The following is a 57,671-nucleotide window of genomic DNA, read 5'->3' on the forward strand; positions in this document are numbered from 1 at the left end:
GTCGTCCCTTGCCTTCCTGGCCGAGGAAGTTGCCCCAGCCGGAGCTCCAGTCGGTGCCGCTGTTCCAGTGGTCGCCCATGTTGGTGCGTACGGCGATCTTGCCGTCCGTGCTGTGGACGATCAGGTCGGCCTTGCCGTCGCCGTTGACGTCGGCGAAGTAGAGTCGTCCCTTGCCTTCCTGGCCGAGGAAGTTGCCCCAGCCGGAGCTCCAGCGAACGCCTTCATTGAACAGGTACAGCGGCATGCCGGGCCCCGCGACGATCCTGCCGCTCCTGGCGGTGCGCACCGTGATGGTGCCGTCCGCACCCAGGATTACGAGATCGTTCCATCCGTCCCCGTTGACGTCGGCGGAGTAGATGACCTCGCGCAGCCGCTCCCGCGCCTCCTTGGCCCACGCCTGGACCGCGCTGTCGTCGACGCGTACGGAGAGGGCGCCCGTACGGGTCTCGGCAGGGTCCTGTCCGAAACAACCGCCCTGCCAGGAACGGCTGTTGACGCCGACCAGTTCGGCCTTTCCGTTCGTCTCGCGGATCAGGGGACCGCCGGCGTCACCGGCGCAGATGGCGTCGCCGTTCTGCCCAGTGAGGGACACCTGGCCGTCCTCGGCGGTGTCGACGGTGAAGGAGCCGGTGTGCTGCTTGAGGGGCGACCACTCCGCGTTGGTCCGACCGAAACCGACGGCCTTGAGGGTTTCGCCCGCGGCAGGCGGCGTTGCGGCGAAAGCTACCGGAGTGATACCCGTGGCCGGTTGCGCCAGGCGTGCCATCACCAGGTCGCGCCCCTGGAAGGGGACGAGTTCGGTGACATCGGTGACCAGGCCGGCCGTGGTCGTGAGATCGGTGCGACCGACCGTGACCTTGGTGGCCTTGGCGGGCTTCCCGGCCGCGGGGGCGGTACCGGAAGCCGGGTTGTCCACGAAGCAGGAAGCCGCGGTGACGACCCAACGGGGGTCTACCAGGGCGCCGGAGCAGGTACGTTCGCCGTCGCCTATGTCGATGCGCGCGGTGAACGCGTAACTGCCGTCGGCGGCGGTGGGGCCGGTGACGGCGGACGCGGGGACGGTCGTGGCGTACAGCGCGGTCGGCAGAGCGGCGAGCCCGGCGGCGAGTGCGACGAGACGTATATGTCTGATGCGTGGCATGAAGTGATTCCTCGACTTGGGGCCCGCCGTATCGAGAGGCCGGCGAACCACGGGACAGCGGTGGTTACTTGGAGGTTCGAATCTCGACGAGAGTGTGGTCGCGGCCGTCGGGATCGGTGTTCTCGCCTACGGGAGTGATGGCGCCCTTGGGGACGTTGTAGTGCGTCGTCTCGTCGTCAACGGTCATCGTCACGTCGGCGGACTGGTTCGCGGCGCCGGTGATGCCGTAGACGGCCGGGATCTCAAGGCTCAGGTAGCCACTGTTCCCGGTGACTCGGAAGCAGATGTGGTCGCCATTGCGGTACCGCGCCCAGATGTCCATCAGACCGCTCTCGCTGCCGCACTCGGCAAGGACGATGTGGCCGTCGCCCCGCTTGAGTACGATTCCCTTCTCTTGTTGGACTTTGTCGGCGTTGGGATAGTTGAAGTCCTCGACCGTGTAGCCGGGCGCCTCGGCGGCGACGGTGGTGGGTGAGGGCGGACTCGATTCGGCTGGCGTGGAGACGCCGGACCAGGCCGCGACTGCGACTGCGGCCGCGGCTATGCACGCAGCCATCCCTGTTCGAGTGATGAACCTCAACACATTTCCTTACTGCTGAAGAATTACCGAGATGAAATTGGACGTCCAGCGGATGCGAGATCAGGCGTCTCAGCGCGTAAATTCGCGCGTGATTCCCTTTGGGATGCGCCGAAATATGCTCCCATTGATGCCATAAAAGCAGCAGTTCGCTCGCGTGTCTATATGGCGCGATTTTAAGTCTACTATTCAATGAACGGTCGGAAGTAGAGCATGGCTGCGGTGCAACCCGCGAACGAAAGCCCGATCCACCACAAAACGGCGGAGCTGGCCTGTACCTTGATCCAAGGGTTCTGTTCTTGCTCCAAGATATCGGCCGAGACTCTTTTTCTGACCGGTGCCAGAATGATGACGATTGTCAGCAGGACGCAGCTGTACAAGTACAGTGTGAAGGGAACGGAGTACCCTTTCGCTGCCGCGGTGGGCACCAGGAAGACGCAGCCGGCCAGTGGAGCGAAGGACATGCGACGCTTTGCCTTCGGTGTGGGCATGCACCAACGCATCGCTACGAGGTAGACAATGGTCGTGCCAGTGGCGATAAGGGTCCAGTCGCCCGTGGTCGAATGCAGATACATGCGTGCGCGTCCTCCTGGGGCGGAACGAGACTTGATTTTCTTTGAAACGCTGATATTCCGCCCCGGAGGATATCACTCGCTGATTACCACGGTGTCAGGTCGTGCCAGGTGTCGCTGATCGCGCCACCCACGGCTTTCCCGGCGCTGACGACGGCGCCAGTGGCCGGCGACAGGGCTGCTGCACCAAGACGTTGAGCCTGGGCACCCGCTGACATGACACCGCCCTTGAACCCGAGGAAGGCGTCATCGATGGCTCCGACCGTGCCTCCGAACTTGCCCCACGGAAGGCCGGTGGTGAAGACACCGACGGCGACGCCGAACGCCGAGGTGAGGAAATCCTTGGAGCCAAGGCCGTCGGTAAACGCGTAGATGATCGTGCTGGCCACACCTGTGACCAGGGAGATACCTCCGGCGACTCCGTAAATGGCCTCGCCATATGGCGGCGGAACCAAGAGACCGAGAGCGGCGGCGTAGCCTGAGTACGTGGAGACAGTGCCGAGCATGTCGGCAAAGCCGCGCCACTGGTCCTTGTCGGCGCCCAAGAACGTGCTCGGCGTCTTGGTCCCGTCGTTGTCCCCATTGTCAGCTGGGTCGAGGCCGTTCTGCTGGGCCTTCGCTGCCGCCTCCGCAGCCTTCTTGGCCGCTTCGACCTGCTCCTGCCTGCGCTTCGTGGCGACGATCTGCTTCGCCTCGGACGCGGCCGCCGCCGCTTCCGCGGCATCCTTGCCCGCCTGAGCGGACGATGCGGCGGCGGCGTTGGCCGAGGCCTGGGCGTTGTTGGCGGAAACCGTTGCCGCAGCGGCGGCCGCGGTCGCCTGGTTGGCGGAGTAGTTGGCGCGCCTGGCGGCGGCGCGCGCGCTCAGAGCCGCGTTCTTCGCCTTGTCGGCATAGCCCTGAGCCTCCTGCGCGGACTTCTCAGCGGCATCGGCGTTGGCGTTCGCCTGGGTCTTGTACGTGGCGGCCTGCTTGGCGGAGTTGATGGCGGCCGTGGCCCAGTACGACGCATCGTCCGCCGCTTTGCGGGCCTCCGCCGCTACCTTCTGCGCATACGCCGCGTTCGTCGTCGCGTCCTGGGCGAGTTTCGCGGCGTGGCTGAGCAGGGCCTGCATCGCTGCGATATGAGCGGCGGAGTCCGCGTCGAGCTGTAGCATCCGCGGGTACACGGTGGTGACGAAGTTGCGGCGCATCCAGGTCGGCCCCTCAAGCGCCACGGTCGCCGCCATTTTGGTGTACGGACCTGCGGAGCTGATGGTCGAGAAGACCGCCACATTGTCGTCTTCTGCCAGCGCCGGCCCGTACTTCACCGTGAAGAAGTCGTGCACTGCCTTGGCCGAGCCGTCATTGAGAGCGTCTGTCGCCGCCTGCTTGACTGCCTTGCCGGGGTTCTGGCCGAGTATGCGAAAGATCGCCACGGTCTGATCTTCTTTGGCAGCATCGATGGCGCCGGTGGTCAGGAACGAGGCGGGGGCGCTCTCGTCCAAGGACTCCAGCGCCAGCTGGGCCGCACTTGCCACATTGGCCGTGGATACCTGGCTGATGTACAGGACTGTCTCGCGGTCGTCCTGCTTCTGTGCGATGGTCCGGTCGGTGTCGATCCAGTTCAGGACCGACTCCTCACCGGCGGCGAGAGCGAACGCCGCAGCCTCGCGAGTCCAGGTGCCGTGCGACGACAGCAAGCTGAAGCACGCCTTGCGGCCGTGTTCCAGAGCGGTCGGGTGGTCACCGGCCGTGAACGCCTTCTCCGCGGCTACGATCAGGTCCAGTGTGGCCGAGTCCGTGGCCTGCTGCTGAGTCAGCTGGTTGCGGGACTTTTCGAGGTCCTGCTGTTCGAGCACGGCGAGTGCGGCTGCTTCCGCCTTACCCTGTTCGGCGTACTCATCGAGCTTCACGAGTTCGGCGTCGCGTGCCTTCTTTTCCACGTCCTGTGCGTCCAGGACGGCCTTGACCGCGGCGTCGGCCGCCTTTTGGGCGTCGGCGGCCCAAGTGGTGGACTTGTTCGCGAAGTCGACGGCCTTGCCCGCGGCCTTCACGGCTTCATCGGCGGCGGCCGCCGACTTGTCCGCGTGGTCGGCTGCGGCGTTGGCAGCGTCACGGGCGGCCGCCGCAGCGGCCGACGCGGTGTTGGCAAGGGACTGGGCCGCGGCGGCGGCCCGGGTGGCGCGTGCTGCCTGCGCGTCCGCCTCCGCGGCGGCGGCCCGGGCGGCGGCGGCTTCCGACTGGGCCGCGTCGGCCGCGCCGGCGGCAGTGGCCGAAGCGTTGGCAGCGACTGCGGCATCACGTGCGGCAGCTGCGGCCGAATTGCCGGCTGCGATCGACTGGTCGCAGGCGATCTTCGCCTGACCCGCCGCCGCAGCAGCTGTACGTGCCTTGGCGGCGGCGTTGCGGGCCCCGATCGCCGCGTTCTTCGCTGCCGCCGTCTGTGACGCATCGTTGGACGCGGCCATGGCAGCCTGGTACGCCACAGATGCGGCGTGCGCGGCCGTGGCCGCGGCAGAGGTCGCGGCATGGGCGGCCCAGGCGGCCTTGCGGGACGCGGTCTGGGCGGCGTAGGAGGCTGATATGGCGGTAGCTGCGGCATTGGCCGCGCCCTTGGCGGCACTGGCTGCCTTGCGGGCGGCGGCCGCGGTCTTGGCTACATCGTTCTTGGCGGCCTGGGCCTCGGCGGCGGCCTCCTGCGCGGCCTTCTTGGCCTCGGCGGCGGCCTCCTTCGCCTTGTCCGACTCCTCCTTCGCCTTCTCCGTCGCCAACTGAGCTCGCTTGGACTGCCGTACGGTCACCGCGACAAGCTGCTCGATGCTCGCGGCCTCGTCGTCGCGGGCCCGGGCGATGTTCTGCCCGATCTCCAGGAACCAGCGGATGGCATCCGCCCCGCCGTCTGCCAGAGCGCGCTGCGCGTACTTCGCCAGCTCGGGTCCGGCGCCGTTGAGGATCTTGAACACCTCGGAGGTCTCGTCCTCGAAGCGGGCGGTGAATTGAGCGTCGGTGATGAACTTCAACAGCGTGTCGCCCGAGCCGTCCTTCAGGGCGGCATCGGCTGCGGCCTGCACGCTCTTGCCGCCTTGGGCCTTCAGCGCGAAGGTGAGAGCACTCATGTCCTCAAGCTGGGCCGCCTTGTACCCACCGTCGAGGAAGGCTGCGATCTCGGGGTCTCCGGCAGCCAGGACGCGGGAGATCTCGCCCGTCGTGCTCTTCCCGGACAGAGTGAGCGATTTGAACAGAGCGACGCGGTTGTCTTCCGCGATGGCAGCGGGCAGCCCCGTGGCGATGAATTCCTCGACGTCTGCGTCGGTACCGACGAGGGCCACGGCGGCGGCAGCCCGGGTCGCCTTGCCTCCGCATTGCCACGCGGTCACGGCCCTGGCGCGAGGAGTGTCCGGGAGCGAAGGAAGATGGGGAGCATCGCCGAAGTCGGCCGTCGCTGCGAAGACGCGGGCAGTGTTGGCAAGGGGGAGAGCCGCGGCTGCCGTCGTAGCGGCGGCCACCGTCAGAATGCGGCGTCTGCTCCAGTACGTCGTGTTCAAGATGCGAGTCCCGATCGGTCGGTTGCCGCTGGCGGGCGGCCCCGGAAGGGGCCTGGCATACCGTCGGCAGCGGAGATGAATGAAGGAAGGACAGAGTTGCCATGAGTCCGCGATGAGCTGGCGAGGCGGACGATCGGCCGACGGTAAAGGGCACGGGGGTTCTACTCGGTCTCCCGCCGCGTGCTTCTAAGCATGCTGCTCTTGCGCTAGCCGGCGTCGGAGTGCGAGCACAGGTCGCCGGAACTGTTGGCGGTAGCGATGTCCGCCGTACCACCGTTGTCGCCGTGACTTCCCATCAAAGACGGCGTGGCTGGCGTGAGGCGGGGAGGCCTGCATGCTCTGAGGGATTTCTGGCATATCAACCTGACTCACCGGCCTGGGGGTCGATCCACCGCTCGGCGAGATGTCGGCGACGTCGAGGTAACGAGCCGATCGTCGACGAAGTAACTCTCCATGGTCAGCGCCCACAGAACGTTCACCAGTGCTGCGGAGCGATTATGAGAGCCGTGTCCGATGTGAAGGCGAACAACTAAGTCACCTGATATCGACGTCACTTATGGGCCGCCCAAGGACCTTGGTCGAGGTGTCGGCGACCGAAGCGGCGAGTGGTCCCAGTCGTCTTGAGCGGGGTGAGGTACATGGAGGGCTTCTCCTGGGAGACGACGGGGGGCTGCTTGTGGATGGGGCCGACGTCGGCGTTCTCGCCTAAGGGTGTGATGGTGCCCGTTGGGACGTTGTACTAGACGTGGCTGTCGCCCGTCGCCCCACTTGAGCACGATTCCCTCCTGCTGTTGGACTCTGTCGAGGTTGCGATGGTTCAAGCCCTCGATGGGTAGCCGGGTGTGTCGTCCGCGACGGTGGCGGGTGAGGGTGAATTCGGTTAGGCCGGCGTGGAGGTGCCGGACCGACCGCGAGTGCGGCTATGCATTCAACCGTCTCCGTCGGGCGATAGACCTCAATTCCTTTCTCAGTCGATAAAACATCTTTGAAGGGTGCGGATAAGTACTCAATGGCATGCAGATTTGGACGCAGCTCCCTTTGGGGAGGCGCCAAAACTTTTGCCAACTCGCCTTATGTAAGCAGTAGTTCGTTCACATGTCCACCTAGTCAAACCGGGGCGATCTTGGAAATTGGTGGGTGAATCGACTTCTGTTGCAATTGTTTCGAGGTGGTTGTGCGCATCAATGTGGAGGAAATGTAAAGGCCGAAAAACGCCGACGCTCTTCTCGGCCGCCGTCAGGGCCACGTCGAGGAAGGACAGCCTTGGGTGATGACGGTCATGCGGTTGGGGCTGATGCGTGACCTGCGGAAGATCGGTCAGGACTTCGGTCGCGCCATGCCGCGTTCGGCCGGCGCCCTCGCCACAGCCAGGGCTCGGTTGACAGTGTGCTGGGTGAGGGTGGGTTCACCGCCCGGTGGCCGTTTCGGTTTGGTGGTGACCCAGCGACCGGCACCCTGGCAGGCGCGACGGCGAGGATCGGGACGCCCTGACGCTCGCACATCCGGATGATGCGGTGGGTGCGGGCTGCGGTCAGGTCAGGGGCCCGTCCGGCAGAACGACCTTTGACCGAGCTCACGCAGCGTCTTGAGCAGGTCAGAGGCCTGTTCGGTGAGCAGACCGGTCAGGCGGTGAGATGCGCGTGGGCGGTGCCGACGGATGTCCCGACGCCGGATGCGATCCGGGTGAGGGTGTCGTGGCGGGGTAGGCGCACCACGGTACGAGCACCCGCTGGCGCGGCGGGAGTCTGCACCGCCGGTCACCCTCACGGGTGGCGATGAGCATTGTGACCCACCCGACGAGGACATGCGGACGGTCGAGTGCGGCAGACAGAGAACCAACGAGACGACCGTGCCTGTGGGCTGACATTTCACACACCTCTTCCAAAGCCACGGGGGCTTCGTCGCGCCCCTCACCTCAGCTCCACCCGGTGTCACCTGATCAGTGGCCAGGCTGAAAACGATCATGGAACTCTTGAGGTTCGGGCGGGCAGGCACATCTCGAACGGCTCAGCGGATCGGCGCGTCTTCTGGCGGACGCCCGCGGACCGACTGGCGTCACGCCGGCCTGGCGTCTGCTCTTCCATGCGTCCGCGTAGTGGAATGACTGTGCGGTGACCGGCCCACTTCCCATAGATTCGACACTTGGGCACGGATGTGCGGCCGGGGCGACGCGAGGGACAGAGGACAAGGTGGCAGGGGCAAGGCAGGGTGAGGCGGCGGCCGTCAGGCAGCCGGTGGTCGAGGCCCGCAGGATCGTCGTCAAGGTGGGCTCCTCGTCGCTGACCACCGCGGCCGGCGGCCTGGACGCCGACCGCGTGGACGCGCTGGTGGACGTGCTCGCCAAGTGCCGTGCCGGGGGAGCCAAGGAGGTCGTCCTCGTCTCCTCCGGCGCCATCGCCGCCGGACTCGCCCCGCTCGGCCTGCGCCGCCGCCCCAAGGACCTCGCCCGCCAGCAGGCCGCGGCCAGCGTCGGCCAGGGCCTGCTGGTGGCCCGCTACACCGCCTCCTTCGCCCGCTACGGCGTCCGCGTCGGCCAGGTGCTGCTGACCGGCGACGACACCAGCCGCCGCGCCCACCACCGCAACGCCTCGCGCACCCTGGACAAGCTCCTGGCGATGGGCGCCCTGCCGGTCGTCAACGAGAACGACACCGTCGCCACCGACGAGATCCGCTTCGGCGACAACGACCGCCTCGCCGCCCTCGTCGCCCACCTCGTCCACGCCGACCTGCTCGTCCTGCTCTCCGACGTCGACGGCGTCTACGACGGCGACCCCAGCAGGCCCGGCACCTCGCGGATAGCCCAGGTGCGCGGCCCCGCCGATCTGGCCGGCGTCGAGATCGGCAGCGCGGGCAAGGCCGGCGTCGGCACCGGCGGCATGGCCACCAAGGTCGAGGCCGCCCGCATCGCCGCCGCCGCCGGCATCCCGGTGGTGCTCACCAGCGCCGTCCACGCCGCCGACGCGCTGTCCGGCGGCGACACCGGCACCTACTTCCACCCCACCGGCAAGCGCTCCGCCGACCGGCTGCTCTGGCTCCAGCACGCCTCCACCCCGCAGGGCTCGCTCACCCTCGACGACGGGGCGGTCCGCGCCGTCGTCGAGGACCGCAGGTCGCTGCTGCCGGCCGGCATCGCGGCCGTCGAGGGCGAGTTCACCGCGGGCGACCCGGTCGAGCTGCGCGACGGACGGGGGCGCGCGGTCGCCCGCGGCCTCGTCAACTTCGACGCCAAGGAGATCCCCCGGCTGATCGGCCGCTCCACCCGCGAGCTGGCCCGCGAACTCGGACCGGCGTACGAACGCGAGGTCGTACACAGGGACGGTCTGGTGGTCCTGGAGCCGTAATGCCCCGAAACGTCCGGGCGGCCGGGCGAGGAATGCGGGGACGTTCCGTAAAACCGCCCCATGAAGCCGTGCGGGCTGCTGCACTTTGTCCGAGGGACACATTCCGCACGGGCACTGGGTGAAGGAGGCCGTCGTGAGACGAGTACGCCCTGGGGCGGCGTCCCGCGGTGGTGCCGGCGGGTCCCCCTCGCGTACGACCGGCGGGGAGCGCGCCCTGACCAGCGTGGCGGCCGGCGACCGCTACGACAAGGAGCACGACGCCGGGGACCCGCGCGACCAGGAGCGCGCCGGGGAGGCCGGACGGGAGGCGTGCGCGCCGGGCGGGACGACGCACGCGCCGGGCGCGGCGTCCGACGGACGCGCCCAGCCGGCCGAGCTGCCCCGGCTGTGGCACATCACCCTGCGGGTCTCCGGCGCCCGCACCCCGGTCCAAGAGGTCCGGCGCGGTCTGGAGCAGCTCGCCCACGACCACCCCTTCCTGCTGACCAGCCGCTACGCCGGCGACCACGCCGAGGTCCGCTACTGGGAGGAGGCCCGCGACCTGCACGACGCCGCCGCCGTCGCGCTGCGCCTGTGGGGCGAGCACCGGCGCACCGCCCAGCTGCCGCCCTGGGAGATCGTCGGCCTGGAGGTCGTCGACCGCGACACCTACCACCAGCGCCTCGCCGAGGGCTACGGTCCGCCCCCGGCCACCCCGGTCGGCGTCCACCCCTTCTGACCCGCTCCGGACCGCTTCCACCCCGTTCGGCCCGGCTCGGGGTGTCTCGGGACGTCTCGCGGTGTCTCGGGGTGTGGAACGCCCGGTGGAGGGCCGGGCGCGGCGAACTACCCTTCCCCCATGACCACGCTCTCGCCGTACGACTCGATGTCCCCGGTCGCCCAGGCCGCCTACCGGGCCAAGGCCGCCGCCGCCGACCTCGCGCCGCTGCCGCGCGCCGAGAAGGACGACGCGCTCCTCGCGGTCGCGGACGCCCTGGAAGTCCGTACCGGCGAGATCGTCGAGGCCAACGCCGAGGACGTCGCCAAGGCGCGCGCGGCCGGCACCGGCGAGGCCATCGTGGACCGGCTCACGCTCACCCCGGAGCGGGTGCGGACGATCGCCGCCGACGTGCGCGACGTGGTGGCGCTGCCCGACCCGGTCGGCGAGGTGGTCCGCGGCTCCACCCTGCCCAACGGGCTCGACCTGCGCCAGGTCCGCGTCCCGCTCGGCGTGGTCGGCATCATCTACGAGGCCCGGCCCAACGTCACCGTCGACGCCGCCGCCCTGTGCCTGAAGTCCGGCAACGCGGTGCTGCTGCGCGGCTCCGCCTCCGCCTACGCGTCCAACACCGCCCTGGTCCGGGTGATCCGCGACGCGGTCGGCGGCGCCGGACTGCCCGCCGACGCCGTCCAGCTGGTGCCCGGCGAGAGCCGGGAGAGCGTGCGCGAGCTGATGCGCGCCCGCGGCCTGGTCGACGTGCTGATCCCGCGCGGCGGCGCCTCGCTGATCCGCACGGTCGTCAACGAGTCCACCGTCCCGGTCATCGAGACCGGCACCGGCAACTGCCACGTCTACGTCGACGCCCAGGCCGACCTGGACATGGCCGTCGACATCCTGGTCAACTCCAAGGCCCAGCGCCCCAGCGTCTGCAACGCCGCCGAGACCCTCCTCGTCCACCAGGACGTCGCCGCCGAGTTCCTGCCGCGCGCCCTGGACGCGCTCGCCGACGCCGGGGTCACCGTGCACGCCGACGAGCGGGTCATGGCCCACGCCAAGGACTCCCGCGCCACCGTCGTCGAGGCCACCCCGGAGGACTGGGACACCGAGTACCTGTCGTACGACATCGCCGCCGCCGTCGTCGACTCGCTGGACCGGGCCGTCGCGCACATCCGGCTGTGGTCCTCCGGCCACACTGAGGCGATCGTCACCACCTCGCAGCAGGCCGCCCGCCGGTTCACCCAGCTGGTCGACTCCACCACGGTCGCCGTGAACGCCTCCACCCGCTTCACCGACGGCGGCCAGTTCGGCTTCGGCGCGGAGATCGGCATCTCCACGCAGAAGCTGCACGCCCGCGGCCCGATGGGCCTGCCCGAGCTGACCAGCACGAAGTACATCCTCACCGGCGACGGGCACATCCGGCGCTGACCGCCCGGGGCCGGCCGGGTCCCCGGACGGCCCCGCCGGCGAGGGCGTGGAAGCACGTCTCAGCAGGCGGATGAATGTCCCGGCCGTCTGCCCAAACCGACCCCCCAGGTCTACTCTGGGTCTGTGCCGGAGGACGTGGGGGGCACGCCGTTCCCTGACGGCTGGGAGCCCGACGACGACCACGACCGCGGGGTGTCGGACGAAGAGTTCGCCTCCGTGGTCTTCGACGAGGCCTTCGTCCGGGCGGCCGTGATCCACGAGCCGACCGCGGTGGAACGCCTCCTGGCCGCCGCGCAGGCCAGGGCCGAGGCCTCCGAGGCCGAGGCCCGCCGGGCCCACGCGCGGGGCGAGCGCTACGACGACGGCTACGGCCGCGGCGGCTACGGCCCCGAACCCGACTTCGACGACCTGGACGACCCCGACGTCCCGGGCGGCGGCCCCTACGGCGGCCCCGGGACCTTCGGCAAACAGGTCCGCTGGCACCGTCCCGTCGCCTGGGTGCTCGCCCTGGTGATGGGCGTCGGCATGGTCGCGCTGGCCTTCGCCGCGGTCTACCGGGGCGGCTCCTCCGGCGACCGGGACCAGATGCCGCCGCCCGCCTCCACCGGCCTGGAGCAGGGCAGCGCCGCCGCCCCCTCGGCCTCCGCCGGACACTCCCGGCCGCCGGTCCCCGCGGCGCCCCCCACCCGCTGACGGCCGGGCCGCGAGCCCTGGCGTCACTCGGGGTGCGCGCCGGAGCGTTCACTTGGGTGAGGGCATGTCAGAAGTTGGCGTGCGCCGGGGCGTTTACCCGCGCTCCGCGGGACCCACCCTTGAAAGTATGGGAGGGCGTGGAGAGCCGCCCGATGGGACCCCCGAGGGCGCCCCCTCTGGCGCGGAGGACGAGTACCGGTCCGTCGTCTTCGACGAGTCCTTCGTCCGCGCTGCCCGCCTCCAGGAGTACTCCGCCCAGGAGCGGATGACCGACCACACGCCCGCCGTACGCCGCCGCCCGAGCCCGCACACCGGTCTGTCCCGGCAGGCGCTGGCCCTCCTGCTGCTGATCGCCCTCGCCTTCGCCACCGCGATCTTCATGGGCGTCCGCACCCCCTACCGCAGCCCGCTGACCGAGCGGCCGGCCGAAGCGCTGCGCACCACCGTCGTCCCGCTCGCCCCACGGGGCGAGGTGCCCGGCGCCGCCGACCCCGGGGAGCTGTACGCGCACAGCCAGGCCGCCGGCTTCGAGGCCGGCGCCGAGGGCATCCCGTGGCCCGCCCACCGCGCCACCGCCCACTTCTCCGACAGTCAGGTCGTCGCCGCGCTGACCTACGCGCGGGACTACATCGTCGCCTCCTCCCTCGACCCGGCGGTGCTCACCGGCGGGGCCGTCGACGCCGTACGGTCGCTGCTCGACCCGGGCCAGCTCGACCAGTTCGACCAGAGCATCGAGCACCCGGCCGCCGACGGCCGGCACGCGCCCACCGGATGGCTCGTCCGCTTCGACCCGGCCCGCGTCCGGCTCGCCGACCCCCGGATCCGGATGCGGGGCAGCCTCCAGACGGCGGAGACCGACGCCGACACCCTGGAGGTCACCGCGGACCCCACGGCCGTCTACGCGCTCAGGCCGGCCGTCGCCGCCGCCGGAGCGCGGGCCTCGCTGTTCACCGTGCGGCGCGAGCTGCGGTTCCGCTTCGACCGGGAGGACCTGCGGCTGCACCAGGTCCAGCTGGTCGCCAGCACCGTCCAGGCCGGACCGCTGTCCTGCTCCGAGGACAGCACGGCGCGCTTCGGCCCGCTGCTGGCCGGGCAGCACGCGAAGGCGGGCGGCCCGGCCGGCACGGACCCGTACGCCCCCGACGGCGCCCCGGCCCTGTGCGGCACCCTCGCCCCGTCCGCCCAGCCGAGATTGTGACACCGCCCGCACGCCGGGCCGGAAGTCGGCTCCGGGCGGCGTGGCGGAGCCGCGTGCGCCGGGCCGCGGGCCGGTCGGCCGGTGGCGGGGTCAGTTCCGGCGGTCGCCGGACGAGGGACCGTCCGTCGGCGGCTCGTCCCGCGGCCCAGCCTCGGAGCCGCCCCCGAAGCCGCCCTTGCCACCGTCCTTGGCGTCGTCCTTGGCGTCGTCCTGGGCCCTGTCCTTCGGCGGATTCCCCGTGAAGCCCTCGAACCCGCGCCGGACCCGGCCGCCCAGGTCGCCCGCCCCGCCCGCGAGATCGCTGACCAGCTTCATCAGCGGGTCCTTGGAACTCTTGACGTGGTTGGCGTAGTGCGTAGCCGACTCGCGGAAGGAGTCGCCGACCGAGGTGTCCTGGTCCTCGGTGCGGCGCGGATAGTGGCCGTCCAGGATCCGCTGGTAGTCGCGCGACTCCGACCACTTCCTCAGCTCGGCCGCCCGCACGGTGGCGAAGGGATGGCTGCGGGGCAGCACGTTGAGGATCTTCAGCACCGAGTCGCGCAGATCGCCCGACGCCTCGTACTCCTCGGCCTGGCGCAGGAACGCGTCCACGTTCATCTCGTGCAGGTGGTTGCCGCCCGCTATCTTCATCAGGCCGCGCATGGAGGCCCGCGGGTCCTGCCCGACCAGCAGCCCGGCCCGGTCGGCCGACAGCTCCGACTTGCGGAACCACTCCCGCAGCGCCGTCACGATCGCCGTGATCGCCAGACTGCCCAGCGGGATCCAGGCCACCCGGACGGCCAGGCTGGTCAGGAACAGCAGGATCGTGCGGTACACCGCGTGCCCGGACAGGGCGTGGCCCACCTCGTGGCCGATGACCGCCCGCATCTCCTCCTCGTCGAGCAGCTCCACCAGACCGGTGGTCACGACGATGACCGGCTCGTCCAGCCCGACGCACATGGCGTTCGGCTGCGGGTCCTGGTTGACGTACATCGGCGGGACCTTCTCCAGGTCCAGGATGTAACAGGCGTCCAGCAGCATGTCGTTGAGGTGCGCGAACTGCTGGTCCGAGACGCGTACCGAGTCCGACAGGAACAGCAGCCTCAGGCTGCGCTCCGGCAGTAGCCCGCTGAGCGCCTTGAACACCGTGTCGAAGCCGCTCAGCTTGCGCAGCGCGACCAGGGCCGACCGGTCGGCCGGGTGCTCGTAGGCGCGCGAGGAGATCCCCGGGAAGCGGCTGCGCCGTCGGCTCGGCACCCGCTCCTGCCCCGTGTGCCCGCCCTGCTCGCGACCGTCGTCGGACATGTCATCCCCCCTGTGCGTCGGAAACGTCTGTATGTGCGCGCATGCGCGTGTATGTACGGCTATATGGCCGGTGTAAGGCGAGTGCGGCCGTTTGCCGCCCATGTCGCCGATGCACCCCCCGGGGCAGGAGCCAGCCTAGGCGGAGATACCGTGGACGGGCAGTCAGCGAAGGAGTCCGTCATGGAGCACCATCCCGCAGTCGTCCGGCTCGCCGAGGCCGCGAACACCACGGCCCAGCACCAGGGATCGGGGGACCTCCTTCGGATCGTCCTGATCGTGATGGTCCTGGGCTGCGTGCTGACCGGCTGGTTCCTGCTGCGCGGCTACAAGCGCAACGACGACTGAGCCGTCCGGAAGGTTCCCCTCCGCCGACGGCCGCCGCTCCCGGCGCGTTCCCGGCCGCCCGCGGGCCGCGGCCCGGCGGGGCGCGGCCCGCGACGGCGGAGTCGGCGTGAGCGGTGCGCGGGCGGACGCTTACGATGGGCGGACATCTTTATCCCGCCCACACCTGGATAGGTCTGCCGAGATGAGCCTTCACCGCGCCGCCGCCCCGCTGGTCAACCTCGCCGAGGGCGGCAACCACGAGAGCCTCAACCCCGCGGTGACCGGCGGAGCCGCGTTCATCATCCTGCTGCTCCTGCTGTGGATCACCACCCGCTTCAACCGCGACCGCTGAGCACCGCCGAGGCCCCGGCCGGCCCCGGGGAGCCGCCCGCGGTGATCTCCCGGACGGGGCCTGCGGGCCGGGCCGGTAGGGTCTGCACGCATGGGAGAGCAGGACATGCCTACCGGTCCGGCGCGTGACACGGTCGAACACCTCGCACCGGGGCCCGGCGGCGGCCCCGCGACGCCGGGCAAGCGCCGCCTGGGCGTCATGGGCGGAACGTTTGACCCGATCCACCACGGCCACCTCGTGGCGGCCAGCGAGGTCGCCGCGCAGTTCGACCTGGACGAGGTGGTCTTCGTGCCCACCGGCCAGCCCTGGCAGAAGAGCCACCGCCAGGTGTCCCTGGCCGAGGACCGCTATCTGATGACGGTCATCGCGACCGCCGAGAACCCGCAGTTCTCCGTCAGCCGCATCGACATCGACCGCGGCGGCCCCACCTACACCGTGGACACCCTGCGCGATCTGCGCGCCCTCAACCCGGACACGGATCTGTTCTTCATCACCGGCGCCGACGCGCTCGGCCAGATCCTCACCTGGCGCGACTCCAAGGAACTCTTCTCCCTCGCGCACTTCATCGGCGTCACCCGGCCCGGCCACCACCTCAGCGACCCGGGCCTGCCCGAGGGCGGCGTCTCGCTCGTCGAGGTCCCGGCCCTCGCCATCTCCTCCACGGACTGCCGTGCGAGAGTCGCCAAGGGCGACCCCATCTGGTACATGGTGCCGGACGGAGTCGTGCGCTACATCGCCAAGCGTCAGCTGTACCGCGGCGAGTGAGCCGAGAGGGGCACCGGTGAACGACCGATACGACGCTGGGTACGGGGGCGAGGAGTACGAACTCGTCGGCTACGACGAGTACGGCCGCCCGGTCTACCGACCGCTCCCCGCGCAGCAGACCCCCGAGCAGACGTACGACGCGTACGGCCGGCAGGGCTACGGACAGCAGGACCACGCGCAGCAGCACCAGACGCAGCAGGGCCACGTACAGCAGAACTACGGCTACGACCCGTACGCGGCGGGCGGGCAGCAGCAGCCCGCGCCGTCCGGCTACGGCGGCTACGACACCGGCCGGCAGGCGCCCGCCCCCGCCTACGACCCCTACGGCACCCACGCCCACACCGCCCAGGGCGCGCCCACCGGCTACGACCCCTACGGGAACGCCGCCCCCGCCGCCCCGTACGACCCCTACGGCCAGACCGCCGTCGGCGGACAGCAGCAGCGCGCCCCCGGGCAGAGCGCGCACATCCCGCAGCAGACCGGCCCGGCGGAGCACACCGGCCCCGCCCAGGGCCACGAGCCGCCCGGCCGGCCGGGAGCGACGGCCGCCGGGACCGACCGGCCCGGAACGGACTGGCCCGGGACGGACTGGCCCGGGTCCGGCCGGCCCGAGGACGACCACCCGGGGGACGACCGCGCCGCGGACGACCCGGAGGGCACCGGCTCCGGTGAACCCGACTACCGCACCGAGCAGTTCGCCTTCGTCGAGGAGCCGACCGACGACTCCGAGGACGTCATCGACTGGCTCAAGTTCACCGAGAACCGCACCGAGCGCCGCGAGGAGGCCCGCCGCCGCGCCCGCAGCCGCGTCATCGCCCTGGCCGTCGTGCTGGCCCTGGTCGCGGCCGGCGGCGTCGGCTACCTCTGGTACGCCGGGAAGCTGCCCGGACTGTCCTCCGGCGGCTCGAAGAACGGCGCCGCCACCGCCACGGGCGCCCAGAAGCGCGACGTGATCGTCGTCCACCTGCACGACACCGCCAAGGGCGGCACCTCCACGGCGCTGCTCGTCGACAACACCACCACCAAGCAGGGCACCACCGTCCTGCTGCCCAACTCCCTCGCCCTGACCGGCGACGACGGCACCACCACGACCCTCGCCAAGTCCGTCCAGGACGACGGCTCCTCCGGGACCCGCGACCAGCTCGGCGCCGTCCTCGGCACCGACATCGAGGGCACCTGGCGCCTGGACACCCCCTACCTCCAGAACCTCGTCGACCTGGTCGGCGGCATCGACGTCGACACCGACACCGACGTACCCGACCCGGACGCGAAGAAGGCCAAGTCCGGTGCCGCGCCCCTGGTCCACCGCGGCCGGAGCCAGACCCTGAGCGGCAAGACGGCCGTCGCCTACGCCACCTACCGCGCCTCGGGCGAGGCCCAGAACGCCCAGCTCCAGCGGTTCGGCCAGGTGATGCAGGGCACGCTGCGCAAGCTGTCCTCCGACTCACAGGCCGCCACCGTCACCGTGCAGACGCTGGCGCAGATCCTCGACCCCTCGCTCACCGACAAGGACCTCGGCGCCTTCCTCGCCAACCTCGCCGAACTCGCCAAGGGCGGCGACTACAAGTCGGCGCTGCTGCCGGTCCAGTCCGACGGCACGCTGAGCGCGCAGACCAGCGACAGCGTCGTCAAGGAGATCCTGGGCGGCACCGCGAAGAGCCCCGACCAGGGATCGGCCGTGCGCGTCTCGGTCCGCAACGCCTCCGGAACCAAGGACGACACCGAGAAGGCCCGCGTGGTCCTGCTCAACGGCGGCTTCACCTTCCTGGAGGGCGGCACCGCCGCCGTCCGGTCCGCCTCCCAGGTCGTCTACGCCGACGACAAGGACAAGCAGAACGCCACCGAGGTCGCCAAGACCCTCGGCCTGCCCGCCGGCTCCGTGACGAAGGGCACGGTCACCGCCAACGCCGACGTCTCGGTCGTCCTCGGCCAGGACTACAAGCCCGCCTCCGGGCAGTGATCGCCTTATCGCGTGGGGCGCCGTCGGCGGTCGTGAGACCCTTGAGGACAACTGACCGCCGACGGAAAGCCATGCAGTGACCGCGACCGACCGCTCCATCGAGCTCATCCACACCGCCGCCCAGGCGGCCGCCGACAAGCTCGCGCACGACATCATCGCCTACGACGTCAGTGACGTCCTGTCGATCACGGACGCCTTCCTTCTCGCGTCCGCCCCCAACGACCGCCAGGTCAAGGCCATCGTCGACGAGATCGAGGAGCGGCTGCAGAAGGAGCTCGGCGCCAAGCCGGTGCGCCGCGAGGGCGACCGCGAGGCCCGCTGGGTCCTGCTCGACTACGTCGACATCGTCGTCCACGTCCAGCACAGCGAGGAGCGCGTCTTCTACGCCCTGGAACGGCTGTGGAAGGACTGCCCCGAGCTCGACCTGCCCGCCGACGCCCGGGCCACCCGCGGCAAGGCCGAGGAGCACGCCAAGCTTCAGGCCGCCGAGGAGTCGGCCGAGCAGGACGGTGGGTGGCGGTGACCGCCGCCGGTGAGGGCGCCGGCCGCACACCGGGCCGGGGCCGCCGCGTCATCCTGTGGCGGCACGGCCAGACCTCCTGGAACGTGGAGCGCCGCTTCCAGGGCTCCACGGACGTGGAGCTGACCGAGACCGGTGTCGGGCAGGCCCGCCGGGCCGCCCGGCTGCTGGCCTCCCTGGGACCCGACGCGATCGTCTCCTCGGACCTGCGGCGCGCTGCCCGCACGGCCGCCGAGCTGGCCGCCCTCACCGGCCTGGAGGTCACCCACGACGAGGGTCTGCGCGAGACCTACGCGGGTGTCTGGCAGGGCCTGACGCACGAGGAGATCATCGCCCGGCACGGCGAGGAGTACGCCGCGTGGAAGCGCGGTGAGCCGGTGCGCCGCGGCGGCGGCGAGCTGGAGACCGAGGTCGCCGACCGCGCCGCCCCGGTCGTGCTGCGGCACGTCGAGAAGCTGCCCGAGGACGGCACCCTCGTGGTGGTCAGCCACGGCGGCACCATCCGCACCACCATCGGCCGCCTCCTCGGCCTGGAGGCGCACCACTGGGAGAGCCTGGGCGGCCTCTCCAACTGCTGCTGGTCCGTCCTCGGCGAGGGCGCTCGCGGCTGGCGGCTGCTGGAGCACAACGCGGGCACCCTGCCGGAGCCCGTCCTCGGCGACGACACCTGAGCCGCCCCGGCGCCCCGCGGGACCCGATTTCGCTTTCCGGCAGGTCGCAGGCTAAAGTTCTTCTTGTTCGCCCCGCCGAGCGGGACAGAACGCCAAGCGGCTCAGCTGCTTGGAGCGAGGGGCTATAGCTCAGTTGGTAGAGCGCCTGCATGGCATGCAGGAGGTCAGGAGTTCAATTCTCCTTAGCTCCACAGATCGACACTCTGTTGAGTTGTCAAAGATCAGTGGTCGAGCATCGACCGGTGATCAAGGATCGGTGAGGAGAATCCCGTCCCCCCAGGGGGCGGGATTCTCGCCGTTCCAGCCCCGGGCGAACGCGTCGGCCGCCTCCTGTGTCGGAGGCCACAGCCGCTCCCTCCGGTCCCTCAGCAGCGCGATCTTCGCGCGCGTCTCCTCGTCGTCCGGGGTGTAGGTGACGATGCGGCACTCCGGCAGCCCGTCGATCGACAGGGAGACGGCGGTCATCCGCAGCTCGCCCACCGACTCCTGCCGGAACGCCTTCACCCGCGGTCCCGGCGGTATCACCTCGCCGCTCGCCCACAGTCGCGCGAAGCAGTCGCTGGCGGCCGACAGGGCGCGGACGAAGTTCTCCCAGGACGGCTCGCCCACATGCCGGCCGTAGTTGGACCGCAGCGTCGCTACCATCACCGGCAGCTCCCGCTCCCGGTACACCAGCGGACAGGTCTCCGCCGGCCCGGTGAACAGCGACCAGAGCACGTTCGGGACGCCCGTCCCGCGCATGGCGGGCAGCGCGTACATGTCCCGGTAGGCCGCGTTGGTGGCCAGGACGTCGTAGCGGGAGTTGTAGACCGCCGCCGGATGGGGGTCGAGGGCGTCCAGCACGAGCTGCACCTCCGGTCCCACCCGCTGCACCGGCGGCTCGGGCCCCGGGTCGAAGGGCACCGCCGCCAGCCGGTACAGATGCTCCCGCTCCGGCGGGTCCAGCCGCAGCGTGCGCGCCACCGCGTCCAGCACCTGCGCGGAGGCGTTGATCGGCCGGCCCTGTTCCAGCCAGGTGTACCAGGTGACGCCCACTCCGGAGAGCTGGGCGACCTCCTCGCGGCGCAGCCCCGGAGTGCGCCGGCGAAATCCCGGCGGCATCCCCACGTCGGCCGGCGTCACCCGCGCCCGTCTGCTGCGCAGAAAGGTCGCCAGCTCGGGCCTGCGCCGTTGCGCCGCCCGCGTCCGCGCCTCTCGCGTGCGCGCCTCCCGTGTCACGTCCCCCGTCGGCATCGTGTCACCCCACATCCCCGTCGCATACGGTCACCCCCGTCGTCCCCGTCGTCCCCGTCGTTCTCGTCGTTCCTGTGCGTTGATCTCCCCGTTCTCATCCTCGGGCCCCCGTCCGTTCCTTGCCAGGTGCTGTCGGTACCAGCATCGCCGGGCACTCGGCACCCGTACCGGGGCACGGCGAGGCTCGACGGCATGACGACCACACCTCGGACGGGTCCGGAACCCTCGGTGCGTCCGGAATCACGCGCTGTCACCACTCAATCACCCACCACTGCCAACGGGTCCCGGCCGTTGCTCGCCACCGTGCTCGCCGCCCAGTTCATGGCGCTCCTCGACGTGTTCATCGTCAACGTCGCCGCCCCGACCATCGGCGCCGACCTGCACGCCTCGGGCGCCGACCTGCAACTCGTGATCGCCGGATACGCCATCACCTACTCGGTCCTGCTGATCACGGGGGCCCGGCTCGGCGGCCGGTTCGGGCCCGGCCGGGTCCACCTCGCCGGACTGGCCCTGTTCACCGCCGCCTCCCTCGCCTGCGGGCTGGCGCCGGGCATCACCGAGCTGATCGTCTTCCGGCTGGTGCAGGGCGCCGGCGCGGCGCTGATGATCCCGCAGGTGCTCAGCCTGATCCAGCGCGCCTTCACCGGCGAGGCCCGGGTGCGGGCGCTCGGCGCGTACTCGGCGGTCCTCGCCGTCGGCGCGGCGGCCGGGCAGATCGTGGGCGGAGCGCTGGTCGCGGCGGACCTGTTCGGCACCGGCTGGCGGCCGGTGTTCCTGGTCAACGTGCCGGTGGGCGCCGTACTCCTGGCCGTGGGCCGGCGGGTCCTGCCGCGCGAGGGCGCGGCGGAGCCCGCGGGGGCGCGCGCCCCCGGAGTGGGCGCCGCCGGAGCGGGCGCCCCCGGAGTGGGCGCCGCCGGGGCGAACGTCCGGCCGCGCGGCCTGGATCTGCCCGGCATGGCGCTGCTCGGCGCAGCCGTCTCGCTGCTGACGGTGCCGCTGGTGCTCGGACAGGAACAGGACTGGCCGCTGTGGTCCTGGCTGTCGCTGGCCGCCTCGGTGGTGCTGTCCGGCGTCTTCGGCGGGTACGAGGCGCGCCTCGCCCGGCGCGGCGGCGCGCCGCTCATCACCCCGCGGGTGCTGCGCCATCCCGGCATGGGCCGGGCCGTCTTCCAGATCCTGGCCGTGATGGCCGTCAACGGAGGTTTCCTGTTCGCGCTCACCCTGCACGTGCAGGGCGGCCTCGGTTACGGCGCGCTCCGGGCGGGCCTCACGTTCGTGCCGACCGCGGTCGCCTTCGGCCTGGTCGGGCTGACCTGGCGCAGGTGGCCGGCCTGGTGCCTGCGGTGGCTGAGCCCGGCCGGGTTCGTTCTGGCCGCGCTGTCGGTGACCGGTGTCGCCCTGGCGTTCCGGGGCGGCGGCAGCGGCGGAGCGCTCCTCTACGCGGCGTTCGCCGGTGTGGGCGCGGGGCTCGCGCTCGGCTTCAGTCCGACGCTCACCGGCGCGCTGGCCGCCGTACGGCCCGAGGACGCGGCGGACGCCAGCGGACTGCTCGCCACCGTCGCGCAGCTCGGTCAGCTCATCGGAGTGGCGGCGTTCGGCACACTGTTCCTGAGCCGGCTTGAGTCATTGGGGGACCCGGGGGCGTATACCTCTGCGCGAGCGCTCTCGGCGTGCGTGTTCGCGCTGGCCGGGACGGCCGTGGCGGGCGCCGTGGCCGGACTGGTACCAAGGCGTCGCTGACCGTATCGGCCCGGCCGTGGCAGAATCAAACGGCCGGAAGGGGGCGCGGCCCGACGGGAGGGAGTACCGATGCCTGCGAGCATCCTCGAGGAGGTCGGTCACCTCCTCGACGCGGTGTCGACCCAGAACACGTCCACCCGCCTCCTGTGCCCCTCCTGCGGCTCCCTGCACGTGGCCCAAGTCCTCGGCGACAACGGCGGGATCTCGTACGTGTGTACGGCCTGCGGCCACAGCTGGAGCTGAGCGATGGGTGCACACAGGCGGAAGTGCGACTGGTGCGGCAGCGGTACGCCGATCGTCCGCGACATGGAGCCGGTCAATCCCGACTACCAGTACTGGTGCGAGGAGTGCGCGCGGGCGCTGATCATAAAAGGCGACCCGATCGAGACGTACCGCGAGCTGGAGGGCGAGCCGATCTACGGCCGGCTCCTGGAGGAGCACTGCACCCTCAAGCGCTTCTACTCGTTCGTCACGGCGTGACACGTGCCGTCGGCCGGGGCCCCGCGTGGGACCCGGCCGAAGTCGTGGAGGGCGGTCATGAGGGGCGCACCGGAAACCGATTTGGTGAAGCACCCCCTCGACCGTGTAATGTTGGCATCGCCGCCGGGGAAACCGGGCGGAGCGGGACAAGGGGCTATAGCTCAGTTGGTAGAGCGCCTGCATGGCATGCAGGAGGTCAGGAGTTCAATTCTCCTTAGCTCCACAGTAGTCGAGGGCGGATCATCCGATCGGATGATCCGCCCTCGATGTTTTCCGTTCGTCCAACACTCCTTGTTCGTCCAACACGCCTTGCCCGCTGCGCACTTCGCGCGCCGCGCGGCCAAACGGCGGGCCGGCCCCGGAGGGTGACCCGCCGTGGCGGACGTCAGCGGCCCAGCGCCCGGCGGCCCCGCCCCTGGGAGAGGACCGGCAGATTGCGGGCCGGCGCCTGCGCGCGCGTGTCCTCCTCCAGGCGCAGCGCCAGCGCGGGGCAGCGGCGCACGGCGCGCAGCGCCTTGGCCTCCGCGTACCGGGGCACCTGCGCTTGGGCGACGGTCGGGAAGCCGTCGGCGCCCAGTTCGAAGACCTCCGGGAGGATGTCCGCGCACAGGCCGTGGCCGCGGCACAGCGTCCAGTCGACGTGGATCTTCTGCCGGCTCGGGCCGGTCTCCTCGGCCGCGCCGCCGCCGGGGATGCCCGTCGGCGCCCTGCCCCCCTCGAAGAGCGGCAGCACGCCCTCCACGGGGCGTCCGCAGCCGTTGCCGAGGACATGGGCGGCCAGGTCGTCGGTGAACGCCTTGACGGTGGACTCCAGGAACATCGCCGAACCGTCCGGGTGCGAGCACGCGCCGCGCCGCTTCACGTTCCGGGCGACCTGCTTGAGCGCCTCCAGAGCGGCCGGACCGCCGCCGTTCAGGATGTCCTCCAGGCCGCGCGCGGCGGCCGGCAGACCGAGGTAGCAGGGACCGCACTGGCCCGCGCTCTCCTCCGCCAGCCACTTGGCGACCTGGAGCGACTCACCCAGCGGACAGGTGTTCTGGCCGATCGGCAGGATGGCCCCGGCGCCGAGCGAACCGCCCACCGCATCCAGCGAGTTGCGCGAGACGATCGCCTCGTCGACGGTCGCCGCGTCGATCCACCTGCCGTGGTAGCCGCCGGTCAGCACACCCTGCGGCACCGGCGGCGCGCCGGCCAGTTGCAGGACGTAGCGCAGCGGCACGCCGGTGGGGACCTCGATCACCATGGGGCGGGCGACGGCGCCGGAGACGGTCAGCAGCACGGTGCCCGGCTCGTCGTACAGGCCGGTGTTGCCGTAGCGCTCGGGGCCGATGCGGGCGGCGATCGCCAACTGCGCGAACGTCTCGGCGTTGGACAGCAGGGTGGGCGCGCCGCCCACGCCGGTCTGCGAGGCGCTGACCTTGCGGCCCGGCGGGATCGCCGGACCGCCGTCGATGGAGCGGATCAGCGAGGCGGCGGCGCCGGTGACCATGCGCACCGGGTTGCGCTGCACCCGCGCGCGCAGTGCCGATCGGCGGCCGTTGCCGAGGCCGCGCTCGGCGAGGGCCGCCTCCATGGAGCGCTGGGTGGACTCCCGGGTGACCCCCACCACGAGCGTGCGGGCGCCCAGGGCCTCGGCGCACAGCAGCGCGCCGTCCAGGATGAGGTGCGGGGCACGGTTGATGAGCACCGTGTCCTTGCGGCAGGCCGGTTCGTCCTCGCTGCCGTTGACGACGACGACCGGCCGTACGCCGCGCTTGATCGCCGACTCGGCGACCGAGCGCAGCTTCTTGTGGAAGGGGAAGCCCGCGCCGCCGCGGCCCCTGAGATTGATGGCCTCGGCGAGCTGCGCGAGCTGCTCGCCGCCCAGCGGTTCGAGCGGCCCGTGCACCTTGAGGTGCATGGGCAGATCGAGTCGTTCGACAAGGTCGAAGCCCGACGTGAGCTGAGGGAGTCCGACGACGCGGACCTCCGGGACGTCGGGCAGGGCCTCGTTCACCTGTGGCCTCCGGAAGGCGTGTTCCAAGGTTCGCCCGGACCCGGCGCGTCGAAGGGGGCGCCGGGGGGTGTTTCAGTGGCGGGACCGCTCGTGTACATGTCTGGGGAGTTGTACGCGCCGTGGAGCGGGTTCGTCTCACCGGTGTCGTACACATCACGTCCGCCGTAGGCGTGCGCGCCCGGATTGTCGTGGGCGGGGAGGGTGTATCCGGTGTCGGTCAGGGGGTCGTAGGCCGACGGGGGCGCCTCGCCGACGGGCGGCGGCGAGGGCACGGGCCAGCCGCCCGGCACGCCGCCGGGGGCCTCCACGCGCGGCATCGCCTCCGTGGCGCGCAGGTCGTACGCCATGTCCTGGTACATGGCCCGGTCCGCCTGCGGGGCCGACACGGCCCGGTAGGCGGCCGCGAAGCCGGCGGCGGACTCCGGCGCGGAGGGGAGGTCGTACGGCGACGCGGCGGGCGGGACCCGGGGCAGGGGGCCGGCGCCTGCCCCGGCGCGCGCGGGCCGGTCGGCCGCCGCGCCCTCGTAGCCCGGCAGCGCGGACCGGTCCGCCCTGGCCCGGCTCGCGTCCAGGTCGCTCAGCTCGGGGCGGTCGCCGCCGCCCAGCAGGTTCATCAGGCGGTCGGCGATCCGGCGCTTGACCGGGCGCGGCGCCGCGCGCAGCGCGAGCGCGCCCATGACGCCGAGCAGGGACAGGCTGTACAGGATGACGAAGACCGGCTTGGCCTGGCGGCCCGCGTACAGGCCGTGGACCAGTGCGGCGCACCAGGCCGGATAGGCCAGCATGTGCATGGCCCGCCAGCGCGCGGCGACCGGGGCGGGGGTGGCGAAGTTGCCGCGCAGGGCGCCGGTGATGCCCACGAAGACCATCAGCAGTCCGGCCAGGGAGCCGAGCCCGATCAGGCCGGCGCTTCCGGTGACGCCGAGCGAGAAGGGGACGACCGCGGCGATCACCTGGGTGTGGTCCAGGGCGATCTTGGTGGTGATGTGCAGCAGCAGGAAGGCGATCGAGGCGACCGCGGTGGTGCGGTGCACGGCCTGGCCCACGATCCGCTGACGGGTGTTGAGGAAGATGCGGTCCTGGGCGACCAGGCCCCAGATCACCGAGCAGCTGAGGGAGACGAGGGAGAGGACGCCCGCGCCGAAGTTCAGGAACTCGCGGAACTGGCTGCCGCCGGCCAGGACGACCACGGGTATCAGGAGCAGGACGACGGCGGACGCCGCTCCGTAGGCCGAGCGGCCCGGTTTGGGGAGCGAGCTGTGACGGCGACGAGGGTTCATGGGGGCGACTCCGAGCGGTTCGGGTGAGCGGTCCCGAGGGGACGAACTCTAAGCGGCTCCAAACCGGTCGGTACGCGGTTTGAGTTATTGCCTTGTTATCTACGTGGCGGAGGGGCTTTCCGTTGTCCTTATGGGGATCGTCACGCCCGGTGAGCATTTCGCTCCGGACAGCTTTTCCCCGCCTCCACAAGCGGATCGCCGCATTCCTGAAGGGGGACGGCCGCCTTCCTGGAGGGGCTCGCCGCCGTCCCGGTGGTCCGGCGCGGCCCGGCGCGAACTCCGTCGCGGCCCGCTCGACGCCTGCGGTACCCTGACGCCATGCGTGCCGTACGCCTTCTGCTTAGCGGGCCGCGCTGATCAGTCCCGACCGCCGACGATGCGGGTGGTCGGAATCGGCGCGGCGTCCCCTCCTGTGCGAGGGGATTTTTCGTTTCCGAAAGTCGCAGCCGTCGGCAGAGTCGATCTGATGGAGCTTTGAGGATCATGAGCGAGACGAACCCCGCCGCCCCCGCCGCCACGTCGGCGGAGGCGGCGCCGCACCGCTACACGGCCGCGATGGCGGCCGAGATCGAGGCACGCTGGCAGGACTTCTGGGACGCCGACGGGACGTACGCGGCGCCGAACCCCAAGGGCGACCTGGCCGGCGACCCCGCGCTGGTGGCCCGGCCCAAGAAGTTCATCATGGACATGTTCCCGTACCCCTCCGGTGCGGGCCTGCACGTCGGCCACCCCCTGGGCTACATCGCCACCGATGTATACGCCAGGTTCCAGCGGATGACCGGCCACAACGTCCTGCACACCCTGGGCTTCGACGCCTTCGGCCTGCCCGCCGAGCAGTACGCCGTGCAGACCGGCACGCACCCGCGCGTGTCCACCGAGGCCAACATGGAGAACATGAAGGCCCAGCTGCGCCGGCTGGGCCTGGGCCACGACAAGCGCCGGTCGTTCGCCACGATCGACCCGGAGTACTACAAGTGGACCCAGTGGATCTTCCTGCAGATCTTCAACTCCTGGTACGACGAGCAGGCCGGCACGGCCCGCCCGATCGCCGAACTGGTCGCGCGGTTCGAGTCCGGTGAGCGCCCCGTGCCCGGGCACACGCGGGCGTGGAGCGAGCTGACCGCCGCCGAGCGCGCCGACGTCCTGGGCGAGTTCCGCCTGGCCTATGCCTCCGACGCGCCCGTCAACTGGTGTCCCGGCCTGGGCACCGTGCTGGCCAACGAGGAGGTCACCGCCGACGGCCGCTCCGAGCGCGGCAACTTCCCCGTCTTCAAGGCCAAGCTGCGCCAGTGGAACATGCGCATCACCGCCTACGCGGACCGGCTGCTGGACGACCTGGAGGAGCTGGACTGGCCCGAGGCCATCAAGCTGCAGCAGCGCAACTGGATCGGCCGCTCCGAGGGCGCCCGCGTCGACTTCCCGATCGACGGCGAGCGCATCACCGTCTTCACCACCCGCCCGGACACCCTGTTCGGCGCCACCTACATGGTGCTGGCGCCCGAGCACCCGCTGGTCGAGAAGTTCACCCCCGCGGCCTGGCCCGAAGGCACCCACGAGGTGTGGACCGGCGGCCACGCGAGCCCCGCCGAGGCCGTCGCCGCCTACCGCGCGCGGGCCGCCGCCAAGTCCGACGTCGAACGCCAGGCCGAGGCCAAGGACAAGACCGGCGTCTTCATCGGCGCCTACGCCACCAACCCGGTCAACGGCGAGCGGGTCCCGGTCTTCATCGCCGACTACGTGCTGATGGGCTACGGCACCGGCGCGATCATGGCCGTCCCCGCGGGCGACCAGCGCGACTTCGAGTTCGCGCGTGCCTTCGAGCTGCCGGTCCACTGCGTGGTCGAGCCCACCGACGGCCGCGGCACCGACACCTCCTCCTGGGAGGACGCCTTCGGGTCGTACGACGCGAAGCTCATCAACTCCGCCAACGACGAGATCTCCCTGGACGGCCTGGGCGTCGCCGAGGCCAAGGCGCGGATCACCGAGTGGCTGGAGCGTTCCGGGGTCGGCGAGGGCACCGTCAACTTCCGCCTGCGCGACTGGCTGTTCAGCCGCCAGCGCTACTGGGGCGAGCCCTTCCCGATCGTCTACGACGAGGACGGCATCGCCCACCCGCTGCCCGAGTCGATGCTGCCCCTGGAGCTGCCGGAGGTCGAGGACTACTCGCCGCGCACCTTCGACCCGGACGACGCCGACACCCAGCCCGAGACCCCGCTGTCGCGCAACGAGGACTGGGTCAACGTCACCCTGGACCTGGGCGACGGGCCGAAGAAGTACCGCCGCGAGACCAACACCATGCCCAACTGGGCCGGCTCCTGCTGGTACGAGCTGCGCTACCTGGACCCGCACAACGACCGGAAGCTGGTCGACCCGGAGATCGAGCAGTACTGGATGGGCCCGCGCGAGGGCCAGCCGCACGGCGGCGTCGACCTGTACGTCGGCGGCGCCGAGCACGCCGTGCTGCACCTGCTGTACGCGCGCTTCTGGTCCAAGGTCCTGTACGACCTGGGACACGTCTCCTCCGCCGAGCCGTTCCACAAGCTGTTCAACCAGGGCATGATCCAGGCCTACGTCTACCGCGACAGCCGCGGCATCGCGGTGCCGGCCGCCGAGGTGGAGGAGCGCGACGGCGCGTACTACCACCAGGGCGAGAAGGTCTCCCGGCTGCTGGGCAAGATGGGCAAGTCCCTGAAGAACGCCGTCACGCCGGACGAGATCTGCGTCGAGTACGGCGCCGACACGCTGCGCCTGTACGAGATGGCGATGGGCCCGCTGGACGTGTCCCGGCCGTGGGACACGCGCGCGGTGGTGGGCCAGTTCCGGCTGTTGCAGCGGCTGTGGCGCAACGTCGTCGACGAGACCGGCGGCGAGGTCACCGTCACCGACGCCGAGCCCGGCGAGGAGACGCTGCGCGCCCTGCACAAGGCGATCGACGGCGTCCGCCAGGACCTGGAGGGCCTGCGCTTCAACACGGCCATCGCCAAGGTCACCGAGCTGAACAACCACCTGACCAAGGCGGGCGGTCCGCTGCCCCGGTCGGTCGCCGAGCCGCTGGTCCTGATGGTCGCCCCGCTGGCCCCGCACGTCGCCGAGGAGCTGTGGCGCCGCCTGGGCCACACCGGCTCGGTGGTGCACGAGGACTTCCCGGTCGCCGACCCGGCCTACGTCGTGGACGAGACGGTGACCTGCGTCGTCCAGATCAAGGGCAAGGTCAAGGCGCGCCTGGAGGTGCCGCCGTCGATCTCCGAGGAGGACCTGGAGAAGACGGCGCTGTCCGACGAGAAGGTCGTCGCGGCGCTGGAGGGAGCGGGCATCCGCAAGGTGATCGTGCGGGCGCCGAAGCTGGTGAACATCGTTCCGGCGTGAACGGCGTGGCGCGCGGGATGTGGCGCGCGGTGCGCTGCGATGTGCGGCGCGCGGTGCGCGGTGCGCATGCGGTGATCCGCGCGGTGTGATGATCGGGGCGTGAGCGTCTCCGGGTAGTCCCCTACGGGCAGGTTCGGGGTTTTTCGGAACCCAGGGCCTGCCCGCTGCGTTTACCGTTGAGGAGCGGCGCGGCCCGTGCCGCCGAGTCCGAGGAGGAGCGCCGTGGAAGCAGTCGTCGCAGTCTTCGCCCTGCTCTTCCTGCTCTGCGTGGTGCTCGGCGCCTACGCCACGGTCAGAGCGGTCGGCGCGGCCAAGCGCGGCGTGGACCGCACGATCAGCCAGGCCCGCCGCACGGTCGAGGACCACACCCTGCGGGCCAGGTCCCTGGCGCAGCCGGGACCGGCGGGCGAGCTGGCCGAACTGCGGCTCACCCTGCGCACCTCGATGCGCGCCACCCAGGACGCGCTGTACGCCGGCGCGGCCGAGGACGAGTCGCTCAAGGAGTCCCTCGCCCTGTTCGAGCGCCTGAGCGTGCACGGCCGCGAACTGGACGGCGAGCTCAAGCGCCTGGAGTCCGAGCCGGACCGCGCGACCCTCGCCGCCCGGCTCCCGAACCTGCGCGCCCGCACCCGCCGCATCACACGGTCCGCCGACTCCCTGCGCTGGGCGGCCCGCGACCGCGCCCACCGCTTCGCCGACGACGACCTGGACACGCTGAGCGCCCAGATCGACATGGAGGCCGGCGCCCTGCGCCACTGGACGCGGGCGGAGACGCCGGCCGAACCACCGCGGGGAGCGGAGCCGCCGGCCGCCGCCGGGGACGGGCGCGCGGACGGGCGCGCCGACTCCGCCGACGCCCGCCCGGACGCCGCGCGCGAGCCCGGCCGCCCCGCCATCACCCCGCCGTCCCGCCGCCCGGTCTACTCCTGGAACAAGAAGCCCCGCCCCGAGAGCACCACCTGATCCGGCCCACGGAACACCCGGTCAGAGGGGCTGGGATGCCGTCCGGGCGCTACGCCAGGTAACCTCCAGCTCATGTCCCGCCATGTCGCGATCGTCACCGATTCAACGGCCTACCTGCCGCCGCGGACGATGGAGCGCCACGGCATCACCGCGGTTCCGCTGACCGTGGTCCTCGGCGACCGGGCGCTCGAAGAGGGCACCGAGATCTCCACCCGCTCGCTCGCCCAGGCACTCCAGAAGCGACGGTCCGTCACCACTTCCCGCCCCAGCCCCGAACTCTTTACCGAGACCTACCGCGAGGTAGCGGAGTCCGGCGCGAGCGGCATCGTCTCCCTGCACCTGTCCGCGGAACTGTCCGGCACCTACGACGCCGCCGTGCTCGCGGCCCGTGAAGCCCCGGTGCCGGTACGGGTGGTGGACACCGGGATGGTCGCGATGGCGCTCGGCTTCAGCGCCCTGGCCGCCGCCGAGGCCGCCGAGGGCGGCGGCACGATGGACGAGGCGGTCACCGCGGCGGAGAAGCGTGCCGGAAGCACCTCCGCGCACTTCTACGTCGACACGCTCGACTATCTGCGCCGCGGCGGCCGCATCGGCGCCGCGCAGGCGCTGCTCGGCTCCGCTCTCGCCGTGAAGCCGCTGCTCCAGTTGCAGGGCGGCCGCATCGAGCTGCTGGAGAAGGTGCGGACGGCGTCCAGGGCGATCGCCCGGCTGGAGGAGATCGCCGCCGAGCGCGCGACGGGCTGCGGCATCGACATCGCCGTCCACCATCTCGCCGCCCCGGAACGGGCGGAGGCACTCGCCGACCGGCTCCGTGCCCGGGTGACCGGCCTGGCGGAGCTGCACGTGAGCGAAGTCGGAGCGGTGATCGGGGCGCACACCGGCCCGGGGCTGCTGGGGGTCGTGGTCTCGCCCCGGTGACGGGGCGGCTGGGGTGAGGCTGTGCTGACGGCCGTGGTGCTGGGTTGCGGTGCTGGGGCTGCGGTGACTCGTGTGGGTGACGGAGTTATCCACAACCGGGCGGTCGTCCACGGATTTCGACCAAGATCATCGCGGATGTGCCGAGCTGTCCCATGCTCGGCCCATGGCACTTCGATCACGCTCACGCACAGCGACCGCGACGAGTGGGCCGGGGCGACTTCCCGGCTCGGACGGCCGCGCCCGCCACCGCCGGCCGCCCGGCGCGGACGGGGGCGGCCGTGCGGCCGAAGGCGGCCGTGCGGCCGGGGGCGGATTCGGCCGCGGGGCCGGACGCCGGGACTCCGGGGGCCGACAGGCGTCGGCCGATGAGGTGCGCCGACGCGCGCACGTGCTGTTCACGGAACCCCCGGCCCAGGCAGGGCCGTCGCACACCGACCGTCCACCGGCCCGAGCCGACGCGACGACACACAGAGCCGCCTCGGCCACCGCTCCCGTCGCCCCGGCCACCGCGCCCGCGGCGGGCAACCCGTTCACCCGGGCCGACGGGTACGGGTACAGGAGTGAGGGCGCCGTGGCGGAGGCGGCACCGCCGAGTCCAACGGCGACGGCGGTGATGCCACCGGGGCCGACGGCGACGGCGGTGGCGGCGTGGGGACCGACGGCGACGGCGACGACGAGGCCGGGTCCGACGGCACGGGCGGTGCCGGCCTGGCGGGAGCGGGCCGGAGCGGCGCTGCGGGATCGCGTGCCCCTGTGGCTTCAGACCCGCTGCGGGCTGGAGCGCAGGAACGTGATCGCGCTCACGGTGGTGCTCGCCGTCGCGGCCGCCGTCGCCCTCCAGCACTTCTGGACGGGCCGCACCGAGACGGTACGGGCCCCCGAGGCCGTCCGCGCCGCCGCTCCTTACCCGGGAAGGGAGTCGGACAAGGACACCGGGCCGGGCTCCGCGCGGCCGTCCTCCGGCGCCAACGTCACGGTCTCGTCCGCCTCGTCCGGTCCGGAGGTCGTCGTGGACGTCAGCGGCAAGGTCCGGCATCCGGGCATCCACCGCCTCCCGGCGGGCTCCCGGGTCGTCGACGCGCTACGGGCGGCGGGCGGTGCCCGGCCCGGCACCGACCTCGACGCGCTCAACCGGGCCAGGTTCCTGGTGGACGGCGAACAACTGGTGGTGGGCGGACCCGCCCCGGCGGGGGGCCCGGCCGCGCCGGGAGCGGCCGCCGCGGGCACGTCCGGCTCGGGACAGGCGGCCGGTCCGACGGCTCCGGTCTCCCTCGGCACCGCCACCGTCGAGCAGTTGGAGACCCTGCCGGGTGTCGGCCCTGTACTGGCCCAGCACATCGTCGACTACCGCACCCAGCACGGCGGCTTCCGCTCGGTGGACCAACTGCGCGAGGTCAACGGCATCGGCGACCGCCGCTTCGCCGACCTCCGCCCCCTGGTCAGGCCATGAACCGCCGCCCCGCGCCCACCACGGAACCCTCTGCGACCACCACGGAGGCCCCCGCACCCACCCCGGAAACCCCCGCTCCCGCCCCCACCTCAGCGCCCCGCACCCGCGCAGAGGTGCACGCCGCCTCCGGGAACCGGCTCGGAGCGGCCCACCCCCGGCAGGAGGGACCGGCCGACTTACGACTCCTCCCCCCGGCGCTCGCCGCGTGGGCGACGGCGGCCTTGGCGCTGGACGCCCCGGCGGGATGGGTGACGGGCTTCGCGGCCGTGTGCCTGACCTCCGCCGTCGCACTCCTGCTCGCAGGCCGAAGGCACCGTGGCCCCGGCCTCCGCCCGCACGGCTCCGGCCTCCGCCCGCGCGGCCCCGGCTTCCGCCCGCACGCCTGGGCGCGTACGACCGTCGCCGCCGTGCTGCTCGGCGCGTCGGCGGCCGCCGCCTCGGCGGGGCTGCACGGAGCGGACGTACGGCGCGGTCCGGTGCCGGCCCTGGCACGGCAGTCCGCCACGGTGACCGCGGAGGTGGAGCTGACCTCCGACCCCCGGCTCACCCGGCCCCGGGTCAGCGGCGACCACATGGCGCCGGTCTCGGTGCTGATCGAGGCGGAGGTACGGCGCGTCGAAGGGCCCGGCACGACGGGCGCCGCGGTGACCCGCACACCGGTACTGATCCTCGTCGACACCCGAGGGCACACAGGCGGGAGAGACGCCGAGCGACGCTCGCCCTGGCTGGCGCTGCTGCCGTCCACCAGGCTGAGGGTGACGGCCCGGTCGCAGCCCCCGCTGACGGGCGGTGACCAGGTCGCGGCGGTCCTGCGGGTCCGGGACCGGGCGGCTCCCGAGGTGATCGGGGCGCCGTCCGCCACGCAGCGGCTGGCCGGACGGCTGAGAGCCGGACTGCGCACGGCGACCGACGGACTCCCGGCGGACGCGCGGGCGCTGCTGCCGGGGCTGGTGGTGGGAGACACCTCGCGGATCACCCCGGAGCTGGACGCCGCCTTCAAGGAGACGGACCTCGCCCACACCCTGGCCGTCTCCGGGAGCAACCTCACGATCCTGCTGGCCCTGCTCCTCGGCCCGCCCGGCCGCGCCCAGCACGTCGAGCGCCGCGGCCTGGCGCCGAGACTCGGCCTGCCGCTGCGGACCACCGCGCTGGTGGGCGGCGGGCTCACGCTGGGGTTCGTCGTGGTGTGCCGGCCCGACCCGAGCGTGCTGCGGGCCGCGGCGTGCGGAGCCGTGGCGCTGCTGGCGCTCGCGACCGGCCGCCGCAGATCGCTGCTCCCGGCCCTGGCGACGGCGGTCCTGCTGCTGGTGCTCTACGACCCGTGGCTGGCCCGCGGGTACGGCTTCCTGCTGTCGGTGCTGGCGACCGGCGCGCTGCTCACCCTGGCACCCCGCTGGAGTACGGCGCTGCGCCGGCGCCGGGTGCCCGCGCGCCTGGCCGAGGCACTGGCCGCGGCGGCCGCGGCGCAGGCGGTGTGCGCGCCGGTCGTCGCCGTGCTGTCGGCCCGGGTGAGCCTGGTCGCGGTGCCGTGCAACCTGCTGGCGGAGATCGCGGTCGCCCCCGCCACGGTGCTGGGCTTCGCGGCCCTGGCGGCGGCGCCGTTCGCGATGCCGGTGGCCGAGGCGCTGGCCTGGTGCGCCGGCTGGCCCGCCGGGTGGCTGGCGCGGGTGGCCCGGACCGGGGCGGCGCTGCCCGGCGGGGGAGTGGACTGGCCGGGCAGCTGGACCGGCGCGCTGCTGCTGGCCCTGCTCACGGCGGCGGTCGTCCTCCTGGGCGGACGGCTGGTGAGACACCGCTGGCTGTGCGGTGTGTGCGCGGCGCTGCTCCTGCTGGCGGTGGTGCGGCCGCCGCCGTTGACCCGGGTGGTGACGGGCTGGCCGCCGCCGGGCTGGCGGTTCGCGATGTGCGACGTGGGGCAGGGTGACGCGACGGTGCTCGCGGCGGGGCCGGGCGCCGGGGTGGTGGTGGACGCGGGCCCCGACCCGAAGCCGGTGGACCGCTGCCTGCGCACCCTCGGCATCACCAGGATCCCGCTCCTCGTCCTGACCCACTTCCACGCGGACCACGTGGCCGGCCTGCCCGGTGTGCTGCGGGGACGCCAGGTGGGCGCGATCGAGACGACGGGCTACGAAGAACCGGCGGAGCAGGCGGAGTTCGTCCGCCGGGAGGCTGCCGGGCGGGGCATCCCGCTCGTCGGAGCCGTCGCCGGCGAAGAACGCCGCACCGGCGACCTGTCCTGGCGGGTGCTCTGGCCGCCACCCCTCGCGTCCCTGTCGCCGGACGGTCCGAACGACGCCAGCGTCACCCTGCTGGTGCGGTCCGGCGGCCTGCGCCTGCTGCTCCTGGGCGACCTGGAACCCCCGTCCCAGCAGGCCCTGCTGCACTCGCCGGCGGCCGCGGGCCTGATACACGTGGACGTCCTCAAGGTCGCCCACCACGGTTCGGCCTACCAGGACCCCGACTTGCTGCGCCTGGCGGCCCCGCGCCTCGCCCTCATCTCCTGCGGCACCGACAACCCCTACGGCCACCCCGCTCCCCGCACGGTCGCCGCCCTGCGCGCCCAAGGCGCGGCGGTCCTGCGCACGGACCACGACGGGCCGATCGCGGTGACGGAGGAGGGGAGGGAGCTGCGGGCGGTGGCGGTCAACGGTTAGGGGCGGTGGCCGTTGATGGCTGGGCTCGGCAGGGGCGGGTACGTAGGGTCTCCGCATGACGGAGACGAACGAAACGGCTGTTCAGGCCGCTGTGGACGCGGAGTTGCGGCTTCTCGACGGTGCGGTGCGGGCTTCGCGGGAACAGGTGCTGGAACTGCTGGACCCCGAGTTCACCGAGATCGGGGCTTCCGGGCGGTGGTGGGACCGGGACTCCATCCTTGAGGTGACGTCGAGTGGATCGGTGAGCGAGGAGTCCCCGGTCGTCGTCAGTGAGATGTCCGGCGTCGTCCTCGCCCCGGGCCTCGTCCACCTGACGTACTTCTCCGACCACGACGGACGGCTGGCCCGGCGCAGCTCCCTGTGGCGGCTGAGCGGGACCGGCTGGCGGCTGTACTTCCACCAGGGGACCCTGGTTCCCTGAGGCCGCGGCCCGGCCGCGGGGCGCCGAGTCTCCCGCGTCTCCCGCGCGTTCGCCGGCGCGCGAGACTTGGCGCATGGATGCCGTCGAGACCGACGCCTACCTTCGCCGTATCGGGGCCGGGCGCCCCGCCTCGCCCACCGGTGCCGCGCTGCGCGAGCTGCATGTGCGGCACCTGCGGACCGTGCCCTTCGAGAACCTGTCGATCCACCTCGGAGAGGAGATCGTGCTGGCGGAGAAGCGGCTGCTGGACAAGGTGGTGGGCGCGCGGCGGGGCGGGTTCTGCTACGAACTCAACGGCGCGTTCGGCGCGTTGCTCACCGCGCTGGGGTTCGGGGTGACCGTGCTCGCGGCGCGGGTGCACGGGGAGGAGGCGGGGCGGCTCGGGATCCCGTACGACCACATGGCGCTGCGGGTGCGGACGGCGGACGGCGGCGACTGGCTGGCCGACGTGGGGTTCGGGGCGCACAGCCACTTCCCGCTGGCGTTCGCGGAGCGGGCGGAACAGGGCGATCCGGGCGGGACGTTCACCCTCGTCGAAGTGGCGGGGGAGGGATGTGCGGGGGACGGCTGCGGCGTCGATCTCGACGTCCTGCGGGACGGCGCCGCCCGCTACCGGCTGGAGACGCGGCCCCGGGTCCTCGCGGACTTCACGGCCGGGGCCTGGTGGCACCGCACGTCGCCCGACTCGCACTTCACGCGGTCCCTGGTGTGCTCCCGGCTCACCGGGGACGGCGGGCGGATCACGCTCAGCGGGCGCACCCTGACCACGACCGGGGCCGACGGGGCGCGTGACGTGCGGGAGGCCGCCTCGGACGACGAGGTGCTCTCGCTCTACCGGGAGCGGTTCGGCATCCGGCTCGACGCCGTGCCGACGGTGCGCGTTCCGGGCGTCAGCGGGTGAATCGGGCCACACCCGCCCAGTCGCACCAGTCGGGTGCGGTCCCAGCACATCAGCTGGTTTCCTGCGATGTACCCCCGTGTTGCCTCGAAAGTGTCATCGATGATCGAATGCGTCATTGACAACAGTTGTTCTCACATGGTGCAGAAGGTGTCGTAGATGATCGGCCGCTTGCTGGGAAGCCGCGCGAAGCGTGGGCAACGGACGAGTCCCCTGGCGGCGGTGCCCACCCCACCGAGCGCGGGGGTGCTGAGCTGCCGGGTGCTCGATCCGGTCGGCCAGCCCGTGCCGCAGGCGGAGTTCACGGTCACCGACGCCGCCGGGCGCAAGGTGGTCGGCGGCTGGACGGACCCCTACGGGTCCTTCGTCACGACCGTGCCCGAGGGGGAGTACCGGCTCGCGGTGGCCGCCGAGGCGTACGCGCCCCTGCGGGTCGCCGCCTCGGTCGCGGCGGATTCGCTCACCTCGCTGGGCGACGTGTCGTTGCAGGCCGCCCAGCCGCCGCACCTGCCCGCGCCCGGTGACTGGGAGATCGACCCGACGCACTCCTCGATCGGCTTCAGCGCCCGGCACATCGGCCTGGCCCGGATCCACGGCCGGTTCAACTCCTTCGCCGGGGCGGTGCGGATCGCCCCGGACATGGAGCAGTCGGCGATGCACGTGGTGATCGACGCGGCCTCCATCGACACCAACGTCCGGATGCGCGACGACCACCTGCGCTCGCCCGACTTCCTGGACGTGTCCCGTTTCCCGACCCTGGAGTTCTACAGCGACCGGTTCGCGCACCGCGGCGGCAACCGGTGGGCCGTCACCGGGGCGCTGTCGCTGCACGGCGTGACCCGTACGGTCACCCTGGACGCGGAGTACCTGGGTCTGGGCAACGGCATGGAGGGCGAGGCACGGGCGGCCTGCCGGGCCACCGCCGAACTGCACCGCGACGACTACACCGTGAGCTGGCAGTCGATGCTGGCGCGCGGGATCGCGGCGGTCGGCCCCACCATCGAGGTCGAACTCGACGTCCAGGTCGTGCCCAAGGGCTGAGCCCGCCCGTCCGCCCCTGAGACCTCAGAGGTACGGCCGCCCATGCCCGGTGCCGGACAATGGCTCGCGTGAGTGATGTGAGACATGTGCTGGTGCTGCCCGACCGCGACGCGGCGGAAGAGGTGGCCGAGGCGCTGGGGGAGCGGTTCGGGATCGACGAGGAGCCCCGGCTCGTACGGGACGCGCTGGCCGGGGAGGACGACGCCGAGGACGCCCAGTGGCTCGTCGTCCTGCACGACGACGCGCAACGGCTCGACCCCGGCGAGCTGGACGAGTTCGCGTCCCGGTGGGACGGCTGGCGGGAGGAGCCGTGACCCGCGCGGCCCGGACCTCCACCGCGGGCTGCGCGGCCTCGGCCTCCACCTCGGGCGGTGCGGCCCCGGCCTCCACCGTGAGCGGCGCGGCCTCGGCCTCTGTGGCGGGCGGCGTTGTCAGTGGCCCGTGGGATGCTTGACGCGATGGCCAGGAAGACTGCGAACGACGACTCTCTCGCCCCGGTGACGCTTGCCGTGGGCCAGGAGGACCTGCTGCTCGACCGTGCCGTGCAGGAGGTGGTGGCCGCCGCCCGTGCCGCCGACGCCGACACGGACGTACGCGACCTCACCCCGGACCAGTTGCAGCCCGGCACCCTCGCCGAGCTGACCAGCCCGTCGCTCTTCGCCGAGCGCAAGGTCGTCGTCGTGCGCAACGCGCAGGACCTGTCGTCCGACACGGTCAAGGACGTGAAGGCGTATCTCGGCTCGCCCGCCGAGGAGATCACCCTCGTGCTGCTGCACGCGGGCGGCGCCAAGGGCAAGGGGCTGCTGGACGCGGCACGCAAGGCGGGGGCGCGGGAGGTGGCCTGCCCGAAGATGACGAAGCCGGCCGACCGGCTCGCCTTCGTCCGCGCCGAGTTCCGCGCTCTGGGGCGTTCGGCGACGCCCGAGGCCTGCCAGGCGCTGGTCGACGCGATCGGCAGCGATCTGCGCGAGCTGGCGTCGGCGGTGTCGCAGCTGGTCGCCGACGTGGAGGGCACGATCGACGAGGCCGTCGTCGGGCGCTACTACACCGGCCGTGCGGAGGCCTCCAGCTTCACCGTCGCCGACCGGGCCGTGGAGGGACGGGCGGCGGAGGCCCTGGAGGCGCTGCGCTGGTCGCTCGCCACGGGGGTCGCGCCGGTGCTGATCACCAGCGCGCTGGCGCAGGGCGTCCGGGCGATCGGGAAGCTGTCCTCCGCGCGCGGCGGCCGGCCCGCCGATCTCGCCCGTGAGCTGGGCATGCCGCCGTGGAAGATCGACCGGGTACGACAGCAGATGCGCGGCTGGACCCCGGACGGGGTCGCCGTGGCGCTGCGCGCGGTGGCCGAGGCGGACGCGGGCGTGAAGGGCGGCGGCGACGACCCGGAGTACGCCTTGGAGAAAGCGGTGGTGACCATCGCCCGCGCGGCGCGGTCGCGCGGGCGGGGCTAGGGTTTCTCGTTTGGATCAGCGGGTGGACCAGAGGACGATGCCTGCGACGTGGAGTCCGGCCAAGCAGAGGGTGGCGGTCCTTTCGTAGCGGGTGCGATGCCGCGCCACAGGAACCTGGCGCCGCCGGTGCGCACTTCACTGTGCCGTGACCGCTCAGCTGTCTGGGCCTGATACCGCGCGGTCTGCCTGCGGCGATTCCGCCGTTCTCCCCCGCATCAGGACGGCCAGGGTACTGCGCGCTTCACACCGCAGTGTGCGCCGCCGGGCGAAGGTCGCAGTCAGAGCAAGGATCGAGACCGTGCTCCCGTAGAACACGGCAGCAATCGCGGAGAGGAGCCCGATCGCCATCGGGCACGCACCTTTCTTCCCCCGTCCGGCCCGCCCGGCTCACAGCCCGGGGCGGGCGTCGATGCGCTTCCGTTCCACCATACGTGCGCCGTCAACTCCCCCTGCGTTCCATCGGCCCTATGGGGCCCGTCGGGCGATTCCGCGTCGTCCGCCGTGCATACGCCGAAGGCCCCGGCGGTTCCCCTGGGGAAGGGGGACCGCCGGGGCCTTCGGTTCACGCTCGTGGACCCGTGCCCGCGTGGCGAACGCAGGCCGCGCACAGGTCCGGGTGCCGGTCGGGGGCGGATGAGAGAGGGCCCGCCCGGGTCCGTCCGGCGTCAAGTCGGGAAACTCAGCCCTTGAGGGACGCGACCTTGGAAGCAAGCGCCGACTTCTTGTTGGCGGCCTGGTTCTTGTGGATGACGCCCTTCGAGACGGCCTTGTCGAGCTGACGCGCGGCGGCGCGCTGGTACTCGGTGGCCTTCTCGGCGTCACCCGCGGCAGCGGCCTCGCGGGCCTTGCGGATCGCGGTCTTCAGGGAGGACTTGACGGCCTTGTTGCGCAGCCGGGCCTTCTCGTTGGTCTTGATCCGCTTGATCTGGGACTTGATGTTCGCCACGAATGAGCCTTTACAGGTTCTGGCACGGGGCCGTGCAGGTCCCGTAGCCGGTGATTTCTTGAGGTGTGCCTCGTGCGGAGAGGGCATGAGACACAGCGGCCCACACTACCAGCGGCCCGTTCCCCGCCCAAAACCGCCTGCGGTTCACCGGCCCGCACCACCCGATCCGCGCTCCCCGCCGGACATGGGACCATGGAGACTACGTATAGATCCGACCCGAGACCGCAGACGGACAAGCACACGTGTGCGGACGCCTCAAGAATCAGGACCCTGCGTGCCCGCGACCCCTAGCCATGTGCCCGAGCCGAGCCGTACCGACCCGGCGCTGATCCGCAACTTCTGCATCATCGCGCACATCGACCACGGCAAGTCCACGCTCGCCGACCGGATGCTCCAGCTGACCGGGGTGGTCGAGCAGCGGCAGATGCGCGCTCAGTACCTCGACCGCATGGACATCGAGCGCGAGCGCGGCATCACGATCAAGTCCCAGGCGGTGCGACTGCCGTGGGCTCCCACCCACGACCCCGGCAACACGCACATCCTCAACATGATCGACACGCCGGGGCACGTCGACTTCACCTACGAGGTCTCCCGGTCGCTCGCCGCCTGCGAGGGCACCATCCTCCTGGTGGACGCGGCCCAGGGCATCGAGGCGCAGACCCTCGCCAACCTCTACCTGGCGATGGAGAACGACCTCACGATCATCCCGGTCCTGAACAAGATCGACCTGCCGGCCGCCCAGCCGGAGAAGTTCGCCGACGAGCTGGCCAACCTGATCGGCTGCGACCCCTCCGAGGTGCTGAAGGTCTCCGCCAAGACCGGCCTCGGTGTCGAGGCGCTGCTCGACCGCGCGGTGGAGAAGATCCCCGCCCCGGTCGGCGTCGCGGACGCCCCCGCCCGCGCGATGATCTTCGACTCGGTCTACGACTCCTACCGGGGCGTCGTGACGTACGTCCGGGTCATCGACGGCAAGCTCAACAAGCGTGAGCGGATCCGGATGATGTCCACCGGCGCCACCCACGAACTGCTGGAGATCGGCACCAACTCGCCCGAGATGCTGCCGGCCGACGGCCTCGGCGTCGGCGAGGTGGGCTACCTGATCACCGGTGTGAAGGACGTGCGCCAGTCCAAGGTCGGTGACACCGTCACCAGCCAGGTCAAGGGCGCCACCGAGGCGCTCGGCGGCTACAAGGACCCCAAGCCCATGGTGTTCTCGGGCCTGTACCCGCTGGACGGGTCCGACTACCCGGAGCTGCGCGAGGCGCTGGACAAGCTCCAGCTCAACGACGCCGCGCTCGTCTACGAGCCGGAGACCTCCGCCGCCCTCGGCTTCGGCTTCCGCGTCGGCTTCCTCGGCCTGCTGCACCTGGACGTGATCCGCGAGCGCCTGGAGCGCGAGTTCGGCCTCGACCTGATCGCCACCGCGCCCAACGTGGTCTACCGCGTGATCATGGAGGACGGCGCCGAGATCACGGTCACCAACCCGAGCGAGTTCCCCGAGGGCAAGATCGCGGAGGTGTACGAGCCGGTCGTGCGCGCCACGATCCTCGCGCCCACCGAGTTCATCGGCGCGATCATGGAGCTGTGCCAGACCCGGCGCGGCGCGCTGCTCGGCATGGACTACCTCTCCGAGGACCGGGTCGAGATCCGCTACACCCTCCCCCTCGCGGAGATCGTCTTCGACTTCTTCGACCAGCTGAAGTCCAAGACCCGCGGCTACGCCTCCCTGGACTACGAGCCCACCGGCGAGCAGTCCAGCTCCCTGGTCAAGGTCGACATCCTGCTGCACGGCGACAAGGTGGACGCCTTCTCGGCGATCACCCACAAGGACCAGGCGTACGCGTACGGCGTGCGGCTCGTCGCCAAGCTGAGGGAGCTGATCCCGCGGCAGAACTTCGAGGTGCCCGTCCAGGCGGCCATCGGTTCGCGCGTGATCGCCCGCGAGACCATCCGCGCCATCCGCAAGGACGTCCTCGCCAAGTGCTACGGCGGCGACATCTCCCGCAAGCGCAAGCTGCTGGAGAAGCAGAAGGAGGGCAAGAAGCGCATGAAGATGGTGGGTTCGGTGGAAGTTCCGCAGGAAGCCTTCATCGCGGTGCTCTCCAGCGACGACAGCTCGGGACCGGGCAAGAGCAAGAAGTGACCGTCCGCCGGGCGCCGGCGGCACGGCAAAGCGGGTGAAAAGGGGGCCTGTCGCACGGGAGTGCGGCGGGCCCCCGCGCGTGTGCGGAGCGGCGCTTCGTGGGAAATGACAGGCCACAGCCCCTTACGCGGTGGCCGGTCGCGCTTTAACCTGATGCCTGCTCGCTAGTTACTCGCGAGTTAAACAGTGGCCCGGACACCAGCCCGGACCAGCACCCCGAACGACCCCGAACGACCCCGAACGACGCTGAACCCTCGAACGAGCCGAACCCCCCCGCACCACCCCGAGAGCCAACCCAGCCGTACTTGAGCCAGCCGCTAGCGAGCCGCGATGCCGCGGGCCCGGAGGATGTCGTGAGCGACGCACAGACCCCTATCGAGAATCGTCCGCCGTCGGTGGCGGCCCTCTTCCTGGAGCGCGTGGCGGCCACACCGGACGCCGAGGCCTACCGCTACCCGGTGCCGACGCCCGGCGAGGGCCCGGACGACTGGAAGTCGCTCAGCTGGGCCGAGTCCGCCGAGCGCGTCCACGCGATCGCCGCCGGACTGATCGAACTGGGCGTGCGGCCCGAGGAGCGGGTCGCGCTCGCCGCCTCCACACGGGTGGAGTGGCTGCTCGCCGACCTCGGCATCATGTGCGCGGGCGCCGCCACCACCACGATCTACCCGCAGACCAACGCCGACGAGTCCGCCTTCATCCTCTCCGACTCCGAGAGCAAGGTGCTCATCGCGGAGAACGCCGCCCAGCTGGCCAAGGCCGTCGAGAAGCGCGCCGAACTGCCCGACCTGCACCACGTCGTCGTCATCGACGCGGCCGGCGTGGAGAGCGGCGACTGGGTGCTCACCCTCGCCGAGCTGGAGCAGCGCGGCGCCGCCCACCTGGAGAAGCACCCCGAGCTGATCAAGGAGCGGGTCGGCGCGATCACCAAGGACCAGCTCGCCACCCTCATCTACACCTCCGGCACCACCGGCCGCCCCAAGGGCGTGCGCCTCCCGCACGACAACTGGTCGTACATGGCCAAGGCGATCGCCTCCACCGGCTTGCTCGGTCCCGACGACGTGCAGTACCTCTGGCTGCCGCTCGCCCACGTGTTCGGCAAGGTCCTCACCTCCGGCCAGATCGAGCTGGGCCACGTCACCGCCGTCGACGGCCGTGTCGACAAGATCATCGAGAATCTGCCGGTCGTCCAGCCCACCTACATGGCGGCCGTGCCGCGCATCTTCGAGAAGGTCTACAACGGCGTCGCCGCCAAGGCCCGGGCCGGCGGCAACGCGAAGTACAAGATCTTCCAGTGGGCCGCCGAGGTCGCCCGTGAGTACGCCAAGGTCACCCAGGACAACTTTCAGCGCACCGGCGTCCACTCCGCGCCCTTCGGCCTGGCCGCCAAGCACAAGGTCGCCGACACCCTCGTCTACTCCAAGATCCGCGAGGCGTTCGGCGGCCGGCTGCGCGCCTGCATCTCCGGCAGTGCCGCCCTCGCCCCCGAGATCGGCTACTTCTTCGCCGGCGCCGGCATCCACATCCTGGAGGGCTACGGCCTCACCGAGTCCTCCGCGGCCTCCTTCGTCAACCCCGGCGAGGCGTACCGCACCGGCACCGTCGGCAAGCCGCTGCCCGGCACCGAGGTCCGGATCGCCGACGACGGCGAGATCCTGCTGCGCGGCCCCGGCATCATGGAGGGCTACCACCGGCTGCCCGAGAAGACCGACGAGGTGCTGGAGTCCGACGGCTGGTTCCACACCGGCGACATCGGCGAGCTGTCCCCGGACGGCTACCTGCGCATCACCGACCGCAAGAAGGACCTCATCAAGACCTCCGGCGGCAAGTACATCGCGCCCGCCGAGGTCGAGGGCCAGTTCAAGGCGGTGTGCCCGTACGTCTCCAACATCCTCGTGCACGGCGCCGACCGGAACTTCTGCACCGCCCTCATCGCCCTGGACGAGCTCGCGATCGAGGAGTGGGCCAAGGAGAACGGCCTGGAGGGCAAGCCGTACGCCGAGATCGTGGCCGCGCCGCAGACCGTCGAGATGGTCGAGGGCTACGTCAAGCAGCTCAACGAGGGCTTGCAGCGCTGGCAGACGATCAAGAAGTTCCGGCTGCTGCCGCGGGACCTCGACGTGGAGCACGGGGAGATCACGCCGAGCCTGAAGCTGAAGCGGCCCGTGGTGGAGCGGGAGTACAAGCATCTGATCGAGGAGATGTACGCGGGGGCGCGGGAGGCGTAGCGCTCCGCTGGGGCGCGGGGGAACTCGGGTCCGCTTCGGTTCGGCGGGCCGGTTCTCGGCCGCGGGTCGTCGGTTCTCGGCCGCGGGTCGTCGGTGGCCGGGCGCGCGGTTCCCCGCGCCCCCGAGGGAGGCTCCGCGCCGGAGGAGGGACGTGCCCGTTCCGGACGCGTACCGGTCCTGTCCGTCTCTGGGTGGTTGTTAGCACAGTTCTCATGAAAAACGGGTCACTTCGGTGACTCCATGCTTATGGGTGCAGTCGGTCTGTCACCCTGTCCGCATCGACCGAACCGAATCGACCCCGATTCGGGCGAACGCTCGGGAGCTGCGGATGGGAGTCATTCCGACGCAACGGGAGACCGTTCCGCGCCCCTCCGGCGTTCCCGCGCCCCAGCGCGCGGGGGCGCACACCGAGGCGCGCACGACGCTGCCCGGCGGCCCCCACGCACCGGGCTCCGCCCGCACGCTGGCGCGCGCGACGCTCGCCGAATGGCGCGGCCGCGGTCTGGCCGTTCCCGACCGGCTCGCCGACGACGTCATGGTCGTCGTCAGTGAACTGGTCACCAACGCGGTCGTGCACGCGGGCACCGACGTGGAGATGGTCTGCCGGCTGGAGCCGGAGACCGGCGCGTGCGTCGTGGAGGTCTCCGACCAGCACCCCTCGCGCGCCCCGCGCGACCACCGCGCCCCCACGCCGTACGAGCCGCCCGAGTACGGGCGCGGGCTGCGGCTGGTCGCCGCCCTCGCCGAGGCGTGGGGCATCACCTACCGGCCCGGCGTCAAGACGGTGTGGGCCCGGCTGCCCGCCGAGGACGACGCCGCCGGCGAGGGGGAGGGCGCCTACGACGCCGAGTACGGACTCGGCGTCGCCGAGTTCCTCGCCCCCGACCCGCAGCGCGCCGAACGCGACCGCGAGTGGCTGGGCCGCGGCGCCCTGACCTTCCTCGCCGAAGCCTCCGACCTGCTCGCCGGGCAGCTCGACGAGGACCTGGTCGCCGCCCTCACCGGCCAGCTGATCGTGCCCCGGCTCGCCGACTGGTGCGCGGTGTGGCTGGAGGACGAGTCCACCGCGCGCGGCGGCTGGGCGGACGCCGCCGGGGCCGCCGGGCCGCGCCTGGCCCGCGTCTGGCACACCAGCGAGAACCGCGTCGACGAGCTGCGCCAGGCCCTGGAGAAGGACCCGCCGCACCCCGTGGACGGGCTGCGCTCCGGCCCCGCCGCCTACTCCTGGCCCGGGCACGCGCTGGGCCCGCGCGCCGCGGACGGCTCAGCGCTGGCGTACCGCCTGATCGCCGGCGGCCGCCCGCTCGGCACGCTGGTCATCGGCCGGGCGGGACCGGTCGGCTTCCCTGACGAGATCACCGGTCTGGTCGAGGACCTCAGCCGGCGGGTGGCGCTCGGCATCGGCGCGGCCCGGCAGTACGCCCGGCAGGCCACCATCAGCGCCGTCCTCCAGCGCGGACTGCTGCCCGGCGCGGTCGCCGAGATCCCCGGCGTGCGCAGCGCCCTCGTCTACGAACCGTGCGACCAGGGCGGCCCCAGCGGTGACTTCTACGACCTCTTCCCGGCCGGCGACGGCCGCTGGTGCTTCGCGGTGGGCGACGTGCAGGGCAAGGGGCCCGAGGCCGCGGTGGTGATCGGGCTCGCCCGGCCCTGGCTGCGGCTGCTGGCCCGCGAGGGGTACGGCGTCGCCGACGTGCTGGACCGCCTCAACCAGCTCCTGCTGGACGACGCCACCGAGGCCGCCGACGCCGCCGCGCGCGTCCTGGCCGCCGCCGGCGGGCGGGGCCCCGCGCCCGGCGACGGGCCGCAGACCCGCTTCCTGTCCCTGCTCTACGGCGAGCTGGCCCCCTTCGAGGGAGGGGTGCGGTGCACGCTCGCCTGCGCCGGGCACCCGCTGCCGCTGGTCCTCGACCGGGCGGGCGGGGTGCGCGCCGTCGCCCGCCCGCAGACGCTGCTCGGCGTCATCGAGGACGAGACGTACACCTGCGACACCTTCGAGCTGGGGTCCGGCGACACGCTGCTGTGCGTCACCGACGGGATCACCGAGCGGCGCTCGGGCAGCCGCCAGTTCGACGACGCCGACGGGCTCGCCACGGTCCTCGCCGGCTGCGCCGGCCTCGACGCGGAACTGATCGCCGAACGCATCCAGCGACTCGTGCACGACTTCGGCGAGCGGCCCCCGCAGGACGACCTGGCCCTGCTGGTCCTCCAGGCCGAATGACGCCCCTGGCGCCGGCCGGCCGGGTGCCGTGCGCGGTGCTGGACAATGGAGGACATGCCTTCCGCTCTTCCCGACGGCGAGCCCGTCCCCGCCGACGGCGCGCTGCCCGCGTCCGCGCTGGCCGGGGCGGCCGACCGGCCCCTCGGGTTCTACCTGCACGTCCCCTACTGCGCCACCCGCTGCGGCTACTGCGACTTCAACACCTACACCGCCACCGAGCTGCGCGGCACCGGCGGCGTCCTCGCCTCCCGCGACAACTACGCCGACACCCTCGCCGACGAGGTCCGCCTCGCTCGCAAGGTCCTCGGCGACGACCCGCGCGAGGTCCGCACCGTCTTCGTCGGCGGCGGCACGCCCACCCTGCTCGCCGCCTCGGACCTGGTGCGGATGCTGCACGCGATCCGCGAGGAGTTCGGGCTCGCGAAGGACGCGGAGGTCACCACCGAGGCCAACCCGGAGACCGTCGACCCCGCGTACCTCGCCGAGCTGCGGGAGGGCGGCTTCAACCGGATCTCCTTCGGCATGCAGAGCGCCCGGCCGCACGTGCTGAAGATCCTCGACCGCACGCACACCCCCGGGCGGCCCGAGGCGTGTGTCGCCGAGGCCCGCGCGGCCGGCTTCGCGCACGTCAACCTCGACCTGATCTACGGCACCCCCGGCGAGTCCGACGACGACTGGCGGGCCTCGCTGGACGCGGCGCTCGGCGCCGGGCCCGACCACGTGTCGGCGTACGCGCTGATCGTGGAGGAGGGCACACAGCTGGCCCGCCGGATCCGGCGCGGGGAGGTGCCCATGACCGACGACGACGTGCACGCCGACCGGTACCTGATCACCGAGGAGGTGCTGTCGGGGGCCGGGTTCGAGTGGTACGAGGTGTCCAACTGGGCCACCTCCGAGGCGGGCCGGTGCCTGCACAACGAGCTGTACTGGCGCGGGGCCGACTGGTGGGGGGCCGGACCGGGGGCGCACTCGCACGTCGGCGGGGTGCGGTGGTGGAACGTGAAGCACCCCGGCGCGTACGCCGCCGCGCTGGCCGAGGGGCGTACGCCGGGGGCGGGGCGGGAGGTGCTCTCCGCGGAGGATCAGCGGGTGGAGCGGATCCTGCTGGAGCTGCGGCTGCGGGAGGGGGTGCCGCTGTCGCTGCTGCGGGAGCGGGGGCTCGCCGCCGCGCGGCGGGCGCTGGCCGGGGGGCTGCTCCAGGAGGAGCCGTACGGGGCCGGGCGGGCCGTGCTGACGCTGCGCGGGCGGCTGCTGGCGGACGCGGTGGTACGGGACCTGGTGGACTGAGGCGCCCGGCGTTCGGGGCACCGCCGGGTGGATGTCGCTCGCCCCGCTCGGGAGGGCGCCGCCCGCGCCCACCCGTGCCGCCCCGGGCGGCACGCATGCCCGCAGGACAGCCGGGTGGCCGGCGGGTCAGGCGGGTGCGGTGACAAAATCGATCAGCTGCTCGACCTTGCCCAGCAGTTCCGGCTCCAGATCCTTGTACGAGCGCACCTTGGACAGGATGTGCTGCCAGGCCGCGCCCGTGTTCGGCGGCCAGCCCAGGGACCGGCAGACGCCCGTCTTCCAGTCCTGCCCCCGCGGCACCCGCGGCCACGCCGCGATCCCCACCGACGACGGCTTCACGGCCTCCCAGACGTCGATGTACGGGTGGCCGACGACGAGGGCGTGTGCGCTGGTCACCGCCTCGGCGATCCGCGACTCCTTGGAGCCGGGCACCAAGTGGTCCACCAGGACCCCCAGCCGCGCGTCCGGCCCCGGCGCGAACTCCTCGACGATCGCGGGCAGGTCGTCCACGCCCTCCAGGTACTCCACGACCACGCCCTCGATGCGCAGGTCGTCGCCCCAGACCTTCTCCACCAGCTCGGCGTCGTGCCGGCCCTCCACGTAGATCCGCCCGGCGCGGGCCACCCGAGCGCGGGCGCCGGGCACGGCGACCGAACCGGACGCCGTACGGGTGGGCCGTACCGGGCCCGAGGACGGCTTGACCAGCGTCACCGTGCGGCCCTCCAGCAGGAAGCCGCCGGGCTGGAGCGGGAAGACGCGGTGCTTGCCGAAGCGGTCCTCCAGGGTCACCGTGCCCGCCTCGCAGCCGATCACCGCCCCGCAGAAACCGGTGCCCGGCTCCTCCACGACCAGCCCCGGCTCGGCCGCGATCTCGGGCACGCCCTTCGGCTTCTTCCAGGGGGGAGTCAGGTCGGCGGAGTACTGGCGCATTCGAGTGACGATAGGAGAAGTCGGCGGCCGATCAGGGCGACACGCCGAAGCGCCGGGCGAGGGCGTCCCGCTGGGCCCGGACGAAGGCCGCGTCCACCACCGCGCCGTGCCCGGGGACGTACCGGGCGTCCGGGCCGCCCAGCTCCAGCAGCCGGTCCAGCGCGGCCGGCCACCGGGACGGCACCGCGTCGGGGCCGGCCGAGGGCTCGCCGGACTCCTCGACCAGGTCGCCGCAGAACACCACCGGCCGCTCGCCCGGCACCACGACGGCGAGGTCGTGGGCGGTGTGACCGGGGCCGGCGTTCACGAGCAGCGCCTCCCGGCCGTCGCCCAGCGGCACGGCGAGCACGTCGTCGACCTCGCGGCCGGGCCGTACCAGCGCCGCGGCCGCCGCGTCGGCCGCCCGCGGGTCCAGGCCGTGGCGCACCGCGTCCGCGCGCAGCTCCGCGCGCTCGCGCTCGTCGTCGTGGACGGCGTGGGCGCCCCCGGCGGCGAACACCTCGGCGTCCGGGAACGCCGCGGCGCCCAGGACGTGGTCGAAGTGCGGGTGCGTCAGCGCGAGAAGTGTCACATCGAAGCCCGCGAGGCGGGCCGCGTCGGCGCGTAGCGCGGCCCCCTCGGCGAGGCTGGAGCCGGCGTCCACCAGCAGCGCGGAACCCGCCCCCGCCACCAGCCCGACCGTGCAGTCCCAGCCCGGCAGCCGGATCCGGCCGATCCCGTCGGCCAGCCGTTCCCAGCCGAGCTCTTCCCAAGTCACCGTCATGCCCCGACGCTAGCGTTCCCGGGACCGGCCTTGCCCTCGGTCCACCCGACGGCCGTACACTGGGCCGGGGAGAACTGGCACTCGTATGCGCCGAGTGCCAAAGGGGAGCCGAGGGACGACTCTGGAGGTGTGCGCGATGCTCAGCGAGCGAAGGCTTCAAGTGCTGCGTGCCATCGTCCAGGACTACGTCGGCACCGAGGAGCCGGTGGGCTCCAAGGCGCTCACCGAGCGGCACAGCCTCGGCGTCTCGCCGGCCACCGTGCGCAACGACATGGCGGCCCTGGAGGACGAGGGCTACATCGCCCAGCCGCACACCAGTGCCGGCCGCATCCCCACCGACAAGGGGTACCGCCTCTTCGTCGACAAGCTGGCCGGGGTCAAGCCGATGACCGCGCCCGAGCGGCGCGCCATCCAGAACTTCCTGGACGGCGCCGTCGACCTCGACGACGTCGTGGCCCGCACGGTGCGGCTGCTCGCGCAGCTCACCCGGCAGGTCGCGGTGGTGCAGTACCCCTCGCTGACGCGTTCGACGGTGCGGCACGTGGAGCTGCTGGCGCTCGCCCCCGCGCGGGTGATGCTGGTGCTGATCACGGACACCGGGCGGGTCGAGCAGCGGATGATCGACTGCCCGGCCCCGTTCGGGGAGACGTCGCTCGCCGACCTGCGGGCGCGGCTCAACAGCCGGGTCGCCGGACGCCGCTTCGCGGACGTGCCGCAGCTGGTGGAGGACCTGGCCGACGGCTTCGACCTGGAGGACCGCGGCACGGTCTGCACGGTGCTGTCCACGCTCCTCGAAACCCTCGTCGAGGAGAACGAGGAGCGGCTGATGATCGGCGGCACCGCCAACCTCACCCGCTTCGGACACGACTTCCCGCTCACCATCCGCCCCGTTCTGGAGGCGCTGGAGGAGCAGGTGGTCATGCTGAAGCTGCTCGGTGAGACGCAGGATCCGGGCATGACCGTGCGCATCGGTCACGAGAACGCCCACGAAGGACTCAACTCCACGTCCATCGTGTCGGTGGGCTACGGTTCGGGCGGCGAGGCAGTGGCCAAGCTCGGCGTGGTCGGACCGACCCGCATGGACTACCCGGGAACGATGGGAGCGGTACGCGCAGTGGCACGGTACGTCGGACAGATCCTGGCGGAGTCGTAAGTGGCCACGGACTACTACGCCGTTCTCGGCGTGCGCCGCGACGCGTCGCAGGATGAGATCAAGAAGGCGTTCCGCCGGCTCGCGCGCGAGCTGCACCCGGACGTCAACCCCGATCCGAAGACCCAGGAGCGGTTCAAGGAGATCAACGCCGCTTACGAGGTGCTGTCGGACCCGCAGAAGAAGCAGGTCTACGACCTCGGCGGCGACCCGCTCTCGCAGGCCGGCGGCGGCGCGGGCGGCTTCGGCGCCGGCGCGTTCGGCAACTTCTCCGACATCATGGACGCGTTCTTCGGCACGGCGTCGCAGCGCGGGCCGCGCTCGCGCACCCGCCGGGGCCAGGACGCCATGATCCGGCTGGAGATCGAGCTGGACGAGGCGGCCTTCGGCACCACGAAGGACATCCAGGTCGACACGGCCGTCGTCTGCAACACCTGCAACGGCGAGGGCGCGGCTCCGGGCACCACCGCCCAGACCTGCGACATGTGCCGCGGCCGCGGTGAGGTCTCGCAGGTCACCCGGTCCTTCCTGGGCCAGGTCATGACCTCCCGGCCCTGCCCGCAGTGCCAGGGCTTCGGCACGGTCGTGCCGACCCCGTGCCCGGAGTGCGCCGGCGACGGCCGCATCCGCGCCCGCCGCAGCCTGACGGTGAAGATCCCGGCCGGTGTGGACAACGGCACGCGGATCCAGCTCGCGGGCGAGGGCGAGGTCGGCCCCGGCGGCGGCCCGGCCGGCGACCTGTACGTCGAGATCCACGAGCTGCCGCACCCGACCTTCCAGCGGCGCGGCGACGACCTGCACTGCACGGTCACCCTCCCGATGACCGCGGCGGCGCTCGGCACCAAGGTGCCACTGGAGACGCTGGACGGCATGGAGGAGGTCGACATCCGGCCGGGCACCCAGTCCGGACAGTCGATCCCGCTGCACGGGCGCGGCGTCACGCACCTACGCGGCGGCGGCCGCGGCGACCTCATCGTGCACGTCGAGGTGCAGACCCCGAGCAAGCTCGACCCCGAGCAGGAGCGGCTGCTGCGCGAACTGGCCCAGCTGCGCGGCGAGGAACGGCCCCAGGGGCAGTTCCAGCCCGGACAGCAGGGGCTGTTCTCACGGTTGAAGGACGCGTTCAACGGTCGCTGAGGGACGGCCTTCGAGGCCGTCGGGGCGAAGGTCTCGCCCGGATTCGGAGACGTGCGCAGGACGTGACACCATGCGGTCATGTCCTCCGCATTGTCCGCGCTGACCGATCTCTTCCCTCAGCCGATCGTGCAGGCCCCGATGGCGGGCGGCCCTTCCGGCCCCCGGCTGGCCGCGGCGGTGTCCGAGGCCGGCGGGCTGGGCTTCCTGGCCGCCGGGTACAAGACCGCGGACGGCATGTACCAGGAGATCAAGCAGGTGCGCGGGCTGACCGGCCGCCCCTTCGGCGTGAACGTGTTCCTGCCCCAGCCGGAACACGCGGAGTCCGGCGCGGTCGACCTGTACGCCCAGCAGCTGGCCGGCGAGGCCGCCTGGTACCGCACCGAGCTGGGCGAACCGGACCACGGCCGCGACGACGGCTACGAGATCAAGGTCGCCGCGCTGGTGGACGACCCGGTCCCGGTGGTCTCCTTCCACTTCGGCGTCCCCGCCCGCGAGGTGGTCGACGCCCTGCACCGCGTCGGCACCTTCGCCCTGGTCACCGCGACCACCGTCGAGGAGGCGCTGGCGGTGGAGCGGGCGGGCGCGGACGCGGTGATCGCGCAGGGCGTGGAGGCCGGCGGCCACCAGGGCACCCACCGCGACCTGCCGGAGAACGACGGCGCCGGCATCGGCGTGCTCACCCTGGTCGCCCTGATCCGCGAGGCGGTGGACCTCCCGGTCGTCGCCGCCGGCGGCATCATGCGCGGCGGCCAGATCGCCGCCGTCCTCGCCGCCGGGGCGAGCGCCGCCCAGCTGGGCACCGCGTTCCTCGCCACCCCCGAGTCCGGCGCGCACGCCCTGCACAAGGCGGCGCTGACCGACCCGCTCCACCCGCACACCGAGCTGACCCGCGCCTTCTCCGGCCGCCCGGCCCGCGGCCTGGTCAACCGCTTCCTGCGCGAACACGGCCCCTACGCGCCCGCCGCCTACCCGGAGGTGCACCACCTCACCGCCCCGCTGCGCAAGGCCGCGGCCGAGGCGGGCGACCCGCAGGGCATGGCGCTGTGGGCCGGACAGGGCCACCGGATGGCCCGCGACCTGCCCGCCGGGCGACTGGTGGAGGTGCTCGCGGAGGAACTCGAAGCGGCGACGGCGGCCCTGCCGGGGCGCCGGACGGGAGGTGCGCGATGACGGCGCCGGTGTTCGTGATCGACTCGGTCGAGGGCGCCGACTTCAGCGGCGGGGAGTACGTCCTGGACGGCCCCGAGGGACGGCACGCCGTCTCCGTGAAGCGGCTGCGGCCCGGCGAGGACGTGATCCTCACCGACGGGCGCGGGCGCTGGCTGGAAGGCGTCGTCAAGGCCGCCGAGGGCAAGGACCGCCTGGTCGTCATGGACCTGGATTCCGTCCGCGAGGAGGAGCCCGAGCAGCCCCGCATCACCGTGGTGCAGGCCCTGCCCAAGGGCGACCGGGGCGAACTCGCCGTGGAGACCATGACCGAGGTCGGCGTCGACGCGATCGTGCCCTGGCAGGCCGCCCGCTGCATCACCCAGTGGAAGGGCGACCGGGGGCTCAAGGCGCTCGGCAAGTGGCGGGCCACCGCGCGCGAGGCCGGCAAGCAGTCCCGCCGGGTCCGCTTCCCGGAGATCGCGGAGACCGCGAGCACCAAGCAGGTCGCCGCGCTGCTGGCCAAGGCCGACTTCGCCGCCGTGCTGCACTCGGACTTCGAGTACGGCAGCGAACCCCTGGCCACCGTCGAACTGCCCGCCGAGGGCGAGATCGTGCTCGTGGTCGGCCCCGAAGGAGGCGTCGCCTCCGACGAGTTGGCGCAGTTCCGGGAGGCGGGGGCGCGGGCGTGCCTGCTCGGGCGTAGTGTGCTGCGCACCTCGACCGCGGGGACGGCCGCCGTCGCGCTGCTGCTGGGGCGCACCGGCCGCTGGTCCTGACCGAAGGCTCCAGGGGGATGCCGTGGAACTCGCCCAAGTCCGACTGCTCGTCACCGACTTCGCCGCCTGCTACCGCTTCTACACCGAAGTCCTCGGCCTGAAGCCGCAGTCGGGCGCACAGCGGGGACCGTACGAGAAGTTCAGTCCGGCCGCCGGTTCCGCGGGCATCGCCCTCCAGGACCGGGCGATGATGGCCGAAGTCCTCGGCGAACTGGGCGAGTCGGTCGCCGGACACCGCTCGCTGGTGGTGCTGCGCGTGGACGACCTGGACGCGTGCTGCGCGCGGGTCGCCGCCCGCGGCGCGACCCTGCTGCACGGCCCGGCGCCCATGACGGACCGGATGCGCGTCGCGCACCTGAAGGATCCCGAGGGCAATGTGGTGGAACTCCAGGAGTGGCTGCTCCTGCGCACCTGACGGCGGCCGAGTCCGCGCCCGGCCCCGCGGCAGGGCGCCCCCGACCGGCGCTCGGCGCACAGTGATCAAGGGCGCGAGCAGGGACGTACGGTGCGGGGGCGGCGGCGGAGATGCGCCGCGGCCCCCTGTTCGTGGCCGCCGACGCTGCGTAGGGTGATCAGGTGACTCAGTCCGCATCGTCTGCCTATCTCCGGTTTCCGCATCCGCACGGCGAGTTGGTCGCCTTCACCGCCGAGGACGACGTGTGGCTCGCCCCGTTGGACGGCGGCCGAGCCTGGCGGGTGAGCGCCGACAGCGTGCCGGTGAACCACCCCCGCGTCTCGCCCGACGGCGCCACCGTCGCCTGGACCTCCACCCGGGACGGCGCGCCCGAGGTGCACATCGCCCCCATCGACGGCGGGCCCGCCCGACGCCTGACGCACTGGGGGAGCTGGCGCACCCAGGTGCGCGGCTGGACCGCCGGGGGCGAAGTGCTCGCGATCAGCACCCAGGGCCAGGCCAGCCTGCGCCGCAGCTGGGCCCGGGCCGTCCCGCTGGACGGCGGACCGGCCGCCACCCTGCCGTACGGTCCGGTCGGCGACGTCGCCCAGGGTCCGCACACCGTGCTGCTGTCGGCCTCGATGAGCCGCGAGGCGGCCTGGTGGAAGCGGTACCGGGGCGGCACCGCGGGCAAGCTGTGGATCGACCGCGACGGCGACGGCGAGTTCGTCCGGCTGCACGAGGAGCTGGACGGCAACGTCGAGTACCCGCTGTGGGTGGGCGACCGGATCGCCTTCCTCTCCGACCACGAGGGCACCGGCGCCCTGTACTCCTCCCTCGCCGACGGCTCCGACCTGCGCCGGCACACCCCGCTGGGCGGCTTCTACGCCCGCCACGCCGCCACCGACGGCGCGCGCGTCGTCTACGCCTGTGCGGGCGAACTGTGGCTGCTGGACGACCTCGACGGCGCCGAACCGCGCCGCCTGGACATCCGCCTGGGCGGGCCGCGCGTGGACCTCCAGCCGTATCCGGTCAACGCGGGCCGCTGGTTCGGCTCCGCCGCCCCCGACCACACCGCGCGCGGCAGTGCGGTCGCCGTGCGCGGCGCCGTCCACTGGGTCACCCACCGCGCCGGCCCCGCCCGCGCCCTGGCCGCCGAGCCGGGCGTGCGGACCCGGCTGCCGCGCACCTTCCGGGCCGACGGCGAGGAATGGGTGGTGTGGGTGACCGACGCCGAGGGCGAGGACGCCCTGGAGTTCTCGCCCGCCACCGGCCTCGCCCCCGGCGCCACCCCGCGCCGGCTCGCCGCCGGACAGCTCGGCCGGGTGCTGGCACTGGCCATGGCGCCCGACGGCAGCCGCGCCGCCGTCGCCTCCCACGACGGCCGGCTGCTGCTGGTCGAACGCGAGAGCGGCGAGGTCCGCGAGGTGGACCGCAGCGACAACGGCGACGTCTCCGGCCTCGTCTTCTCGCCCGACTCCGGCTGGCTCGCCTGGTCCCACCCCGGGCCGCGCCCGCTCAGCCAGCTCCGGCTGGCCAACACCACCGACCTGTCGGTCACCGAGGCGACCCCGCTGCGCTTCCAGGACTACGCCCCCGCCTTCACCCTCGACGGCAAGCACCTGGCCTTCCTCTCCCACCGCTCCTTCGATCCCGTCTACGACGAACACGTCTTCGACCTGGCCTTCGTGGAGAGCTCCCGTCCGTACCTGATCACGCTCGCCGCGACCACGCCGTCGCCGTTCGGGCCGCAGCGGCACGGCCGGGCCTTCGAGGTGTCCGACAAGGAGGAGACCCCGGACAGCGAGGGCGCCCCGGCGACCCGCATCGACCTCGACGGCCTCGCCGACCGCATCGTGCCCTTCCCGGTCGAGGCGGCCCGCTACTCCAACCTGCGCGCCGCCCGCGACGGCGTGCTGTGGCTGCGCCACCCGGTGACCGGCGTGCTCGGCGCCGCCCGCGCCACCCCCGACGACCCGGACCCGAAGACCGAACTGGAGCGCTACGACCTCGCCCAGCAGCGCCTGGAGCACCTCGCCGCCGACGCCGACCACTTCGAGGTCAGCGGCGACGGCAAGCGGGTCCTGCTGTGGACCGACCACAAGCTGAAGGTGGTGCCCAGCGACCGGCGCGCCTCGAACGACGAGGACAGCGACTCGAACATCACCGTCGACCTCGGCCGGGTCCGGCAGACGGTCGACCCGGCCGCCGAGTGGCGGCAGATGTACGAGGAGACCGGCCGCATCATGCGGGACCAGTTCTGGCGGCCCGACATGGGCGGCCTGGACTGGGACGGCGTCCTCGACCGCTACCGGCCGGTCCTGGACCGCCTGGCCACCCACGACGACCTGGTCGACCTGCTGTGGGAGGTGCACGGCGAGCTGGGCACCTCGCACGCCTACGTCACCCCGTACGGCGCTTTCGGCCACGGCGCCCGGCAGGGCCTGCTCGGCGCGGACCTCTCGCGGCACGAGGACGGCGGCTGGCGCGTCGACCGGATCCTGCCCTCGGAGACCTCCGACCCGAACGCGCGCAGCCCGCTGGCCGCGCCCGGTGTCGCGGTGCGCGCCGGGGACGCGATCCTCGCGGTCGGCGGCCGGCCCGTCGACCCGGTCGCCGGTCCGGCGCCGCTGCTGGTCGGCACGGCCGGCAAGCCCGTCGAGCTGACGATCTCGCCGGCCGGCGGGGGAGAGGTCCGGCACGCGGTGGTGGTGCCGCTGGCCGACGAGGAGCCGCTGCGCTACCACGCCTGGGTCGCCGACCGCCGCGCCCACGTCCACGAGAGGTCCGGCGGCCGGCTCGGCTATCTGCACGTGCCGGACATGCAGGCGCCCGGCTGGGCGCAGATCCACCGCGACCTGCGGGTGGAGGTGGCCCGGGAGGGCCTGGTCGTGGACGTGCGGGAGAACCGCGGCGGCCACACCTCCCAGCTGGTGGTGGAGAAGCTGGCCCGGCGGATCGTCGGCTGGGACCTGCCGCGCGGCATGCGCCCGGACAGCTACCCGCAGGACGCGCCCCGGGGTCCGGTGGTCGCGGTCGCCAACGAGTTCTCCGGCTCCGACGGCGACATCGTCAACGCGGCGATCAAGGCGCTGGGCATCGGACCGGTCGTCGGCACCCGCACCTGGGGCGGCGTCATCGGCATCGACAGCCGCTACCGCCTGGTCGACGGCACCCTGATCACCCAGCCGAAGTACGCGTTCTGGCTGGAGGGCCTGGGCTGGGACGTGGAGAACCACGGCGTGGACCCGGACGTGGAGGTCCTCCAGCGTCCCCAGGACCACGCGGCGGGCCGCGACCCGCAACTGGACGAGGCGATCCGGCTCGCGCTGGAGGCCCTGGAGACGACCCCGGCGAAGACTCCGCCGGAGCTGCCCCCGCCGCGCTCGTGACCGCGGGTCCGGACGACGACAGCGGGCCCGGGCGACGACAACGGGCCCGGGCGAAGCGGCGGGTCCGGACGACACGGACGACCGGTGACCCGGCGTCGGTACGATGCCCGTACTGGATCAACTCCCAAGGAGGCCACGTGGCAGGGGAACCGCAAGAGGACTGCCTGTTCTGCAAGATCGTCGCCGGTCAGATCCCCGCGACGGTCGTCCGGGAGACGGAGAC

The 57,671-nt window shown here is 72.4% G+C and carries 46 protein-coding genes, 2 tRNA genes and 1 pseudogene (1 of these 49 running past the window's edge); 37 read left to right on the top strand and 12 right to left on the bottom strand.

The window, feature by feature from the left end:
- From ABEB07_RS26855 to ABEB07_RS26875, 5 genes and pseudogenes are all read right to left on the bottom strand, one after another.
- A partial coding sequence (locus tag ABEB07_RS26855; RefSeq protein WP_345670665.1) for a trypsin-like serine protease occupies window positions 1–1,141 on the bottom strand: 1,141 nt, incomplete at its 3' end.
- 64 nt (window positions 1,142–1,205) lie between these two features.
- A complete protein-coding gene (locus ABEB07_RS26860; protein WP_345670666.1) occupies window positions 1,206–1,697 on the bottom strand; it encodes a hypothetical protein in 492 nt (163 codons plus the stop codon).
- Between the two features lie 206 nt (window positions 1,698–1,903).
- Window positions 1,904–2,293 (bottom strand): hypothetical protein, encoded by a 390-nt coding sequence (locus ABEB07_RS26865; RefSeq protein WP_345670668.1) that lies wholly within the window; start codon window positions 2,291–2,293, stop codon window positions 1,904–1,906.
- An 83-nt stretch (window positions 2,294–2,376) separates the two neighbouring features.
- Window positions 2,377–5,814: an ALF repeat-containing protein gene (locus ABEB07_RS26870; RefSeq protein WP_345670669.1), complete on the bottom strand. Its 3,438-nt coding sequence runs from the start codon at window positions 5,812–5,814 to the stop codon at window positions 2,377–2,379.
- A gap of 1,320 nt (window positions 5,815–7,134) precedes the next feature.
- Window positions 7,135–7,681, bottom strand: a pseudogene (locus ABEB07_RS26875) (IS5/IS1182 family transposase); the annotation flags it as partial.
- A gap of 367 nt (window positions 7,682–8,048) precedes the next feature.
- Between ABEB07_RS26875 and proB the strand changes: the two are divergent.
- From proB to ABEB07_RS26900, 5 genes are all read left to right on the top strand, one after another.
- Window positions 8,049–9,155 (top strand): glutamate 5-kinase, encoded by a 1,107-nt coding sequence (gene proB / locus ABEB07_RS26880; protein ID WP_176151948.1) that lies wholly within the window; start codon window positions 8,049–8,051, stop codon window positions 9,153–9,155.
- Window positions 9,156–9,288: 133 nt separating this feature from the next.
- On the top strand, window positions 9,289–9,873 hold the full coding sequence (locus ABEB07_RS26885; protein ID WP_345670670.1) for a hypothetical protein: 585 nt from the start codon (window positions 9,289–9,291) through the stop codon (window positions 9,871–9,873).
- A gap of 120 nt (window positions 9,874–9,993) precedes the next feature.
- The gene (locus tag ABEB07_RS26890) at window positions 9,994–11,280 is read left to right on the top strand and encodes a glutamate-5-semialdehyde dehydrogenase (RefSeq protein WP_345670671.1); all 1,287 of its coding nucleotides are present in this window, start codon (window positions 9,994–9,996) and stop codon (window positions 11,278–11,280) included.
- Between the two features lie 123 nt (window positions 11,281–11,403).
- Window positions 11,404–11,973: an SCO2584 family spore wall biosynthesis protein gene (locus ABEB07_RS26895; RefSeq protein WP_345670673.1), complete on the top strand. Its 570-nt coding sequence runs from the start codon at window positions 11,404–11,406 to the stop codon at window positions 11,971–11,973.
- Window positions 11,974–12,100: 127 nt separating this feature from the next.
- Window positions 12,101–13,171: an SCO2583 family membrane protein gene (locus ABEB07_RS26900; RefSeq protein WP_345670675.1), complete on the top strand. Its 1,071-nt coding sequence runs from the start codon at window positions 12,101–12,103 to the stop codon at window positions 13,169–13,171.
- Between the two features lie 90 nt (window positions 13,172–13,261).
- Here the strand turns inward: ABEB07_RS26900 and ABEB07_RS26905 are convergent, their stop codons facing one another.
- The gene (locus ABEB07_RS26905) at window positions 13,262–14,455 is read right to left on the bottom strand and encodes a M48 family metallopeptidase (RefSeq protein ID WP_345670676.1); all 1,194 of its coding nucleotides are present in this window, start codon (window positions 14,453–14,455) and stop codon (window positions 13,262–13,264) included.
- A 180-nt stretch (window positions 14,456–14,635) separates the two neighbouring features.
- On the opposite strand from ABEB07_RS26905, the gene ABEB07_RS26910 reads away from it, so the two are divergent.
- From ABEB07_RS26910 to ABEB07_RS26940, 7 genes are all read left to right on the top strand, one after another.
- The gene (locus tag ABEB07_RS26910) at window positions 14,636–14,800 is read left to right on the top strand and encodes a hypothetical protein (protein WP_345670677.1); all 165 of its coding nucleotides are present in this window, start codon (window positions 14,636–14,638) and stop codon (window positions 14,798–14,800) included.
- Window positions 14,801–14,981: 181 nt separating this feature from the next.
- Window positions 14,982–15,131: a hypothetical protein gene (locus ABEB07_RS26915; RefSeq protein ID WP_176148930.1), complete on the top strand. Its 150-nt coding sequence runs from the start codon at window positions 14,982–14,984 to the stop codon at window positions 15,129–15,131.
- Window positions 15,132–15,221: 90 nt separating this feature from the next.
- Window positions 15,222–15,896: a nicotinate-nucleotide adenylyltransferase gene (gene nadD, locus ABEB07_RS26920; protein ID WP_164587337.1), complete on the top strand. Its 675-nt coding sequence runs from the start codon at window positions 15,222–15,224 to the stop codon at window positions 15,894–15,896.
- Between the two features lie 16 nt (window positions 15,897–15,912).
- The gene (locus tag ABEB07_RS26925; RefSeq protein ID WP_345670678.1) at window positions 15,913–17,856 is read left to right on the top strand and encodes an LCP family protein; all 1,944 of its coding nucleotides are present in this window, start codon (window positions 15,913–15,915) and stop codon (window positions 17,854–17,856) included.
- 76 nt (window positions 17,857–17,932) lie between these two features.
- Window positions 17,933–18,379, top strand: a complete 447-nt coding sequence (rsfS, locus tag ABEB07_RS26930) for a ribosome silencing factor (RefSeq protein WP_164587339.1) — start codon at window positions 17,933–17,935, stop codon at window positions 18,377–18,379.
- Window positions 18,370–19,047: a histidine phosphatase family protein gene (locus ABEB07_RS26935; protein WP_425589082.1), complete on the top strand. Its 678-nt coding sequence runs from the start codon at window positions 18,370–18,372 to the stop codon at window positions 19,045–19,047. Before rsfS ends, ABEB07_RS26935 begins: the two co-directional genes overlap by 10 nt.
- 118 nt (window positions 19,048–19,165) lie before the next feature.
- Window positions 19,166–19,238, top strand: a tRNA-Ala gene (locus ABEB07_RS26940).
- Between the two features lie 55 nt (window positions 19,239–19,293).
- Here the strand turns inward: ABEB07_RS26940 and ABEB07_RS26945 are convergent.
- Window positions 19,294–20,280: a helix-turn-helix transcriptional regulator gene (locus ABEB07_RS26945; protein WP_425589083.1), complete on the bottom strand. Its 987-nt coding sequence runs from the start codon at window positions 20,278–20,280 to the stop codon at window positions 19,294–19,296.
- A gap of 303 nt (window positions 20,281–20,583) precedes the next feature.
- Between ABEB07_RS26945 and ABEB07_RS26950 the strand changes: the two genes are divergently transcribed.
- From ABEB07_RS26950 to ABEB07_RS26965, 4 genes are all read left to right on the top strand, one after another.
- Complete coding sequence (locus tag ABEB07_RS26950; protein WP_345670751.1) at window positions 20,584–22,020, top strand: MFS transporter; 1,437 nt, start codon at window positions 20,584–20,586, stop codon at window positions 22,018–22,020.
- Window positions 22,021–22,089: 69 nt separating this feature from the next.
- Window positions 22,090–22,263: a hypothetical protein gene (locus ABEB07_RS26955; RefSeq protein ID WP_176148926.1), complete on the top strand. Its 174-nt coding sequence runs from the start codon at window positions 22,090–22,092 to the stop codon at window positions 22,261–22,263.
- A gap of 3 nt (window positions 22,264–22,266) precedes the next feature.
- The gene (locus tag ABEB07_RS26960) at window positions 22,267–22,500 is read left to right on the top strand and encodes a hypothetical protein (RefSeq protein WP_003976229.1); all 234 of its coding nucleotides are present in this window, start codon (window positions 22,267–22,269) and stop codon (window positions 22,498–22,500) included.
- A gap of 150 nt (window positions 22,501–22,650) precedes the next feature.
- Window positions 22,651–22,723, top strand: a tRNA-Ala gene (locus tag ABEB07_RS26965).
- A 162-nt stretch (window positions 22,724–22,885) separates the two neighbouring features.
- Here the strand turns inward: ABEB07_RS26965 and ABEB07_RS26970 are convergent.
- Window positions 22,886–24,496, bottom strand: a complete 1,611-nt coding sequence (locus ABEB07_RS26970) for an NADH-ubiquinone oxidoreductase-F iron-sulfur binding region domain-containing protein (protein WP_345670679.1) — start codon at window positions 24,494–24,496, stop codon at window positions 22,886–22,888.
- A complete protein-coding gene (locus ABEB07_RS26975) occupies window positions 24,493–25,776 on the bottom strand; it encodes a cytochrome b/b6 domain-containing protein (RefSeq protein ID WP_345670681.1) in 1,284 nt (427 codons plus the stop codon). The genes ABEB07_RS26970 and ABEB07_RS26975 overlap by 4 nt, the downstream gene beginning before the upstream one ends.
- Window positions 25,777–26,259: 483 nt before the next feature.
- Here ABEB07_RS26975 and leuS point away from each other — a divergent pair, with 483 nt between their 5' ends.
- The 10 genes from leuS to holA all read left to right on the top strand — a co-directional run bounded on the left by leuS (window position 26,260) and on the right by holA (window position 38,935).
- Window positions 26,260–29,142, top strand: coding sequence for a leucine--tRNA ligase (gene leuS, locus ABEB07_RS26980; protein ID WP_345670682.1), 2,883 nt, complete (start codon window positions 26,260–26,262; stop codon window positions 29,140–29,142).
- 222 nt (window positions 29,143–29,364) lie between these two features.
- On the top strand, window positions 29,365–30,105 hold the full coding sequence (locus ABEB07_RS26985; protein WP_345670683.1) for a hypothetical protein: 741 nt from the start codon (window positions 29,365–29,367) through the stop codon (window positions 30,103–30,105).
- 72 nt (window positions 30,106–30,177) lie between these two features.
- On the top strand, window positions 30,178–31,023 hold the full coding sequence (locus ABEB07_RS26990; RefSeq protein WP_176148921.1) for a DegV family protein: 846 nt from the start codon (window positions 30,178–30,180) through the stop codon (window positions 31,021–31,023).
- Between the two features lie 163 nt (window positions 31,024–31,186).
- Window positions 31,187–32,473 carry a helix-hairpin-helix domain-containing protein gene (locus ABEB07_RS26995; RefSeq protein WP_345670684.1) on the top strand — a complete coding sequence of 429 codons (1,287 nt, stop codon included), beginning with the start codon at window positions 31,187–31,189 and terminating at the stop codon, window positions 32,471–32,473.
- A 113-nt stretch (window positions 32,474–32,586) separates the two neighbouring features.
- Window positions 32,587–35,127, top strand: a complete 2,541-nt coding sequence (locus ABEB07_RS27000; protein ID WP_345670752.1) for a ComEC/Rec2 family competence protein — start codon at window positions 32,587–32,589, stop codon at window positions 35,125–35,127.
- A 55-nt stretch (window positions 35,128–35,182) separates the two neighbouring features.
- Window positions 35,183–35,548, top strand: a complete 366-nt coding sequence (locus ABEB07_RS27005; RefSeq protein WP_176148918.1) for a nuclear transport factor 2 family protein — start codon at window positions 35,183–35,185, stop codon at window positions 35,546–35,548.
- A gap of 73 nt (window positions 35,549–35,621) precedes the next feature.
- Window positions 35,622–36,449 carry an arylamine N-acetyltransferase family protein gene (locus ABEB07_RS27010; RefSeq protein ID WP_345670685.1) on the top strand — a complete coding sequence of 276 codons (828 nt, stop codon included), beginning with the start codon at window positions 35,622–35,624 and terminating at the stop codon, window positions 36,447–36,449.
- Window positions 36,450–36,605: 156 nt separating this feature from the next.
- Window positions 36,606–37,487: a YceI family protein gene (locus ABEB07_RS27015; RefSeq protein ID WP_176148916.1), complete on the top strand. Its 882-nt coding sequence runs from the start codon at window positions 36,606–36,608 to the stop codon at window positions 37,485–37,487.
- Between the two features lie 68 nt (window positions 37,488–37,555).
- The gene (locus ABEB07_RS27020; RefSeq protein ID WP_164589671.1) at window positions 37,556–37,801 is read left to right on the top strand and encodes a hypothetical protein; all 246 of its coding nucleotides are present in this window, start codon (window positions 37,556–37,558) and stop codon (window positions 37,799–37,801) included.
- Between the two features lie 144 nt (window positions 37,802–37,945).
- A complete protein-coding gene (gene holA / locus ABEB07_RS27025; protein ID WP_217711072.1) occupies window positions 37,946–38,935 on the top strand; it encodes a DNA polymerase III subunit delta in 990 nt (329 codons plus the stop codon).
- A 679-nt stretch (window positions 38,936–39,614) separates the two neighbouring features.
- On the opposite strand, the gene rpsT is transcribed toward holA, so the two are convergent.
- The gene (rpsT, locus tag ABEB07_RS27030) at window positions 39,615–39,881 is read right to left on the bottom strand and encodes a 30S ribosomal protein S20 (RefSeq protein WP_030042978.1); all 267 of its coding nucleotides are present in this window, start codon (window positions 39,879–39,881) and stop codon (window positions 39,615–39,617) included.
- Window positions 39,882–40,155: 274 nt separating this feature from the next.
- Here rpsT and lepA point away from each other — a divergent pair, with 274 nt between their 5' ends.
- The 4 genes from lepA to hemW all read left to right on the top strand — a co-directional run bounded on the left by lepA (window position 40,156) and on the right by hemW (window position 47,757).
- Window positions 40,156–42,024: a translation elongation factor 4 gene (lepA, locus tag ABEB07_RS27035; protein ID WP_345670687.1), complete on the top strand. Its 1,869-nt coding sequence runs from the start codon at window positions 40,156–40,158 to the stop codon at window positions 42,022–42,024.
- Between the two features lie 353 nt (window positions 42,025–42,377).
- Window positions 42,378–44,249 (top strand): AMP-dependent synthetase/ligase, encoded by a 1,872-nt coding sequence (locus ABEB07_RS27040; protein WP_176148912.1) that lies wholly within the window; start codon window positions 42,378–42,380, stop codon window positions 44,247–44,249.
- Window positions 44,250–44,577: 328 nt separating this feature from the next.
- The gene (locus ABEB07_RS27045; RefSeq protein WP_345670688.1) at window positions 44,578–46,470 is read left to right on the top strand and encodes an ATP-binding SpoIIE family protein phosphatase; all 1,893 of its coding nucleotides are present in this window, start codon (window positions 44,578–44,580) and stop codon (window positions 46,468–46,470) included.
- A gap of 54 nt (window positions 46,471–46,524) precedes the next feature.
- A complete protein-coding gene (hemW, locus tag ABEB07_RS27050; protein WP_345670690.1) occupies window positions 46,525–47,757 on the top strand; it encodes a radical SAM family heme chaperone HemW in 1,233 nt (410 codons plus the stop codon).
- 126 nt (window positions 47,758–47,883) lie between these two features.
- Here hemW and ABEB07_RS27055 read toward each other — a convergent pair whose 3' ends face one another.
- Both ABEB07_RS27055 and ABEB07_RS27060 read right to left on the bottom strand, forming a co-directional pair.
- On the bottom strand, window positions 47,884–48,687 hold the full coding sequence (locus tag ABEB07_RS27055; protein WP_345670691.1) for a DUF3097 domain-containing protein: 804 nt from the start codon (window positions 48,685–48,687) through the stop codon (window positions 47,884–47,886).
- A gap of 31 nt (window positions 48,688–48,718) precedes the next feature.
- Window positions 48,719–49,450, bottom strand: coding sequence for an MBL fold metallo-hydrolase (locus tag ABEB07_RS27060; protein ID WP_176148908.1), 732 nt, complete (start codon window positions 49,448–49,450; stop codon window positions 48,719–48,721).
- Between the two features lie 136 nt (window positions 49,451–49,586).
- Between ABEB07_RS27060 and hrcA the strand changes: the two genes are divergently transcribed.
- The 7 genes from hrcA to ABEB07_RS27095 all read left to right on the top strand — a co-directional run.
- Complete coding sequence (gene hrcA / locus ABEB07_RS27065) at window positions 49,587–50,603, top strand: heat-inducible transcriptional repressor HrcA (RefSeq protein ID WP_164584890.1); 1,017 nt, start codon at window positions 49,587–49,589, stop codon at window positions 50,601–50,603.
- Window positions 50,604–51,737, top strand: a complete 1,134-nt coding sequence (dnaJ, locus tag ABEB07_RS27070) for a molecular chaperone DnaJ (RefSeq protein ID WP_164584891.1) — start codon at window positions 50,604–50,606, stop codon at window positions 51,735–51,737.
- A 78-nt stretch (window positions 51,738–51,815) separates the two neighbouring features.
- The gene (locus ABEB07_RS27075; RefSeq protein ID WP_345670692.1) at window positions 51,816–52,907 is read left to right on the top strand and encodes a nitronate monooxygenase; all 1,092 of its coding nucleotides are present in this window, start codon (window positions 51,816–51,818) and stop codon (window positions 52,905–52,907) included.
- Window positions 52,904–53,662: a 16S rRNA (uracil(1498)-N(3))-methyltransferase gene (locus ABEB07_RS27080; RefSeq protein ID WP_345670693.1), complete on the top strand. Its 759-nt coding sequence runs from the start codon at window positions 52,904–52,906 to the stop codon at window positions 53,660–53,662. The genes ABEB07_RS27075 and ABEB07_RS27080 overlap by 4 nt, the downstream gene beginning before the upstream one ends.
- Window positions 53,663–53,684: 22 nt before the next feature.
- Window positions 53,685–54,077, top strand: coding sequence for a VOC family protein (locus tag ABEB07_RS27085; RefSeq protein ID WP_345670695.1), 393 nt, complete (start codon window positions 53,685–53,687; stop codon window positions 54,075–54,077).
- A 161-nt stretch (window positions 54,078–54,238) separates the two neighbouring features.
- Complete coding sequence (locus tag ABEB07_RS27090; RefSeq protein WP_345670697.1) at window positions 54,239–57,448, top strand: S41 family peptidase; 3,210 nt, start codon at window positions 54,239–54,241, stop codon at window positions 57,446–57,448.
- A 137-nt stretch (window positions 57,449–57,585) separates the two neighbouring features.
- Window positions 57,586–57,671 carry the 5' portion of a histidine triad nucleotide-binding protein gene (locus ABEB07_RS27095; protein WP_176148904.1) on the top strand. 268 nt of this gene lie beyond the right edge of the window, so only the first 86 of its 354 coding nucleotides appear in the window; the start codon lies at window positions 57,586–57,588; the stop codon falls past the right edge of the window.

The sequence above is a fragment of the Streptomyces similanensis genome, from assembly GCF_039543625.1.
GTDB lineage: Bacteria > Actinomycetota > Actinomycetes > Streptomycetales > Streptomycetaceae > Streptomyces > Streptomyces similanensis.

Bases quoted from the DNA above. Each gene is read 5' to 3' on its own strand.
- ABEB07_RS26990 (WP_176148921.1), top strand. From the start codon at position 30,178: ATGTCCCGCCATGTCGCGATCGTCACCGATTCAACGGCCTACCTGCCG.
- ABEB07_RS26860 (WP_345670666.1), bottom strand. From the start codon at position 1,697: ATGGCTGCGTGCATAGCCGCGGCCGCAGTCGCAGTCGCGGCCTGGTCC.
- ABEB07_RS27060 (WP_176148908.1), bottom strand. From the start codon at position 49,450: ATGACGGTGACTTGGGAAGAGCTCGGCTGGGAACGGCTGGCCGACGGG.
- ABEB07_RS27055 (WP_345670691.1), bottom strand. From the start codon at position 48,687: ATGCGCCAGTACTCCGCCGACCTGACTCCCCCCTGGAAGAAGCCGAAG.
- ABEB07_RS27015 (WP_176148916.1), top strand. From the start codon at position 36,606: ATGATCGGCCGCTTGCTGGGAAGCCGCGCGAAGCGTGGGCAACGGACG.
- hrcA (WP_164584890.1), top strand. From the start codon at position 49,587: ATGCTCAGCGAGCGAAGGCTTCAAGTGCTGCGTGCCATCGTCCAGGAC.
- ABEB07_RS27010 (WP_345670685.1), top strand. From the start codon at position 35,622: ATGGATGCCGTCGAGACCGACGCCTACCTTCGCCGTATCGGGGCCGGG.
- holA (WP_217711072.1), top strand. From the start codon at position 37,946: ATGGCCAGGAAGACTGCGAACGACGACTCTCTCGCCCCGGTGACGCTT.
- ABEB07_RS27075 (WP_345670692.1), top strand. From the start codon at position 51,816: ATGTCCTCCGCATTGTCCGCGCTGACCGATCTCTTCCCTCAGCCGATC.
- ABEB07_RS26945 (WP_425589083.1), bottom strand. From the start codon at position 20,280: ATGCCGACGGGGGACGTGACACGGGAGGCGCGCACGCGAGAGGCGCGG.
- ABEB07_RS27005 (WP_176148918.1), top strand. From the start codon at position 35,183: ATGACGGAGACGAACGAAACGGCTGTTCAGGCCGCTGTGGACGCGGAG.
- leuS (WP_345670682.1), top strand. From the start codon at position 26,260: ATGAGCGAGACGAACCCCGCCGCCCCCGCCGCCACGTCGGCGGAGGCG.
- ABEB07_RS26960 (WP_003976229.1), top strand. From the start codon at position 22,267: ATGGGTGCACACAGGCGGAAGTGCGACTGGTGCGGCAGCGGTACGCCG.
- ABEB07_RS26890 (WP_345670671.1), top strand. From the start codon at position 9,994: ATGACCACGCTCTCGCCGTACGACTCGATGTCCCCGGTCGCCCAGGCC.
- ABEB07_RS26975 (WP_345670681.1), bottom strand. From the start codon at position 25,776: ATGAACCCTCGTCGCCGTCACAGCTCGCTCCCCAAACCGGGCCGCTCG.
- ABEB07_RS26865 (WP_345670668.1), bottom strand. From the start codon at position 2,293: ATGTATCTGCATTCGACCACGGGCGACTGGACCCTTATCGCCACTGGC.
- ABEB07_RS26995 (WP_345670684.1), top strand. From the start codon at position 31,187: ATGGCACTTCGATCACGCTCACGCACAGCGACCGCGACGAGTGGGCCG.
- ABEB07_RS27080 (WP_345670693.1), top strand. From the start codon at position 52,904: ATGACGGCGCCGGTGTTCGTGATCGACTCGGTCGAGGGCGCCGACTTC.
- ABEB07_RS26900 (WP_345670675.1), top strand. From the start codon at position 12,101: ATGGGAGGGCGTGGAGAGCCGCCCGATGGGACCCCCGAGGGCGCCCCC.
- ABEB07_RS26905 (WP_345670676.1), bottom strand. From the start codon at position 14,455: ATGTCCGACGACGGTCGCGAGCAGGGCGGGCACACGGGGCAGGAGCGG.
- ABEB07_RS26910 (WP_345670677.1), top strand. From the start codon at position 14,636: ATGGAGCACCATCCCGCAGTCGTCCGGCTCGCCGAGGCCGCGAACACC.
- ABEB07_RS27045 (WP_345670688.1), top strand. From the start codon at position 44,578: ATGGGAGTCATTCCGACGCAACGGGAGACCGTTCCGCGCCCCTCCGGC.
- ABEB07_RS26955 (WP_176148926.1), top strand. From the start codon at position 22,090: ATGCCTGCGAGCATCCTCGAGGAGGTCGGTCACCTCCTCGACGCGGTG.
- nadD (WP_164587337.1), top strand. From the start codon at position 15,222: ATGGGAGAGCAGGACATGCCTACCGGTCCGGCGCGTGACACGGTCGAA.
- hemW (WP_345670690.1), top strand. From the start codon at position 46,525: ATGCCTTCCGCTCTTCCCGACGGCGAGCCCGTCCCCGCCGACGGCGCG.
- ABEB07_RS26915 (WP_176148930.1), top strand. From the start codon at position 14,982: ATGAGCCTTCACCGCGCCGCCGCCCCGCTGGTCAACCTCGCCGAGGGC.